50 protein-coding genes and 3 pseudogenes (1 of these 53 cut by a window edge) are annotated in these 57,076 nt (G+C 68.5%); 22 read left to right on the top strand and 31 right to left on the bottom strand.

All coding sequences use genetic code 11. The features are described from left to right. Nucleotides 1-375: 375 nt before the first annotated feature. Nucleotides 376-861 carry a hypothetical protein gene (locus IF17_RS1000000139990; protein WP_244890567.1) on the top strand — a complete coding sequence of 162 codons (486 nt, stop codon included), beginning with the start codon at nt 376-378 and terminating at the stop codon, nt 859-861. Next, nucleotides 804-1,589 (top strand): PP2C family protein-serine/threonine phosphatase, encoded by a 786-nt coding sequence (locus tag IF17_RS1000000139995; protein WP_051884185.1) that lies wholly within the window; start codon nt 804-806, stop codon nt 1,587-1,589. The genes IF17_RS1000000139990 and IF17_RS1000000139995 overlap by 58 nt, the downstream gene beginning before the upstream one ends. Nucleotides 1,590-2,040: 451 nt before the next feature. Here the strand turns inward: IF17_RS1000000139995 and IF17_RS1000000140000 are convergent, their stop codons facing one another. Further along, nucleotides 2,041-2,619, bottom strand: a complete 579-nt coding sequence (locus tag IF17_RS1000000140000) for a dihydrofolate reductase family protein (RefSeq protein ID WP_030574266.1) — start codon at nt 2,617-2,619, stop codon at nt 2,041-2,043. Between IF17_RS1000000140000 and IF17_RS1000000140005 the strand changes: the two genes are divergently transcribed. The 3 genes from IF17_RS1000000140005 (at nt 2,620) to IF17_RS1000000138775 (ending at nt 6,056) form a co-directional block, all read left to right on the top strand. After that, on the top strand, nt 2,620-3,447 hold the full coding sequence (locus IF17_RS1000000140005; RefSeq protein ID WP_030574269.1) for an LAETG motif-containing sortase-dependent surface protein: 828 nt from the start codon (nt 2,620-2,622) through the stop codon (nt 3,445-3,447). Between the two features lie 1,407 nt (nt 3,448-4,854). Next, nucleotides 4,855-5,316 carry a hypothetical protein gene (locus IF17_RS1000000139105; RefSeq protein ID WP_051884188.1) on the top strand — a complete coding sequence of 154 codons (462 nt, stop codon included), beginning with the start codon at nt 4,855-4,857 and terminating at the stop codon, nt 5,314-5,316. After that, entirely contained in the window at nt 5,259-6,056 is a 798-nt protein-coding gene (locus tag IF17_RS1000000138775; protein WP_157851190.1) for a PrsW family intramembrane metalloprotease, read from the top strand. Before IF17_RS1000000139105 ends, IF17_RS1000000138775 begins: the two co-directional genes overlap by 58 nt. A 298-nt stretch (nt 6,057-6,354) precedes the next feature. Here the strand turns inward: IF17_RS1000000138775 and IF17_RS0133205 are convergent, their stop codons facing one another. Beyond that, nucleotides 6,355-7,149 (bottom strand): MerR family transcriptional regulator, encoded by a 795-nt coding sequence (locus tag IF17_RS0133205; RefSeq protein WP_030574271.1) that lies wholly within the window; start codon nt 7,147-7,149, stop codon nt 6,355-6,357. A 78-nt stretch (nt 7,150-7,227) separates the two neighbouring features. On the opposite strand from IF17_RS0133205, the gene IF17_RS0133210 reads away from it, so the two are divergent. From IF17_RS0133210 to IF17_RS1000000139400, 3 genes are all read left to right on the top strand, one after another. After that, entirely contained in the window at nt 7,228-7,590 is a 363-nt protein-coding gene (locus IF17_RS0133210; RefSeq protein ID WP_030574273.1) for a nuclear transport factor 2 family protein, read from the top strand. A gap of 37 nt (nt 7,591-7,627) precedes the next feature. Beyond that, the gene (locus tag IF17_RS0133215; RefSeq protein ID WP_030574276.1) at nt 7,628-8,413 is read left to right on the top strand and encodes an SDR family oxidoreductase; all 786 of its coding nucleotides are present in this window, start codon (nt 7,628-7,630) and stop codon (nt 8,411-8,413) included. A 76-nt stretch (nt 8,414-8,489) separates the two neighbouring features. Further along, nucleotides 8,490-8,723, top strand: a complete 234-nt coding sequence (locus IF17_RS1000000139400; RefSeq protein ID WP_237667276.1) for a LexA family protein — start codon at nt 8,490-8,492, stop codon at nt 8,721-8,723. Between the two features lie 265 nt (nt 8,724-8,988). On the opposite strand, the pseudogene IF17_RS1000000140445 reads toward IF17_RS1000000139400, so the two are convergent. The 6 genes and pseudogenes from IF17_RS1000000140445 to IF17_RS0133235 form a co-directional block, all read right to left on the bottom strand. Next, a pseudogene (locus tag IF17_RS1000000140445) lies at nt 8,989-9,198 on the bottom strand (helix-turn-helix domain-containing protein); the annotation flags it as partial. Between the two features lie 9 nt (nt 9,199-9,207). Next, nucleotides 9,208-9,453, bottom strand: coding sequence for a helix-turn-helix domain-containing protein (locus IF17_RS1000000140450; RefSeq protein WP_355962461.1), 246 nt, complete (start codon nt 9,451-9,453; stop codon nt 9,208-9,210). Nucleotides 9,454-9,698: 245 nt separating this feature from the next. Continuing rightward, a complete protein-coding gene (locus IF17_RS0133220; protein ID WP_030574280.1) occupies nt 9,699-10,985 on the bottom strand; it encodes an MFS transporter in 1,287 nt (428 codons plus the stop codon). Continuing rightward, nucleotides 10,975-12,750, bottom strand: coding sequence for a condensation domain-containing protein (locus IF17_RS0133225; protein ID WP_030574283.1), 1,776 nt, complete (start codon nt 12,748-12,750; stop codon nt 10,975-10,977). The genes IF17_RS0133220 and IF17_RS0133225 overlap by 11 nt, the downstream gene beginning before the upstream one ends. Continuing rightward, entirely contained in the window at nt 12,747-14,057 is a 1,311-nt protein-coding gene (locus IF17_RS0133230) for a DUF6271 family protein (RefSeq protein WP_030574286.1), read from the bottom strand. Before IF17_RS0133230 ends, IF17_RS0133225 begins: the two co-directional genes overlap by 4 nt. Continuing rightward, a complete protein-coding gene (locus IF17_RS0133235; protein WP_179115576.1) occupies nt 14,039-15,166 on the bottom strand; it encodes a phytanoyl-CoA dioxygenase family protein in 1,128 nt (375 codons plus the stop codon). Before IF17_RS0133235 ends, IF17_RS0133230 begins: the two co-directional genes overlap by 19 nt. Before the next feature lie 427 nt (nt 15,167-15,593). On the opposite strand from IF17_RS0133235, the gene IF17_RS0133240 reads away from it, so the two are divergent. Genes IF17_RS0133240 through IF17_RS0133250 form a run of 3 tightly spaced genes read left to right on the top strand, consistent with a single transcriptional unit; the run spans nt 15,594 to nt 17,396 of the window. After that, nucleotides 15,594-16,451: a class-II aminoacyl-tRNA synthetase family protein gene (locus tag IF17_RS0133240; protein WP_030574291.1), complete on the top strand. Its 858-nt coding sequence runs from the start codon at nt 15,594-15,596 to the stop codon at nt 16,449-16,451. Nucleotides 16,452-16,498: 47 nt separating this feature from the next. Next, nucleotides 16,499-16,750, top strand: coding sequence for a hypothetical protein (locus IF17_RS0133245; RefSeq protein WP_030574297.1), 252 nt, complete (start codon nt 16,499-16,501; stop codon nt 16,748-16,750). A gap of 10 nt (nt 16,751-16,760) precedes the next feature. After that, the gene (locus tag IF17_RS0133250) at nt 16,761-17,396 is read left to right on the top strand and encodes a 4'-phosphopantetheinyl transferase family protein (RefSeq protein ID WP_051884190.1); all 636 of its coding nucleotides are present in this window, start codon (nt 16,761-16,763) and stop codon (nt 17,394-17,396) included. A gap of 135 nt (nt 17,397-17,531) precedes the next feature. On the opposite strand, the pseudogene IF17_RS1000000140010 reads toward IF17_RS0133250, so the two are convergent. From IF17_RS1000000140010 to rhaI, 4 genes and pseudogenes are all read right to left on the bottom strand, one after another. After that, a pseudogene (locus IF17_RS1000000140010) lies at nt 17,532-17,672 on the bottom strand ((Fe-S)-binding protein); the annotation flags it as partial. An 84-nt stretch (nt 17,673-17,756) separates the two neighbouring features. Then, entirely contained in the window at nt 17,757-19,208 is a 1,452-nt protein-coding gene (locus IF17_RS0133255; RefSeq protein WP_030574304.1) for a rhamnulokinase, read from the bottom strand. Beyond that, complete coding sequence (locus IF17_RS0133260) at nt 19,205-21,247, bottom strand: bifunctional rhamnulose-1-phosphate aldolase/short-chain dehydrogenase (RefSeq protein WP_030574307.1); 2,043 nt, start codon at nt 21,245-21,247, stop codon at nt 19,205-19,207. The genes IF17_RS0133255 and IF17_RS0133260 overlap by 4 nt, the downstream gene beginning before the upstream one ends. Nucleotides 21,248-21,337: 90 nt before the next feature. Then, nucleotides 21,338-22,498 carry an L-rhamnose isomerase gene (rhaI, locus tag IF17_RS0133265; protein ID WP_425315177.1) on the bottom strand — a complete coding sequence of 387 codons (1,161 nt, stop codon included), beginning with the start codon at nt 22,496-22,498 and terminating at the stop codon, nt 21,338-21,340. A 175-nt stretch (nt 22,499-22,673) separates the two neighbouring features. On the opposite strand from rhaI, the gene IF17_RS0133270 reads away from it, so the two are divergent. Continuing rightward, entirely contained in the window at nt 22,674-23,702 is a 1,029-nt protein-coding gene (locus IF17_RS0133270; RefSeq protein ID WP_030574311.1) for a LacI family DNA-binding transcriptional regulator, read from the top strand. 98 nt (nt 23,703-23,800) lie between these two features. On the opposite strand, the gene IF17_RS0133275 is transcribed toward IF17_RS0133270, so the two are convergent. The 12 genes from IF17_RS0133275 to IF17_RS0133330 form a co-directional block, all read right to left on the bottom strand. Continuing rightward, nucleotides 23,801-24,664 (bottom strand): fumarylacetoacetate hydrolase family protein, encoded by an 864-nt coding sequence (locus IF17_RS0133275; protein ID WP_030574314.1) that lies wholly within the window; start codon nt 24,662-24,664, stop codon nt 23,801-23,803. Nucleotides 24,665-24,700: 36 nt separating this feature from the next. Next, nucleotides 24,701-25,738, bottom strand: coding sequence for a cupin domain-containing protein (locus IF17_RS0133280; RefSeq protein ID WP_030574317.1), 1,038 nt, complete (start codon nt 25,736-25,738; stop codon nt 24,701-24,703). 22 nt (nt 25,739-25,760) lie between these two features. Next, the gene (locus tag IF17_RS0133285) at nt 25,761-26,975 is read right to left on the bottom strand and encodes an FAD-dependent monooxygenase (RefSeq protein ID WP_030574320.1); all 1,215 of its coding nucleotides are present in this window, start codon (nt 26,973-26,975) and stop codon (nt 25,761-25,763) included. 133 nt (nt 26,976-27,108) lie between these two features. Beyond that, nucleotides 27,109-27,759 carry a CoA transferase subunit B gene (locus IF17_RS0133290; protein WP_030574323.1) on the bottom strand — a complete coding sequence of 217 codons (651 nt, stop codon included), beginning with the start codon at nt 27,757-27,759 and terminating at the stop codon, nt 27,109-27,111. Continuing rightward, nucleotides 27,759-28,514, bottom strand: coding sequence for a CoA transferase subunit A (locus tag IF17_RS0133295; RefSeq protein WP_030574326.1), 756 nt, complete (start codon nt 28,512-28,514; stop codon nt 27,759-27,761). The genes IF17_RS0133290 and IF17_RS0133295 overlap by 1 nt, the downstream gene beginning before the upstream one ends. Nucleotides 28,515-28,639: 125 nt before the next feature. Further along, entirely contained in the window at nt 28,640-29,383 is a 744-nt protein-coding gene (locus tag IF17_RS0133300; RefSeq protein WP_030574328.1) for an SDR family NAD(P)-dependent oxidoreductase, read from the bottom strand. Further along, entirely contained in the window at nt 29,380-30,351 is a 972-nt protein-coding gene (locus IF17_RS1000000140020) for a fumarylacetoacetate hydrolase family protein (protein ID WP_030574331.1), read from the bottom strand. The genes IF17_RS0133300 and IF17_RS1000000140020 overlap by 4 nt, the downstream gene beginning before the upstream one ends. Nucleotides 30,352-30,533: 182 nt before the next feature. Then, nucleotides 30,534-31,475, bottom strand: a complete 942-nt coding sequence (locus IF17_RS0133310; protein WP_030574333.1) for a VOC family protein — start codon at nt 31,473-31,475, stop codon at nt 30,534-30,536. Nucleotides 31,476-31,488: 13 nt separating this feature from the next. Beyond that, nucleotides 31,489-32,493, bottom strand: coding sequence for an amidohydrolase family protein (locus IF17_RS0133315; protein ID WP_030574335.1), 1,005 nt, complete (start codon nt 32,491-32,493; stop codon nt 31,489-31,491). Then, nucleotides 32,490-33,620, bottom strand: a complete 1,131-nt coding sequence (locus IF17_RS0133320) for an FAD-dependent oxidoreductase (RefSeq protein WP_030574338.1) — start codon at nt 33,618-33,620, stop codon at nt 32,490-32,492. The genes IF17_RS0133315 and IF17_RS0133320 overlap by 4 nt, the downstream gene beginning before the upstream one ends. Nucleotides 33,621-33,658: 38 nt before the next feature. Beyond that, the gene (locus IF17_RS0133325; protein WP_030574341.1) at nt 33,659-34,615 is read right to left on the bottom strand and encodes a cyclase family protein; all 957 of its coding nucleotides are present in this window, start codon (nt 34,613-34,615) and stop codon (nt 33,659-33,661) included. Next, nucleotides 34,612-35,610, bottom strand: a complete 999-nt coding sequence (locus IF17_RS0133330) for a fumarylacetoacetate hydrolase family protein (RefSeq protein WP_030574344.1) — start codon at nt 35,608-35,610, stop codon at nt 34,612-34,614. The genes IF17_RS0133325 and IF17_RS0133330 overlap by 4 nt, the downstream gene beginning before the upstream one ends. A 128-nt stretch (nt 35,611-35,738) precedes the next feature. On the opposite strand from IF17_RS0133330, the gene IF17_RS0133335 reads away from it, so the two are divergent. Together IF17_RS0133335 and IF17_RS0133340 are read left to right on the top strand one after the other, a co-directional pair. Further along, nucleotides 35,739-36,653, top strand: a complete 915-nt coding sequence (locus tag IF17_RS0133335) for a LysR family transcriptional regulator (RefSeq protein ID WP_030574347.1) — start codon at nt 35,739-35,741, stop codon at nt 36,651-36,653. A 304-nt stretch (nt 36,654-36,957) separates the two neighbouring features. Then, nucleotides 36,958-38,112 carry an MFS transporter gene (locus IF17_RS0133340; protein WP_244890568.1) on the top strand — a complete coding sequence of 385 codons (1,155 nt, stop codon included), beginning with the start codon at nt 36,958-36,960 and terminating at the stop codon, nt 38,110-38,112. 356 nt (nt 38,113-38,468) lie between these two features. Here IF17_RS0133340 and IF17_RS0133345 read toward each other — a convergent pair whose 3' ends face one another. Continuing rightward, nucleotides 38,469-39,563 carry a LacI family DNA-binding transcriptional regulator gene (locus tag IF17_RS0133345; RefSeq protein ID WP_342342171.1) on the bottom strand — a complete coding sequence of 365 codons (1,095 nt, stop codon included), beginning with the start codon at nt 39,561-39,563 and terminating at the stop codon, nt 38,469-38,471. Nucleotides 39,564-39,768: 205 nt separating this feature from the next. Between IF17_RS0133345 and IF17_RS0133350 the strand changes: the two genes are divergently transcribed. The 5 genes from IF17_RS0133350 to IF17_RS0133370 all read left to right on the top strand — a co-directional run bounded on the left by IF17_RS0133350 (nt 39,769) and on the right by IF17_RS0133370 (nt 48,526). Further along, a complete protein-coding gene (locus IF17_RS0133350; RefSeq protein ID WP_078616121.1) occupies nt 39,769-41,079 on the top strand; it encodes an ABC transporter substrate-binding protein in 1,311 nt (436 codons plus the stop codon). Nucleotides 41,080-41,172: 93 nt separating this feature from the next. Then, the gene (locus IF17_RS0133355) at nt 41,173-42,057 is read left to right on the top strand and encodes a carbohydrate ABC transporter permease (RefSeq protein ID WP_030574359.1); all 885 of its coding nucleotides are present in this window, start codon (nt 41,173-41,175) and stop codon (nt 42,055-42,057) included. A gap of 5 nt (nt 42,058-42,062) precedes the next feature. Continuing rightward, nucleotides 42,063-42,965 (top strand): carbohydrate ABC transporter permease, encoded by a 903-nt coding sequence (locus IF17_RS0133360; RefSeq protein ID WP_030574361.1) that lies wholly within the window; start codon nt 42,063-42,065, stop codon nt 42,963-42,965. A gap of 66 nt (nt 42,966-43,031) precedes the next feature. Then, nucleotides 43,032-45,596 (top strand): alpha-L-rhamnosidase, encoded by a 2,565-nt coding sequence (locus IF17_RS0133365; RefSeq protein WP_244890570.1) that lies wholly within the window; start codon nt 43,032-43,034, stop codon nt 45,594-45,596. A gap of 455 nt (nt 45,597-46,051) precedes the next feature. Beyond that, nucleotides 46,052-48,526, top strand: coding sequence for a beta-glucosidase (locus tag IF17_RS0133370; RefSeq protein WP_030574367.1), 2,475 nt, complete (start codon nt 46,052-46,054; stop codon nt 48,524-48,526). A gap of 1,254 nt (nt 48,527-49,780) precedes the next feature. On the opposite strand, the gene IF17_RS0133375 is transcribed toward IF17_RS0133370, so the two are convergent. The 3 genes from IF17_RS0133375 to IF17_RS0133385 are packed head-to-tail and all read right to left on the bottom strand — an operon-like array spanning nt 49,781 to nt 52,046. Further along, a complete protein-coding gene (locus IF17_RS0133375) occupies nt 49,781-50,488 on the bottom strand; it encodes a B3/B4 domain-containing protein (RefSeq protein WP_030574370.1) in 708 nt (235 codons plus the stop codon). A 44-nt stretch (nt 50,489-50,532) separates the two neighbouring features. Beyond that, the gene (locus tag IF17_RS0133380; protein ID WP_030574374.1) at nt 50,533-51,180 is read right to left on the bottom strand and encodes an FMN-binding negative transcriptional regulator; all 648 of its coding nucleotides are present in this window, start codon (nt 51,178-51,180) and stop codon (nt 50,533-50,535) included. Nucleotides 51,181-51,209: 29 nt separating this feature from the next. Beyond that, a complete protein-coding gene (locus IF17_RS0133385; RefSeq protein WP_030574377.1) occupies nt 51,210-52,046 on the bottom strand; it encodes an EamA family transporter in 837 nt (278 codons plus the stop codon). A gap of 122 nt (nt 52,047-52,168) precedes the next feature. On the opposite strand from IF17_RS0133385, the gene IF17_RS0133390 reads away from it, so the two are divergent. Further along, nucleotides 52,169-52,759, top strand: coding sequence for a helix-turn-helix domain-containing protein (locus tag IF17_RS0133390; RefSeq protein WP_030574380.1), 591 nt, complete (start codon nt 52,169-52,171; stop codon nt 52,757-52,759). Between the two features lie 134 nt (nt 52,760-52,893). Here IF17_RS0133390 and IF17_RS0133395 read toward each other — a convergent pair whose 3' ends face one another. From IF17_RS0133395 to IF17_RS1000000140175, 3 genes are all read right to left on the bottom strand, one after another. Further along, on the bottom strand, nt 52,894-53,145 hold the full coding sequence (locus IF17_RS0133395) for a hypothetical protein (RefSeq protein WP_030574382.1): 252 nt from the start codon (nt 53,143-53,145) through the stop codon (nt 52,894-52,896). Between the two features lie 68 nt (nt 53,146-53,213). Beyond that, nucleotides 53,214-54,424, bottom strand: a protein-coding gene (locus IF17_RS0133400) for an IS3 family transposase (protein WP_106980260.1) whose coding sequence is annotated in 2 segments (ribosomal slippage) — nt 53,214-54,133 and nt 54,133-54,424 — 1,212 coding nt in all. Because the reading frame shifts where the segments join, the coding sequence is not laid out codon by codon here. Nucleotides 54,425-54,505: 81 nt separating this feature from the next. Further along, nucleotides 54,506-56,128, bottom strand: a complete 1,623-nt coding sequence (locus tag IF17_RS1000000140175; RefSeq protein ID WP_063830252.1) for an IS4 family transposase — start codon at nt 56,126-56,128, stop codon at nt 54,506-54,508. 173 nt (nt 56,129-56,301) lie between these two features. Between IF17_RS1000000140175 and IF17_RS1000000138210 the strand changes: the two are divergent. Beyond that, nucleotides 56,302-56,553: pseudogene (locus IF17_RS1000000138210) on the top strand (transposase family protein); the annotation flags it as partial. A gap of 299 nt (nt 56,554-56,852) precedes the next feature. Beyond that, a protein-coding gene (locus IF17_RS1000000140030) for a CU044_2847 family protein (RefSeq protein WP_244890572.1) crosses the window boundary here: on the top strand, nt 56,853-57,076 show its 5' portion. It continues 58 nt past the right edge of the window; the window shows 224 of its 282 coding nt (coding positions 1-224); the start codon lies at nt 56,853-56,855; the stop codon falls past the right edge of the window.

Genomic DNA, 57,076 nt, shown 5'->3' on the forward strand with positions numbered 1-57,076 from the left:
CGATAGACGACGGGTAGACAAGCATACGAAGCTCCTGGCGGACGGTGGATCTTGGTCGTGAACCCGTCTACCAGGAGCTTCGTCGTTCCGCAGATCCGTGCAACACGCGACCAGCGCCGTCAGGTTGGAAACGACTCAGTGGGCGGCGACTGCCCGTGGGGATGCTCTGCTCGACGCGGTGGTACGGATCCGGCAGGAAGGCGAGTCCGTCCGCTACCGCCACATGCGGATCGTCACCGTGCCCGTGCTGCGCGACGGTGCGGTGGTCGAGTGGATCGGCACCGTGGCGGACGCCGAGGACCAGTGGAAGGTCAGGACACGCGACCGGTTGCTGGAACGGGTCTCAGCGGTCTCCTCCAGCGACAACCTGTTAGGGTGTTCGCCACGACCGCGGCCGCCGTCGTCCCTGACCTCACCGACGTCCTCGCGATCTTCCAGCTCAGGTACCCCGACGAAGCCGACGCCGGCACCGGTGTTCTCTACGCCAGCCGCGTACGCACCGCGCTCGCCAAGGGGGTGGCTCTACTGGGGCCGATCAGCGAGAACTTCGCGCTCGGCGCCCTGTCCAGGGAGACGATCGACCGCCGGAAAACCCAGATGATCACCTTCCCGCCCGGCCGGCCACCTGGCCTCGTCTCCGATGCGTCGGCCGCGTGGATGGCACGGGCCCAGGCCACGAGCCTCGCGCTCATCCCCATCGTCATCGACGGCCGTACTGCAGCTCTGGCCGCCGCCTCCAGCTGCCTGGGCAACCCCCCGCCCGCCAGATCGAACTCGGACTGCTGGAAGAGGTCCTGCGCAGCGTGGAGGAGCCGCTGCGCAGGACCCTGGAACTCCAGAGCCTCCGCAACACCGCGTTGACTCTGCAGCGTTCCTTCCTCATCACCCCGCCGCAGATCCGGGGCGGGGAGTTGGCCGCCGTCTACCACCCCGCCAGCACCACGGCCGAGATCGGCGGCGACTGGTACGACGCCACCCTCCTGCCCGACGGCGCCCTCGCCCTGTCCATCGGCGACGTCGCAGGACACGACCTCCGGGCCGCTACGGAGATGACCAAGACCAGCAGCATGCTTCGAGCCCTCGCGTACAGCGCCGGCACTGACGGCCCCGCGCACACCCTCAGCCGACTTGACCAGGTCACCCAAGGCGTCAGCACAGCCGCTCTGGTCACCGCGATGCACGCCGTCGTGCGCACGACCCCCGGCCACCGCTGGAAGGTCACTCTGTCCAACGCCGGCCACCCGCCACCGCTTCTGATCCCGGCCACCGGCCAACCCCGGCACCTCACCGGCGTAGCGGCACCCGACCTGCCTCTGTGCGTGACACCCGGCGCCGCGCGCCACGAGGGTCAGTTCGATCTCCGCGACGGTGAGACCCTGCTGCTCTACACCGACGGACTGGTCGAGAGACGAGGGACGGACATCTCCGAGAGCATGGACCAGCTTGCGCACCGTGTGGCCGCGCTGCGGAGCTCCGACCACTCCCTTGCTGCTCTCCTGCAGGGCCTGTTGCCGACCGCTGGTGAAGCGATCGACGACATCGCCGTCATTGCTTTCCGCGCCGACCGCACCCGCCACCCCATGGCGTGAAACCCGGCACGGCGGAAGGACCGAATGTTGGAGAGGCCCATCACCAAAGTGTCCGGCGCCTACGGGGTCGGTGCCCAGCGGCGCTGTGCACCGGCCCGCCCGACTGGCTGCCGAGGACGGTCCCGACGCCGATCGCGGCCGTATTGGTGAGGGCCACGTAGCCGCCCTGCCCCGGCGCGTGCAGCCGTACGGGAGCGGTAGACATCCGGCCCCGGCAGCAGGGCCCCCGCGGTCAGCCCTTGCGCTCGCAACAGGGGCAGCACCCCGGCGCGGATCAGCGAGGCTGGGGAGCCCTCCGCCCTCTCGCTTCGTAGTCATGACCCAGACCTGAGACGCGCAGGAAGCCGCCTCAGCGGCTCCCTCGCACCTGGTCACGGCTGGCAGGCGACCCTTTCCAAGACATCACTGCCACCGCACGTCTCCGCCACGTCATCCAACATGGCCACCTGGCTTATGCGTTTGCTCCGTAGGTGCCGAATTTTGGGATGCCTGTCGCACGGTAGGTATGGGCAGCCAGTCCTCCTGGAGTCGATTGGTGGTCGACCAGTTGGAGACCTGCCGGAGGGGCGCCGTCCTGAAACAAGCGGCGGCCCGTTCCCACGATGACGGGGGCGATGACGAGTCGCAGCTCGTCGACCAAGCCGGCCTGCAGCAGCGAGCGGGCGAGCCGGCCGCTGCCATGGACCTGCAGGTCGCGGCCGGGCTGCCGGTTCAGTTCGGCGACCTGGGCAGGGACGTCTCCGGAGAGAATCGTTGTCGGGTTCCAGTCTGCCGTGGCCAGGCTGTCGGAGGCGACATACTTCGGCAGCCCGTCCAAAATCCCGGCAGTCGGGTGATTTGCCCTCTTCGGCCAGTCCCGGGCGAGGTTCATATACGTCCGTCCGCCGAACAGGAACGCATCGGCCGTGCCCAGCCATGTATTGGCCAGCCGCTCCAGCGCCTCGTCCACGTAGGGCACGAACCACCCGCCACGGGCGAACCCGTCACTGGCGTCCTCATCCGGGCTTCCCGGCCCCTTGTCGGCGTACACGTGAAGATCAGCAAGGGCGCCATGGTCCACGAGTTCGGACACAACCAGGGCTTCGGCCACCACGAGCGCGACGAGTGTCCCGACGGCGACCTCGACGGCTGCACCACCGGAGAGGGCTACAGCGACAAGACCCCCATGGGCAGCGGCGGCCCCGGCGTCGGCTTCAACGCCCCCGAGCTGATCAGTCGGGGCTGGCTGCCCGGCGGCCAGGCCGTCACCGTGAAGAAGTCCGCCACCTTCACCCTCAGCCCGCTCCACAGCGGCCAAGCCGGTGGCGTCCGCGTCCTGGACATACCGCTGGGCAAGGACCGGCTGGTCGTGGAGTACCGCAACGAGGACCCGGCCTACACGGACGACAACCTCGACGCCGCCATCGAGGGCTTGTACGCCTACCTTGCACCCGAGGGCGACTACAACCACTCCCGGCTTCTCGACCCCACCCCCGGCGAAGGAGAGGGCAAGAAGGACGACGCCGTCACCACGCTCACCGACAAGGCGAACAAGGTCGCGGTCGAGGTCGGCCGGTCCGGCTCGGCCACCGTCTCGGTCAGCCTCGACGGGGTCCCTGCCCCCGCGGCCGGATCCGCCGAGCACGGCAACACCCAAGCACCCGCCCCGCAGACCCACGGCGGTGAGGGCGGCCCCGTCTCCGAAAAGGGCACCGACGCCGACGCGCCCGCCAAGCCGGAGCGCGCCGACCATCAGGACCTGGCCGAGACAGGCGGCAGTTCCGCGACACCCCTGATCGCCGGTGTCGGCGCCGCCCTGGCCGCGGTCGGCGGCGCGTCTCTGTACACGCTGCGCCGCCGTGGGCGCCGGAGCGCGTAATCAGCGGCTCGTGCTTGCGGCCCCAGCCCTGTGAACGGTGGCGAGGCCCGACGGCCTCCGCCTCTGGGACGGTGACCCTGAGCATGCCCCAGCAGGTGGGTCGTGAGGACGATCACTGATCTGCAGATCCCGGCGGCGGCGGGGTGGGTGGCAGGTCAGACGGCTGGTGCTCGTACCGCCCCAGCGCGTGCTCCGCCTCCAGCCGTCCCGGAGCAGACGCTGCTGGCGGCCGTGTCCGGTGCACGGACGCGGCCGCCAGCACCGCGCCGCGGTGACCGTGCTGCCGCCGCCATTCGCGGTATCGACGTCATCATGGCAACAACACTGTGTTCGTCCGAGGCGCGCCTGCCGCCCGCTCGCCGCCGTGGCCGAACTCGAGTCAGTGCAGGCGGAGACCGCGTCTTGTCTCCGGCATCACCTGCTCTGCCTCCCTGGCGCCTCGCTCGGCGAGCACTTGCAACTGCCGCTTCGACTTCGGCCGCGTCCACCCAGGCATCCCCGTCGCCCCTACCCGCCGACGGCGGCCCTCGCACCGGCTACCGGCCCCGGCCCTCAAAATCGAGCGCCCCGCTGCCTGGTTCGCGCTGTGGTGGGTGGTGCCGAGTGGCTCCGCCGCCGTTGCACGAAACCACGGCGCACGGACAGCGCATGCCGACAGGGTGCTCGCGATCGGCGACATCGCCGTACTGCTCCCGGATCAGCTACTCGTCCGAAGAGCAGCTCACCAAGAACGGATAAGGCAGACATTCTTCCTGCGCATCAGCGACATGCCTGTTTCGTGTGATGTGATCACATAGTAGAGAGGAACGTCGTGGAGACATCTCAAGCAGGGGTGCCGGCGTTGCCTGCGATACCCCGGCGCGAACGGTACGGAACGCTCGGTGGGTCGGCTTTGGTGCTGCTCTTCGTGTTCCTGTACGTGGGGTTCTGGCTGATCTGGGACAGTCACGCATCCGGCAAGGGAGGAGGTGCGGCCCGGTACCACGATCACGGTGCCGGAGAGCGTCTCCTTCGTCCCGGCCAGCGACTGGTCCCTCGAGCGGGAGGCGATCAACCCGGGGCAGCGCTCGACCCTTACGAGTGGGCCGAATACGTTCACCGTCTCGATAGCGACGTGGATGGGCTCCCTGGGCGAGCAGACCTCCAGGGAGAAGAAGCTCCTCCAGGCCGGAGGTAAAGCCCATCTCTACGGAAACGACCAGTCCTTCCACACCGCCAACGGACTGACCGGGGTGAAGTTCTCCTACTTCACCTCCGGGGTTGAGGGCATCGTCTGGATCGCTTACGACTCCGAGGCCAAGACCGTGGTGACTCTCAACGGTCAAAGTGCCTCGGGAGCCCTACCCGCCGCGATGGCCCGTTCCACGAGATGGTCGACAGCGTCAGAACAGAGGCGGGAAATTGAGCATGACGCACGAACCTCGCACAGTCCGGCACAGGCTGGGGAGCGGCTCGCTGATCGACGAGCACGCGCCGCTCGGTGTCGACGGGTTCTTCCAGCCCCGCCGGGCAGCGTTCTGGCTGTTCCTGTTCTTCCTCGCCAACGGCGCCTTCTCGATGATGTCGAACTTCTACGCCGGATACCGCGTCGTGCCCACCGCAGTGGTTCTCGCGACCCTGGTATGGGCCCTGTACGCGCTGCCGTTCCTGCTGTTCTTCCGGTCCCTGGACCTGTTCGAGCAGCACCCCCCGCTTGGCTTCGCCATGGCCTTCGCCTGGGGCGGCTTCGCCGCCTGCTACCTGGCGATCCCCGTGAACACCGCCGTCCAGTCCTTGTCCTCCAAATTGGTCGGACCCCAGTTCGCCAAGGAGTGGGGCCCGCGCTGGCCGGTCCGATCAACGAGGAGACTCTTAAGGTCCTTGGGCTGATCCTGCTGATCATGATCGCCCGAACCCAGTTCCGCACGATCCTGTCGGTCGTGGTCCTCGGAGCGATGATCGGCCTCGGCTTCCAGATCGTGGAAGACCTCCTCTACTCGGTCAACACCGCCATCCAGTTCCCCAACACCAACCAGGTCGCTCCGGTCGCACTGATGCTCCTGGTGCGCGGAATCTTCAGCGGCATCTGGAGCCACGCGCTGTACACCTCGGTCGCGGCCTTCGGCATCGGCTACTTCTTCACCCGCCGGCACAAGCCCCTGGTACAGCGCACCGCCATCGCCGTGGGCTCCTTCGTTCTCGCCTGGTCCATGCACTTCTTCTGGAACTCACCCTGGCTCCAGAACGTCGGCGGCGGCGGAGTGAGCGGCATCCTCGTTCTCTCTGTCGTCAAGGGCATTCCGGTCCTTGCCCTCGGATATCTCCTGTGGAGGTACGCGGGCCAGGAAGAAGGCAGCCAGCTTCGCGCCGTCGCCGACCACTACATCGACGACGACCTCATGACTCCGGAAGAACGCGACAGCCTCACCTCGCTGCGCGAACGGCGCACACTCCGCAAACACATGAAGAAAGCCCACGGCCGCAAAGCAGCCTGGACCCTGCACCGGCTGCAACGCGCACAACTCCACATGATCCGCGTCTGCGAGGAGCAAGGCGCGGGCCTCCCCGCCGCCCGTGCCGCCCAGGACATCACCGCTTTGCGCGCCAACCTGGCTACCGCGACCAGCTGACACCGCGGCCCCGGCCCCGCTCACGCCTGGGGCCCGCAGCGTCCACCGTGGCGGCCGCTGGGCCGGGCGGGGGCCGGCCGCTGGTGGCGGTCAGCGCAGAGCGCGCCCGTGCTCGGCACACCGCACAGGGCTGTGCCCTGTGCGGTGTGCCGCCCGTATCAGTTGCCTACCCTGGCCGCCCTTGGGCGGGCGGGACAGTGTCGGGGGGCGGCGGTGTCAGGCGGTGCGGGCGGCGCAGACAATCGGGTAGATGTGCAGGACACGGTTGACGCCGTAGATACCGAGGAAAACAGCTACTTCAGGTGACACGGAAGACTGGCCAGCCGATCTCGGTGCGCCACGCGGCGGGATCGCTCGTGTCGCGGGGGCCGACGACATAGACCTCCCGCACCGGCCCGGCCACCGACATCGCGTTCTCCACCACCCAGGTCCCGAGTTCGCCGTACGTGACCTCGATGCCGTCGTGCTCGCCGACGTGGGTGGTGACCGCAAGTTCCGCAGCTGGCAGGCTCACGGGGTGCACACGTCCGGTGCGAGGTGGCGCAGGGGTCGGCAGGTAGACGAGCGCGTGACCGCGCTCCTGCTCGAAGAGGGCGTTGTCGTAGCTGCCGCCCGGCGGTCCGGTCACGTCGCCGACGACGGCCGCCTCCAGCTCGGCCATCGCGCCTGCGTACCAGGTCTCGATGTCGCGATGCCCGACCATGGCCTCCACCGCCGCGACCGTCCGTGCGGGCTCCGCACGTAGCTCGACGTCGATGGGCGCGGGGTCGGGCCGCAGCAGGCGGCGCAGGGATACGACTGCGGCCCGGGTGCGGTCGAGTGAATCCTCGAGGCGTTGCAGGTACTCCGCGACCAGCGTCGCCCGGACACCAGGGTCGGGGGTCCGCAGGATCTGCTGCACATCGCTCAGGGGGACGTCGAGTTCGCGGAGCCGGTGGATGACCTGCGCGGTCGGGATTTGATCGACGCCGTAGTAGCGGTAACCGGTGGTCTCGTCCACCACGGCAGGTTCCAGCAGGGCCGCCTCGTGATACCGGCGCAGGGTCCGCACGCTCAGGTGGGTCAGCCGCGAGAACTCGCCGATGGTCAGCATCCCCTCATTCTGAACGTTTCCCCTGGGGGAGAGTCCATGGCTTGACCCTCCCGCGCCGCGAGGTCACACGGTGGGCTCATGACACAGCACACCGACCTTCCGTCCGATCTACTCCCGGCCGCCGCGCGCCAGTTCCTGGCCGCTCACATCGCCCGCGACGCCGACACCGCCTCGTCGTTCCTCGCCGTGGATGCGGTGATCGTCGACCAGGACGAGACCTTCCGCGGCCGGGAGGAGACCCACGCGTTCCTGCGGGACGCCGGATCCGAGTTCGCATACACGACCGAACAGGTCGGCGCTCACCGCGCCGATGACACCCACTGGGTGGTAACCGTGCGGCTCGAAGGCACCTTCCCGGGAGGCGTCGCCGAGCTCGACTACCGGTTCGCGCTGCGGGACGACCTCATCGCCGAACTCGTCATCGCCAACCACCCGGCCTGACCGAACCCGCACCCCCCGATCTTCAGAGGAGAGAAAGATGTCTCGTTCAGATCGCGATCGTCTCAACGGTCGCCGGGCGCTGGTCACGGGCGGTTCGAAGGGCTCGGGCAAGGCCGTCGTGCAGAGACTGCGAGAGATGGGCGCCGACGTGTGGACCACGGCACGCACAATGCCCGGCGGCTACCAGCGCCCCGACCGGTTCATCGAGGCGGACACTTCCACGGTGGGCGGTGTTGAGCTCGTCGTGTCCAAGATCTCTGAGGGAGGTGCGCTGGACATCCTGGTGCACGTTGTCGGAGGATCCTCGACCCCGCCTGGCGGATTCGCTGCAGCGACCGAGGAGCACTGGCTGGCGGAACTCAACCTGAACTTCCTGGGAGCTGTCCGACTGGATCGAGCACTGTTGCCGGCAATGGTGGAGGCGGGATCAGGAGTAGTTGTCCACGTCACGTCGATCCAGCGTCAGATGCCGCTGCACGACGCGACGTTGCCGTACGCGTCAGCGAAGGGTGCACTGCGTACGTACAGCAAGGGTCTCGCGAACGAACTGGCCCCACGAGGAGTGCGAGTAAACGCCGTCAGCCCCGGGGGCATTCAGACCGGAGCGTATGCGGGCTTCATCGACCAGCTCGCCAAGGGCAACGGACTGACCCGCGAGGAGGCGGAGCAGAGCCTGATGGATTCCCTCGGAGGGGTTCCCATCGGAAGGTTCGCAACGACGGAGGAGGTCGCGGACCTGGTCGGCTTCCTCGTGTCGGACCGAGCCTCATCCATTGTGGGCGCGGAGTACGTCATCGACGGCGGCACTGTTCCAACCACCTGAGCCAGACACCGGTTCCGAGTAGCCACTCGCGAGCAGGTCGATCCGGTGGAGGGTCCGGCAGGAAGCGGTGCTGGTGGTGATCCGGTCGTGGCTCGCGGAGCGCGGGCAGGGGCCCACGGTTCGGGAGATCGGGGCCCGAGTCGGTCTCTCCAGCAGTAGCTCGGTGGCCCATCAGCTCGGCCGACTCGAAGCCCGTGGGCTGATCGTCCGGCCCGGTCGGGACTGGAGCACGTGCGTCCTGGGCGAGGAAAAGCCTGTACGGCGGCGGCCGGGGCTGCGGAGCCGGGGACCCGGCGGAGGACCGCGATGAGGGCGATGGTGTCGTAGCTGCCGGGCTTGAGGTGGAAGCACAGACGGGCCCCGCGTCCGGGGTCGGTGGAGTGGTAGCCCAGGGCCCCGGCCATCGACGCACGCTTCCAGTTCAACCGGTGCCGCAGCAGCGGGGTCCGGCCCCGGGGTGCGTAGGTGCGGCGGACCTGAGGCAGCAGGGAGACACCTGATTCTTCGAGGAACACGATCCAGGCACGTGTGTTCACGGCCCCCCTTCTGATGCGCGGCCACTCATGGGCGATCCAGCGGGCGATCTCCGACTCGTTCCGTTCGACCGCCCGCCGCTCGGGCCGTTGCAGACTCCATCCGAGCCGGCCGGTCAGTAGCCGCCACACCGACGCCCTCGACAACACCACACCCGCGACCCGCTCCACGACAGTGCCGACGCGCTCCAGAGTCCAGAGGTCGGCCTCGAAACCATGAGCCTGGGCACCCTGCTCCAGCGCGGCCCGCACCTGCTCGACCTAAGCCTCATCCAGCTTAGGAGGACGACCGGCGGCAGGACGTCGGCGCAAGGCGTCAGTGCCGCCCTCCTCCCATACCCGTCTCCACCGCCTCACGCTCTCGTCGCTGACCTCCAGCAACCGTGCGACCTCAGCACTCGTGCGGCCTTGCCCGAACAATTCGGCCGCCCGTACGCGCTGAGCCTCGGCCAACTGCGGCCGCTTCAAAGGAGGAACGACAGACCTGGAGGCAACAGGCGAAGGCATGAAAGACACAACATCAGGCTCCCACCAACAAGCCCGCCACACCCACCGAACTTACGAAAAGATCAGTAGGTCAACCCGCAGGATCTGGTCGATCGCCGCCTTGAACGGATCCAGGCGCGAGACACGGGCCGGAAGCTTCGCCGACGGGGCGCATACCTGCTACCGGGTGCGCGCCACCAGCGTCACCGCCGCTTTCGCTCCCGCCCTTCTTCCTCCGTCCCGAACGCGCTCGAGCACCGGAGGAGTCACACGGCGGGCTGATCGCCCCTGGACTTCAGCGTGATCCCCTCCGGTGCCCGCCGCAGCGCGCGGATCGCCGGGATGGCGAGCATCGCGGCCAGCAGCACGAACGACATGACCGACGAGAAGATCAGCACCTCGTTCGCGCCGAACGCGTCCGCCGCTGGGCCCGCCAGCGCGCGGCCCAGCGGGATGACCATGATGGAGCCCGCGACGTCGTACGCGGAGACGCGGCTCAGGACCGTCAGCGGGATGTGAGACTGGACGCTGGTCGCCCACATCACGCCCCAGAACGCGAAGCCGTAGCCTGCGACGACGTGGGCCACGGCTGTCGCCGCGAACGACCATTCCAGGGCCGGGGCCAGGGGGTTGAGCGCGAAGCAGAGCATCGCCAGGGCGCCGGCCACCAGGGGGCGGCGCGGGCGGACCCGCATGCCGATCAGGCCGCCGATGATCGTGCCGGCACCGTCCGCCGAGGCGATCCAGCCGTAGCCGCTCGCCCCGTGCTGCTCGATCATCAGCGCTGCGCCCAGCGGCAGCGCGGGGCCGAACACGAACAGGCCGTAGACCGACCAGACTGCTATGACGCCCCAAAGCCACTGGCGGGACCGGAACTCCTGCCAACCGGTCGCCAGCCTGCGCCACATCGGGTCGTCGCCCTCGTCGCGTTCCGTGTGCAGCTTCCGCAGCGGCAGCAGCACCAGGGCGCTCAGCGCGTACGCCGCCGCGATGACCAGGTACGAGCCCGATACCTGCCAGTAGGCGACCAGGATGCCTGCCAGGCCGGGGCCCAGCAGGGTGCTCAGGGCCTCGGAGATCCGCAGCAGCGCGTTGGCCTTCTGGATGTCCTCGGCGACCCGGGGGACCATGCTTGCCATACCGGGCTGGAACATCGCTGTCGCGGCACCGCTGAGCGCCATCAGCCCCATGATCTGCCACAGCGGGACGCTGTCCGAGAAGAAGAGCAGCGCGCCGAGCGTGATCATGGCCAGCATCCGCATCAGGTCGGCGCAGATCATCATCAGCTGGGGGGTGAACCGGTCGGCCAGCACTCCGCCGAACAGCACCAGCAGGACGATCGGGGTCATCCACGCGGCCAGCGCGTATCCGACGCCGCTCGCTCCGTGGCCGGCGCCCAGCACGGCTGTGGTGAGGGACACCATCAGCATGCCGTCGGCCAGCAGCGAGGCGCTGCGGGCCGTGAAAAAGAGCCGGAACCGGTTCGATTGCCAGGGGCTGGGCAGCGGCTCTTCGTGCTGCTTCTGTGGGAGGTTCGTGTTGTCAATGCTCATGTCGTACCTGCCGGCTTCTGCCGGTCCCTTCCTCGATGATTTGCAGCCGATGCCAGGCGTCGCTCCGGTCCCGCTCGGCCGGCGGGCTTTCGACGAGCACGTAGCGGGCCGGGGCTATGACCCCCGTACCGCCATGGGCGGGGAGCTCGGCCATCAGCGCCTTGTGGACCCCGGTCGGGGTCGGAGCCGTGTCACTGCCGCGCGCGATGTACGCGACCAGGCCGGAGCCCTCCGCGTCCGTTGCGATGTGCACCGGCAGGCCCCCCACCGCCGCTCCCAGCGCGTCCCGCACGGCGCACGGTGAGACCCAACAGCCGTTCACCCGGGTCCAGTCGGGACCGCGCACGGCCGGCCAGACGCCCGTCAACCCGGTGAGCGAGTCCAGCGGTACCTCCCGGGTGGCGGCAGCCTCCAGCAGCCGCACCAGGCCGGTCAGGAATCCCTCCGCCTCGTCCGGGGTGAACAGCGCAGGATCGGCCCACAGGGAGATGTGGAGCTGGGGTGCCGTCTCGTACGTGAAAGCCAGCATGCGTGTTGGCAGCGCTTGGAACGACCCCCAGGTCAGGCTGGGTTCGGCCGCCCGGCTCTCCTGCGGTGAGGTCGACAGGAGGGTGGCAGGAAGCACGCTGACGTCGTTGAACACCACGTCCCGCGCGAAGTGGCTGCCCCGCTCCCCGGTGACCCGGTCGATCATCTCCCACAGTCTTACGGAGTCGAACTGGCTGTGCCGGTACGCGTTGAGCGCGGCGCCCCAGGTCTTGCGGACCAGGGTGTCGAAGGACGGAACCCGGACGTCCAGGCAGAGCAGCGCGTCCTGGGACAGGGTGTTCACCGAGCGGGCGATTGTGGGGTGGAACCGGTTGGAGGTCGGGACGGCGGTGACGCAGGAGTCCTGGCCCGACCGGTGGGCTACCAACGCGCACCAGGCCGCCAGCAGCACCGTGGATTCGGGGTTCCCAATGCGCCCTGCCGCCGCGGCGAGCGCCCGCGCGCCGCGCCCGGACCGGAGCGTGAGCTGCCGGGCCCGGCCGTCTGCGCCCGCGGCCCGCGGCTCGGCGAACATCTCCTGAGGCTCGGTGCGAATGATCCGCTCCCAGTACTGCAGCGATGCCTCCGACTTTTGCTTCCCGGTGGGGGAGGCTTCCTGGGCGGCCAGGTCGAGCGGGGCGAAGGAGGCAGGGGAGGGGAGTTCCTCCCCTGCCAGCAGAGCGAGGAACTCCTCCCGCAGCACGGCCAGCGCGCTGGCGTCCGTTACCGCGTGACTGGATGCCAGGGCGGCGTGCACGGGTACGCCACCGAGGGTGAGCAGTGAGATCCGCAGGGGGAATTCCCGGTCCAGCGCGAAGCGGCCGGCGCGGGCCGCCCGCGCCACCGACTCGGCGTACCGTGCGGGCTCCTCGGGGAACTCGCTGTGGTCGACGACGGTCACCGTGAACGTGCCCTCGGCCGCCACCACCTGCTCCACTGGCGCGGTTCCCGGGGCGTGCGGAAAGGTGGTGCGTAGCCCTTCGTGGCGCAGGGCCAGGATGCGCAGGGCGTCGATCGCGGCGTCCACTGCGGTGCCCGCGGGGATCGCCCACACATCGTGGTTGTTGATGTGCTCGGGGTCGTCCCGCAGAATGCAGCGGATCATATTGGCCTGGCCCATGGTGAGGGGGCCGCGGCGCTCGTCTCCACCCGCGTAGGTGACGGAGACGGTACGCGGAGCGTGTGGGGTAGGCGGGGGGCTCTGATGCATGGTGTCCTTGCCGACAGAGGTGTTCATCGGTTCACGGCCAGGCCCGCTTCGGCGCTCGCACGGGCCAGCGCCTCCCAGTGGTCCATCAGGAGAGCGAAGTCGGCCATGTCGTCCCGGGCCTCATCCAGAAGTCGGGAGCGGCTCTCCGTGAGTGTGTCCGCGACCGTGGTGTAGCGTCCGCCGAGCCGACGGTAGGCACGTTCGACGGTGTCGAGGCGACGGACGACCTCCGCACGGTTGAGGCCGACGCTGTCGCGGACGAAACCGGCCACCACGGGCGCCCGGACATGGCCCTCAGCGTCGAGCAGCGCGTCGGCGGCTGCCGCCGTCCTCGCATGCACGGCGTTGAGATACGTCATCGCCAGCAGGAACTTGGCGAACCGCAGCTGGTACGTGAGGAAACCGGCATCTGTACGCCGCTCCTTCGTATGGAAGTTGACGATGTGCCGGTTGTGCTGGAGGCCGGGCAGTCGTGCGTTGTGGGCGAGGTGGAGCAGGAAGTAGTCGCTGCCGATGGTGTCTGTGGCGGGCGGCAGTGGGACTCTGCGGTAGACCTCGTGGTCGAGCCCGATGTTGCACATGTCCACGCGCATCGGGCTGATGGGGGCGAGTAGGGTCCGGTCGCCGTCGAACGAGGTCTTCCCGGCGCCCCGGAAGGACGCGCTGATCAGATGTTCCCGCCAGATCTCCGGCATTCCCTCCGGTATCGACAGGCCGACCAGTTCGCGGTATGTGTCCGGGTCGAGCTCGCTGATCTCGGCGACGTCCACCGACATCTCGCCCACGAAGGAGCCGCCCGTCAACGCCACCCGGCGGCCCTCGGACCCCGGCGGCAGCTTGCTCCGGTTCGCCGATTTTCTCACCGCGTCTGCCTGTTGGCCCAGGTAGGTGAGCTCCTGGTGGAGGGGGAAGACCGGTTTGCCGTCGAATTGCTGGTAGCGGCTGTCGGAGTCCCGGCGGTGGACGGACGTGCAGCCGAGGGCCTGGGCGATGAGGAAGGCCCGGTTTGTGCACGCCCCGTAGGAGACGCGGCTCGGCAGCATGAGGTCCAGCAGCCGGTCGGGCCGGGCTGCCCCGGACCGGCCGATCACCTCGCGCAGGAAGGCGCGCTGCGTGTCCTCGTCGAAATGGTGGACGGTCACACCGGGGGAGGGGGGCAGCGCGGCTACCGCCTCCCGGTGCTCGGCGAGGACCGGCGCGGTGGAGGAGTCCAGCACCAGCAGATGTACCTCGACGCCGAACTGCCGTGCCCCGTAGGCGGCTTCCTCGCCGACCGCCGCGATGGTGCCTACGCAGGCCCGATGGGTGGGCAGAGTCAGGCAGACGCGGCGCACGAAAGCTCCCCGCTCTGCGCGGCGGGTGCCGTGGCCCCGGCGACCCCGGTGCCCTGTGAGGCGGGTGCGGTGTCCTCGACCGGGTCCTGCCACGAGGCGAGCCCGAGCAGCCGGCTGCCCAGCGGGTTCAGGTCGGCCGTGGGGTAGCGCTTGGACTCGGGGAGCACCGGGTCGCCGACCAGGGTGCGGTTCCAGCGGGGGGTGCGCAGATGACGCCAGGACTCCACCCGGGACTTGCGCAGCCGCTCGTGCTCCTCCAGCGCGGGCATCATCGACAGGTACTGCACGGCCCGCACTCCGCTCTGGGAGAGGTTGCGCGCCACGCCGTGGGCCAGCAGACCGTTCCAGATGAGCAGGTCGCCGGGGCGTAGATCCGGTCGTACGACGGGGAACTCGTCCCGGTCGATGCTGGGGCGCAGGGGATCCCGGTCCCCGGGCTGGCCGACCTTCCAGGCGTCGAACTGCCGGAAGAGCTCCGGGCAGCACTGGAAACCGCCCGTCTCCGGCCGAGTGTCGTTGAGCGCGATGATGCCCTGCACCCGCTGCGGCGGGACGGCGAGCGTGGTGTCGATGTCCCAGTGGAGCTCGATGTCGAAGCCCCGGTCCGTCGGCTCGATCAGGGCGCGGTCACGGTTGCCCCGGTTGGGCGGGTTGAGGTTGAGCCGGTCCAGGGTGACCCACAGCTCCTCGCAGTCCCAGACGTCGACGAACGCGTCGTAGACCCGCTGCGACTGCCTGTTGTCCCAGAGGAGTTGGTGGTGGTACGCCTCCACGAAACCGTAGATGTGCAGTTGCTGGTCCAGCTCGGAGCGCAGCGGTCGGTCCTCGTACCAGCTTTCGGGCCGTTCGGGGTCTAGCCCCTGGAAGTCCCAGGTGAAGTCGAGCAGCCGGCGCGCCGCCGGGGCCGGTACCGCTTCCCGGACGATGACGTAGCCGTAGGTCTGCCAGTGGGCGAAGTCCCCCTCGGACAGCACCCGCAGCGGGCGTGACTTGTCGAGCTCCCGCAGGGCGGTCTGCGCGAGATAGGCCTCGCCGTCCGCGCTGAAGTACGGGAGGTCCGACGCCGCGCGGTGCAGGCGGGACCGACGGCGAGGGGCGGGTGTCGTCATGAGGTTCATGGCAGGTCCTTCTCCTCGGCCGGCCGTGCGGCGACCCCGAGGGAGCGGGGTCGCCGCAGACGGCGGGATGGATGGCAGTGCCGTGGTGGGAAGAGTCGTGACCACGTCGGTCAGCAGGATTGGTCCAGACCGCCTGGGCTGTCAAGTGCGCTACACATATGGGGATATGACATACCTGCATGTGCCAGGAGACCACGGAACCGATACCTGCCGTTCGGTTTCTTTGGTCTAGACAACACCTGGGCAACGGGCCTACTGTCCAAGGGCGCGGTCGGAATTTGTGACGGGCTGTCAACCCGTTTTCCTGCCTGCGTTCCGGCCGCTGACGGCCCTGTTCAGGACCGCCGCCACGGCGATGTGGTCCGTACACCCGGTGGGTGTCCCGATTGCCGGCCCACACCGAGAAAGACGCGGTTTCATGAACACATCCAGCATCACGGCTCTGCCGGGTATCGAGCTGAAGAGTCCCGGTGCCGGGCTGATCACGCTGGACCCGGTCCGCACTGCTCTGCTGCGGGGCCTGGATGAGCTGCTGACCGGCCTGGCCGCGCGGCTCGCCGCCCCCGAGGTCGTGGGGCCGCCCCTGCTGTCCGTCGAAGGACTCGCGCGGCTCGACTTCTTCCGCAACTTTCCTCATCTCGGCGTATCCGTCGGGCGGTTCGGCTCCGAAGCCCTTGACGGCTTGGCCTCCGGCGGGTCGCCCCAGGACCTCCCACTGCAGCCGACCGGCCATGTGCTGCCTTCCGCGACTTGTTACGGGCTGCTGCTCTCCCTTGAGGGCGAGGACGTAGGCGAAGACGGGCTCAGGCTCTCGGCGGTCGGCCGCTGCTTCCGCAACGAGACCCACTACGACGGTCTGCGCCGCCTGTGGGGGTTCCACATGCGGGAGGTGATCTACCTCGGCACCAAGGACGGAGCGAGCGAACACCAGAGACGTGGCGGGGAGTACGTCGAAGAGGTGGCCGGGCGGCTCGGGCTCACCCTGACCCGGGCGGCGGCCGACGACCCGTTCTACGACAACGGGGGATCGCGGGCCCGCCTGATGGCGCTGGACCCGGTGAAGTTCGAGTACAGCTCCCCCGACGGCACGGCCATCGCCTCCGTCAACCGGCACCGCAACTTCTTCGGCGAGCGGCTCGGCATCCGGGCGGGCTCTCACGGGCCCGCGTACAGCTCCTGCGTCGCCTTCGGTATGGAGCGCTGGGTACACGCGATGATCCTGGCCCACGGCACCGCCGAGCAGGCCCTGGAGCGGCTCCGCGCTGCCGGTTCCTGACCTCGATACCTGGCAGTCACCAGAAAAGTTAGAGGAGCTTTTTCCCCATGCAACGTGTCACAGCGTGGCTCAATGAGAAGAATCCCGGCCTCGACAGCCCGATCGGCGTCGAGGAGGACCTCATCGAGGCACGCCTCATCGACTCGATGGACTTCCTGGAGTTCATCGATCTCCTGGAGGAGATCTCGGGTGACAGCATCGATCTGCAGGAAGTCACCATCGACGACTTCCGCACCCTCGCCCGCGTCAGGGAGCGCTTCCTCGGCTCCGCCGTCCTCGCGGACGCGCCGGCCGGCTGAGCACGGGCCCGTGACCCGCCACCCGCCGCCGTATCTTCCGCAGCCCGGTCTCCCGTCGTCGTACGAGAGGGGCGTAACCGCCTCCGTGCTGGTCGCCACCACCGCCGAGGTGCTGGCGCACCCGGAGCTGGACGAGGGCATGCTCGCCCCGTGGGAGCAGCGGCGGCTCGCGCACATCCGGGTGCCGGGCCGGCGCGACGATGTGGTTGCGGCCCGGCTGCTGCTGCGACTGTGCGCCGCCCGGGTCATCGGCCGGCCGCCGCAGACGGTGTATCCGGCCCAGCGCTGCCCCGGATGCGGGCGGGACGGGCACGGCCGCCCGTATCTGCCCGGCCGCCCCGGACTCGGCGTCAGCTTCAGTCACGCCGACGGCCTTGCCGCCGCGGCAGTCGGGCCGGGCCCGGTCGGCATCGACGTGGAGCCCCTCGAACGTCGGCCCGGACCCCTGACCGTACTGCGCCGGCTGCTGCCGGAGGCCGAGGTGGACGCCGCCGGCGCCGAGCCTGAACCCGGCCCGGCGCTGCTGCGGTTGTGGGTGCGGCGGGAGGCGCTGTTCAAGGCCGGGCGGGACGACGCCCGGCTGACCGGGTGGACGGATCACCGCCGGGCAGCCGTGGTGGCCCTCGCGAGCGGGGCACCTCGGTGACAGGCCCGGTGGACAGCGCCCCCGGTCGCAGCCCCTTTGGGCGGGCCCGTCGCGGAAGGGTGAGTGCCCGTTCCAGGTGGAACTCGACGCCGTCGAGCTGCCCGGCGTCGATAGGTGACCACGCCGCCTGGGCGGTGAAGTTGGTGGCATGACGACGGCGTCGTAGTCGGCGAAGACGTCGGCGACCCGGTGAGGGAGCGGTTCGGCCTGGCGCCGGTAGCCGGTGTCGGGGTAGAGCGTGTCGTTGACACAGGTGAGGAAGAGAGCGACACGCATCGCGGTCCTTCGGTTCGGGCGGTAGGGCTCCGGATGGGCACGGTGTCAGGTTCCGCGCCCATCCGGAGGTTCGGGCGTCCGGTCTCAGCCGGAGATCCGCCGGGCAGCGGCATCCCAGGCCGCTCGGTCGCCGGACGGTTCGTAGCGGTGCAGCGGCTGGCTGTCCGCCACCTGCTGCCGCATCTGGGGGACGTCGCCGACCAGGCCGAGAGCGCGGGCCTGGACGAGTACGTTGCCCAGGGCGGCCGCTTCCACCGGGCCTGCAACGACGGGCAGGCCGGACGCGTCGGCGGTGAGTTGGCACAGCAGCCTGTTGCGGGCGGCGCCGCCCACCATGTGGATGACGTCGACGTGGCGGCCGGAGAGCTCCTGTGCCTGCTCGATCGCGCGCCGGTGGGCCAGCGCGAGGGAATCGAGGATGCACCGCGTGATCTGCCCGCGCGTGACCGGCTCGGGCTGTCCTGTGGCCGAACACGCTTGTGCGATGCGTCGCGGCATCAGGCCCGGTGCGAGAAAGGCCGTGTCGGAAGCGTCGATCACCGACCGCAGCCCCTTTACCGAGGCGGCCTCCCGCAGCAGTCCCACCACATCGTCATCACCCCAGTCGCGCATGCATTCCTGGAGCAGCCACAAGCCCATGACGTTGCGCAGGTATCGCACGGTGCCGTCGATACCCGCTTCGTTGGTGAAGTTGGCCAGCCGGCTGGCCTCGGTCAGCACGGGTGCAGACAGCTCCAGGCCCACGAGTGACCAGGTGCCGGTACAGATGTAGGCGAAGTGGTCCTTGCGGCCGACGGGCACCGCGGCGACGGCGGAGGCGGTGTCGTGGGACGCGACCGTGGTGACCGGTACCTGCCGATGCCAGTTCAGTTGCTGGAGCACGTCCGGCAGCAGGGTGCCGGCCCTGTCGCCGGGGGCGCGCAGTGGGGCGAACAGGGTCAGGTCGATGCCGAGAGGGCGGGCGATGTCCTCGGCCCACGTTCCGGTGCTCGCGTCGAGCAGCTGGGTGGTCGAGGCATTGGTGACTTCAGTGCCCTGCTCGCCGGTCAGCCAGTAGCTGATCAGGTCAGGGATCAACAGCAGTCTTGAGGCGATCGACGCCTGCGCGGTGCGCTGCGCGGCGACAAGCTGGTAGAGGGTGTTGAACGGGGCGTGCTGGATACCGGTGCGGGCGTACAACTGCTCGGCGGGGACGGTCTGCCAGACCTGCTCCGGGACGCCATCCGTGCGCGTGTCGCGGTAGTGGACGGGAGCGGAGAGGAGGTGGCCGTCGGCGTCAAGGAGGCCGTAGTCCACGGCCCAGCTGTCGACGCCCACGCTGTCGACTTCCCCGGCTGCTTTCAGTCCGTCGAGGACCCCCGTGTAGAGGGAGTGGATGTCCCAGCGCAGGCCTTCGAGCAGACGGACAGGGCGGTTCGCGAACCGGTGGATCTCGGCGAGGTCGACCCGGCCGGCGGTGACGCGACCGGCGATGACGCGGCCGCTGTTGGCGCCGAGGTCGACGGCGGCGAGGAGTGCGCTGTCGGTTGCCCTCATCGAAGGAAGGCCGGGGCGACACCCGCGTCGACGGGGATGTGCAGACCGGTGGTGTGGCTGAGGTCGCCCGCGGTGAGGGCGAAGACCGCGTTCGCCACGTGCTCGGGCAGGACTTCCCGCTTCAGCAGGGTCCGCTGGGCGTAGAACTCGCCGAGCTTGTCCTCCTCGATGCCGTAGGTGGCTGCCCGCTGGGCACCCCACCCGCCGGCGAATATCCCCGAACCACGCACCACGCCGTCGGGGTTGACTCCGTTGACGCGGATGCCGTGCTGGCCGAGCTCGGCCGCGAGAAGGCGCACCTGGTGGGCCTGATCTGCCTTGGTGGCGGAGTAGGCGATGTTGTTCGGGCCGGCGAAGACGGCGTTCTTCGAGACGATGTAGACGATGTCGCCGCCGAGGCCCTGCTCGATCATGAGCCGGGCGGCTTCGCGGGATACGAGGAAGGAGCCGCGGGCCATGATGTCGTGCTGCAGGTCCCAGTCCTTCGCGGTGGTCTCCAGCAGGGGCTTGGAGATGGAGATGCCGGCGTTGTTGACGACCAGGTCGACGCCTCCGAACGCGAGGACGGCCTCGCGGAACGCGGCGGTGATCTCTTCCTCGTCCGTGACGTTCATGGTGACGGCAACCGCCCGGTCCGGTCCGCCGAGTTCGTCCGCTACCGCTTCGGCGCTGTCCGTGTCGAGGTCCGCGACGATGACACAGGCGCCTTCGGCGGCGAGCCGGTGCGCGATCGCCTTCCCGATGCCGCTTCCGGCTCCGGTCACCAGGGCGACCCGGGTGGCGAGGGGCTTGGGCGGGGGCATGCGCCGCAGTTTGGCCTCCTCCAGCTCCCAGTACTCGATGCGGAACTTCTCGGACTCCTCGATCGGGGTGTAGGCGGAAACGGCCTCGGCGCCGCGCATCACGTTGATCGCGTTGACGTAGAACTCTCCGGCTACCCGGCTGGTCTGCTTGTCCTTGCCGAAGGAGAACATCCCCACCCCGGGCACGAGGACGATCGCCGGGTCGGCTCCGCGCATCGCGGGCGAGTCGGCGGTCGCGTGCCGCTGGTAGTAGGCCGCGTACTGCTCGCGGTAGGCCGCGTGGAGCTCCTTGAGCCGCCGTACGGTCGTGTCCAGCGGTGCGGTGGGCGGCAGGTCCAGGACCAGAGGGGCGACCTTGGTGCGCAGGAAGTGGTCGGGACACGAGGTGCCGAGAGCGGCGAGTCGGGGGTGCTCGGCGCGTGACACGAAGTTGAGGACGACCTCGCTGTCAGTGAAGTGTCCGACCTGAGGACGGTCCTGCGAGGCCAGGGCCCGGATGTGAGGGGCCAGGGCAGCAGCCCGCTCGTGGCGTTCCCTGACGGGGAGCGGCTCGTAGCCGTCGATCACCGGCCCGAAGGGCTCGGGTCGGCCACGGTCGGCGAGGAAGGCTTCGGCGGTGCGGATGATGCGCAGGGAGTTGTTCTCGCACTCTTCAGAGGTGTCGCCCCAGGCGGTGATGCCATGGCCGCCGAGAACGCAGCCGATCGACTGCGGGTTCGCCGCCTTGACTGCGGCGATGTCCATCCCGAGCTGGAAGCCGGGGCGGCGCCACGGCACCCAGACCACGCTGTCGCCGAAGCACTCGGCTGTCAGCTTCTCCCCGTCGGCAGCACAGGCGAGTGCGATGCCGGAGTCGGGGTGGAGGTGGTCGACGTGGGCCGCCTCCACCAGGCCGTGCATGGCGGTGTCGATGGAGGGGGCGGCGCCGGCCTTGCCGAAGGTGCAGTGGTCGAAAGCGGCAACCATCTCGTCCTCGCGGTCAACGCCCGGATAGACGTCCTTCAGAGCGCGAAGCCGGTCGAGCCGGAGCACGGCGAGACCGTCTTCGGTCAGCGTTCCCAGGTCGCCGCCCGATCCCTTGACCCACAGCAGCTCGACCTCTGCACCGGTGACGGGATCAGCCCCGGCTCCCTTTGCCGACGTGTTCCCGCCGGCGTAGTTCGTGTTGCGGGCATCGGAGCCGAGGCGGTGCGAACGCTTCAGCAGATCGGAGGCGGGGCGGCGGACGGAAGACATGAGCATCCTTCTGGAACGGGCGGGAGGGCGGGGCGGCAGGTGAGGAGCCGCGATGGGCCGGAATGAACGCCGGCGCGCGAGGGCGTGGGGTCAGGCACCCCAGCCGGCCTGCTCGCCACCGACTCGCTCGGCGGCGGTCTTCTCGGACCAGCCGGATGCGGCGTACGCGGCGACGGGATCGGCGTTCAGGCCCGCCTCCTCGCGTACCTCACGCAGGAGCGGGCGTACATCGGTGGCGTAGGCGTCCATCAGGACGGCGTTGGCGGCGAGCACGTCTCCGGTCCGCTGAGCGGATGCGAGAGCGTCGTGGTCGACCAGGAGAGCCTTGGCCGTTGCCTCCTGCACGTTCATCACCGAGCGGATGACCGCTGGGACTTTCGCCTCGATGTTGTGGCACTGGTCGAGCATGAACGCAATCCCGGTCTCCGCCGCCAGTCCCCCGCCCCGGATCACCTCGTACATGATCCGGAAGAGCTGGAAGGGATCGGCGGCCCCGGCCATCAGGTCGTCGTCGGCGTAGAAGCGCGAGTTGAAGTCGAAGCCCCCGAGCCGCCCCTCGCGCAGCAACAGGGCCACGATGAACTCGATGTTCGTGCCCGGTGCGTGGTGCCCGGTGTCGACGACCACTTGCGCTTTCGGGCCCAGCTTGAGGCAGTGGGCGTACGCGGTGCCCCAGTCCGGGACATCGGTGGTGTAGAACGCCGGCTCGAAGAACTTGTACTCCAGCAGGATCCGCTGATCCTCGCCGAGGCGCGCGTACACCGTGGCGAGGGACTCGGCCAGCCGCTCCTGCCGGGCGGAGACATCGTCCTGACCGGGGTAGTTGGTGCCGTCGGCGAACCAGAGCTTGAGGTCCGGCGAGCCGGTCGCGTCCATGATGTCGACGCACGCCAGCAGGTGGTCCACGGCGCGGCGTCGCACGGGCGCATCCGGGTGGCAGACGCTGCCCAGCTTGTAGGCATCGTCCTGGAAGGTGTTGGCGTTGATGGCACCGAGCCCCAGGCCATGGTCTTCGGCGTACGCGGCCAAGGCCGCGTAGTCCTCGACCTCATCCCAGGGGATGTGCAGCGAGACCTTGGGCGCGACACCGGTGAACTCGTGCACCTTCGCCGCATCCTCCAGCTTCTCCCACGGCGTGCGCGGAACGCCGGGCTGGGCGAACACCTTGAAGCGGGTCCCGGAGTTCCCATAGCCCCAGGAGGGTGTCTCAATGGTCTGGGCCCTGAGCGTGGCCTTTACGGCCTCCCGCACGACAGTCATGGTCAACCTCGGAACCTGGGGCGCCGCGTCGACGCCGTTGATGAATCGTTTCATAAGTAAGAAAGCACTTGCGGCGAGGCCCGTCAAGAGGATGCGGTTGACAATTAATGAAAGGATTCAACACATACGGCTGCGCCGACTAGGATGGCGTTCGCTCAGATCGAAGATGAACGGATGGCCGGCTGTGGTGGGGATCAAGGAGGTAGCACGCGAAGCAGGAGTATCCGTGGGCACGGTGTCCAACGTCCTGAACCGGCCGGACCAGGTGTCCGAGCAGACGCGTGCACGTGTGCAGGCGGCCATCGAGATCCTCGGGTACGTCCGGAGCGAATCGGCACGTCAACTCCGCGCGGGACGAAGCCGCATGCTGGGCTTGCTCGTGACGGACACCGGCAACCCCTTCTTCGCCGCCCTGGCACGGGGTACGGAAGAGGCGGCGGACCGGGCCGGGCTCGGGGTGATGGTCTGCAACAGTGCCGAGAGCCCGTCCGCCGAGCAGGCCTACCTGTCGCTCTTCGCCGAGCAGCGGATGCGCGGCGTGCTGCTGGCGCCCGTCGACTCGCACGGGGCACCCTGGCACGTGCTGAGCCGCCAGAACATCCCCTGCGTCGTCGTCGACCGGGCGGTCGGCGAGGATGAGGTGTGCTCGGTGGCCGCCGACGACGTTCTTGGCGGACTGCTGGCAGGCCGGCACCTTCTGAAGGCCGGACACCGCCGCATCGCCTACGTGGGCGGCCCCGAGCAGCTGCGGCAGGTCCGTGACCGGCGGGACGGCCTCCTGCGTGCTGTGCACGAAGCCGGCATGAGCGCCGACACCGTCGTCGATGTGCCGGTGCACCGGCACGACGTACGAAGCGGCCGGGACGCAGGTCACCGCCTCATCGGCCTGAGCCCGCGGCCGAGCGCTGTCTTCTGCGCGAACGATCTGCTTGCGCTGGGCATCATGCAGACCGTCTTCGACGCAGGAGTGCGGGTGCCGGATGATCTCGCGGTCATCGGGTACGACGACATCGAATTCGCCGAAGCCTGTCTCATCCCGCTGACCTCCGTCCGCCACCCTGCTGCCGAGATCGGCCGTCTGGCCGCCGAGCTCCTCCTGAAGGAACTCGACCCGGCACCGGAGGGCCACCGGCACGAGAGCATCGTGCTCCAGCCGGAGCTCGTAGTACGTCGCTCCACCGTTCCCAGGGCCTGAGCGCCCCTAACTGTGGATGGTCGTAGCGGGGGCTCGAGTCCGTGCGCGGTACCGAGCCACCGCCTTCTGGCTCGGTACCGGCCCGACCGCATGGCGGCTCAGCTGCGGCGGTCTCCCGGCCGGGAGGCGTAGGAGGTGGCCTGGGAGCCGTCGACGGACACCTCAAGCCGTCCGATCCTCTCGATCTCCACGACGACGCGATCCCCGTGGGCGAGCGGGCCGACCCCGGCCGGGGTGCCCGTCGCGATCACGTCGCCCGGGTACAGAGTCATCACCGAGGAGGCGTAGGCGATCAGTTCACGGACTCCGAATATGAGGTCGGCGGTGTTGGTGCGCTGCCGGGTCTCCCCCGCCACGTCGCAGCGCAGATCGAGCCGGCCGGGATCGGGAATGCCGTCGGCGGTGACCACCCACGGTCCGATGGGGGTGAAGGTGTCGAAGGACTTGCGGGTGGACCGGTCCTCACCGGACCTGACGGTGATGTCGAGCAGGCAGGTGTAGCCGAAGACGTGGTCCAGCGCGTCCTCGGCGCTCACTCGCGACGCGGTGCGGCCGATGACGACGCCCAGCTCGCCTTCCTGGTCGGTGCGCTGGTCGGAGTAGGGCAGGACGATGGCCTGACCGGGGCCGATCACCGATGAGTTGGCTTTCAGGAAGACGCCCAGGTCGGCGATGGACGTGGGGTAGTCCATCTCGGCCTTGTGATCGAGGTAGTTGACCGGGGCACCGATGATCTTTCCGGGGCGGGGCAGTGGCGCTTCGAGCGTCACCTCCGACAGCGGCGCCCGGCGGCCGCGTGACGGCACCAGTACCGGACCGGTTCCCTCGGCAAGCGTCTCGATGTAGTGGTGGAGTGCACCGGCCGCGCCGGTGGAGGGAGAACCGACCTGGTCGGTCACGTCGATGATCGTGTCGCCGTCGACGACGCCGAGCCGTCCCTGGTTGAAAAGGGCCAGACGCATCGTGGCCTCCTTGGGGGTGTCAGAGGGGTGGGGTGGTCAGGCGCCGGGGTCGGCGCTCTCGGTGCGGTAGAGGCCCAGGGAGCGCATGACGGGCTCGTCGCTGTAGGAGAACAGGACCGCGTCGCTGGACGTGGAGGTGTTCAGGTGCCGGTAGGAGGCCCAGCCGGGTATGGCGAAAGTGTCGTTCTCGGTCCAGTCGAGGCGCTTGCCGTCGACGATGGTGGCGCCTTCGCCGCGGATGACATTGAAGATGGTCGATACGGTCTGGCGGCGGCCGGCTCCGTCGAAGCCCGGGCGCAGCCTCTGGACACGGCAGCCGATGGTGGGCATGACGGGCCCGCCGGTCCAGGGGTTGGTGTACTCCAGGACGATGCCGTCGACGTCGCTGCCTTCGGCTGTGTCCGCGATGGCTTCCAGTGCCCGGTCGGTCTCCTGCCAGGTGTAGCGGGTGACAGGAGAGTTGGGTCCCTGCGGAGTGATCCACGCCGGAGTCAGGCGGCCGTGGAGGAACTGACGGGATCCGGCGTCGTCGGGCCGGGTCACGGGCTGGAGGCGTTGAGGATACTTCTCGTAGAACCCTGCCTCCAGGGCGTTGACGAGGGGGTAGTCCAGGGCGTCGAGCCAGATCATCGGCACGTCGCCCTCGTGTGTGTGGTCGTGCCAGTGCCATCCGGGGGTGAGCAGGAGGTCGCCGGGGGCCATGAAGACGCGTTCACCGTTGACGGTGGTCCAAGCGCCGTCGCCCTCCAGGATGAAGCGGAAGGCGTTGGAGGTGTGCCGGTGTGCTTGGGCCGTTTCACCGGGGAGGATGATCTGCAGCCCCGCGTAGAGGGTGTTGACGGTGGCCGGTGGATCGGTCAGGCCGGGATTGACGAGCATGAGGACCCGTCGTTCGGCCTCCTCCAGAGACAGCGTCTGGGAGAAGTGCAGCAGGTGGGGCCGCAACTCCTTCCAGCTCCACCGGTGGGGCACGGCCCGGCTTCGGGGCTGGGCGGGGAACAGGTTTCCGTAGAAGCGCCACAGCGGGGCGGCTCCGAGGTCGTCGAGGGCCTTGTAGGCGGGGTCGTCGGTCATTTCGTCTCCTCGCGGTGGTCGCTCACGGGGCGGTCGATGCCTCGGGTTCGGTGGTCGGGGTCCACACCCAGGCGATGTCGTCGAAGTCGTCGGGGGCGCGGGTGGCCAGGAGCTGATTGCGCATGAGGGCTCCCATGCCGTCCAGGTGGCAGATGTCACCGAACCGCCGGGCGTTGGTCTGGATGCCTGTGGCTCGTTCACTACGCAGGCCGGCGTAGGAGGCGAAGGCATCTGCCGGGTCGGTGTGCTCGCGCAGAGACCTTCCCAGGGCCACCGCGTCCTCCAGGGCCTGGCAGGCGCCCTGAGCCAGGTACTGCAGCATCGGGTGTGCGGCGTCGCCCAGCAGCACGATCCGTCCATGGACCCAGTCGGCGACCGGCAGCCGGTCGAACAGGGGCCAGCGCCGGTCCCGCGCGACCAGAGGCAGGGCGTCGCGCACCGTACTGCACGCTCCGGCGAACCGCTCCTCCAGCTCCGCCTCGGTGCCCCAGTCGTCCGAGTCGGGGGTGTAGTGGTCGCTCTCGAAGACCGCGACCTGGTTGTAGAGCTCGCCGCGCCGTACGGGGTACTGCACGAGATGCATCCGCGGACCGGCCCATACGATCACCGATTCCGACGACGCGTGCTGGGACATGGATCCGGTCATGCTGCTGACCGGCAGGGCTCCTCGGTAGGCCACGTAGCGGGAGCAGACGGGGTCGCCGTCGCCCACGAGGAGCTGTCGCAGACGCGAGTGGAGGCCGTCGGCCGCCACCACCGCGTCCGCCGTAAGCCGCTCGGGCGTCTCGGCGAAGTCCAGGCGCACCTCGTGCGGTGTCTGTTCCGCGCCGGTGACGGTGTGTCCGGTGCGCAGACTGATCGAGGGGTGCTCCTGGCAGGCTGCCAGGAGTGCTTGGTGCAGGTCGGTGCGGTGGGTGACGAGGTAGGGATGTTTGAAGCGGCTGCGGTAGGCGTTGCTTCGGAGGTCGAGGGCGGTTATCTGCTCGCCGCTGAGTGCGTCCATCATGACGAGTTGCGGCGGCGCGACGGCTGAACGTTGTACGGCGTCGAGAACGCCGAGTTCTTCAAGAGCGAGCGAGGCGTTCGGGGCCAGCTGGAGGCCGGCTCCGATCTCTCCGAAGCGGGCGGCCCGCTCCACCAGTGTCACGCGGTGGCCGTTCCGGGCGACCGCGAGGGCTGCGGCCAGCCCACCGATGCCGCCTCCGACGACGGCGATGTGCAGGGGCGGAGAAGTCATAGGCACCAGGGCCTCCTTGGAGGGGGTCGGTCCGCGTCCATTGCGGTCGCTGTGTCGGGATCGCTGTCATGCGGACCATCAGGGTGGAAAGGGCGGCAGGTTGCTGCGGGTCCTCGGGGTGACCCGCGGAGGCTCAGCAGGCGGCAGTCGCGCTGTCGACGTACACGGGTGCACCGGTGTGGGCGCGGATGTCTTCGACGGTGACTCCGGGCGCGGTCTCCACCAGGGCCAGACCGCGGTCGGTGACGTCCAGGACTCCGAGATCGGTGATGATCCGGCCGACGCAGAGGCGGCCGGTCAGCGGCAGGGTGCAGTCCTGGACGATCTTCGGAGAGCCGTCCTTGGCGGTGTGCTCCATCAGCGCGATGACTCGGCGTGCGCCGTGGACGAGGTCCATGGCGCCACCCATGCCCTTGACCATCTTGCCGGGGACCATCCAGTTCGCCAGGTCGCCTCGGTGCGAGACCTGCATGGCTCCCAGTACGGCGGTGTCGATGTGACCGCCGCGAATCATCCCGAACGACAGGGCCGAGTCGAAGAAGGACGCGCCCGGAAGGACGGTGACGGTCTCCTTGCCCGCGTTGATCAGATCGGAGTCGACCTCGTCCTCGGTGGGGTAGGGCCCTGTGCCCAGGATGCCGTTCTCCGAGTGCAGCACGACGTGCACACCGGTGGGTACGAATGCCGGGATGAGGGTGGGCAGGCCGATGCCGAGATTGACGTACGAACCGTCGGTCAGCTCGGTGGCGGCCCGCGCGGCCATCTGGTTGCGGTTCCAGGCCATCAGCTGCGCACCGTCCTCTTCTCGATCTGTTTGTCGGCCGCCTGGGCGGGGGTGAGGGGCACGACGCGCTGGACGAAGACGCCCGGCAGATGCACGTGGTCCGGGTCGAGGTCGCCCGGCTCGACGAGCTCCTCGACTTCGGCGATCGTGATGCGGCCGGCCATGGCGGCCAGTGGATTGAAGTTGGCTGCGGCGTGGCGGAAGACGAGGTTGCCGTGCCGGTCGCCCCGCCGGGCGCGCACGAGCGCGAAGTCAGCGGTGATGCCGCGTTCGAGGACGTGGGTCCGGCCGTCGTACTCCCGGGTCTCCTTGGGCGGGGAGGCGAGGGCCACAGCGCCGTCGGGCGCGTACCGCCAGGGCAGTCCGCCGTCGGCGATCTGGGTGCCGACGCCGGCGGGTGTGTAGAAGGCGGGGATGCCGCAGCCTCCGGCACGCAGCCGTTCTGCGAGGGTTCCCTGGGGTACGAGCTCGACTTCGAGTTCGCCGCCGAGGTACTGCCGGGCGAACTCCTTGTTCTCGCCGACGTAGGAGCCGGTGACCCGGGAGATGCGTCCGGCCGACAGCAGGATCCCGAGCCCTCGGCCGTCAGTGCCGCAGTTGTTGGACACGACCTTGAGGTCGGTGGTGTTCTGGCTGTGCAGGGCTCGTATCAGCGTCTCGGGTATGCCACTGAGGCCGAACCCGCCGACCGCGATCGATGCGCCGTGAGGGATGTCGGCGACGGCATCGTTGGCTTCATGGATGACCTTGTCCACGGTTCCAGGTTCCTTTCAGGTCAGTGGGCTGGGCAGCACGGCCGACCACCAGCCATCGGCGACGGCCCGGCCGGTGCCACGGGCCGTGCCGGAGATCAGGTCGGCTTTCCCTTCTTGCGCTCCCATCAGCCGGCCTCGGTGCGCAGTGCGTCGGACACCGACTTCACACCGCCGTGCGAGGTGAGGCCCCCGTCCACCGGTATGTCGGCGCCGGTAATGAAGGACGACTCTTCCGAGAGGAGGAACACCACCAGCGGGGTGACCTCCTCGACTCGTCCGACGCGGCCCAGCGGTGTTTCCTCGATGTTCGCTTTACGGAATGCCGGTGCCGCTGAAGCCGTCATCTCTGTTTCGATGAAACCGGGGTGGATCGTGTTCACACGGATTCCGCGCGGTCCGAGCTCAAGTGCAGCGGTCTTCGACAGGCCCCGCAGCGCCCACTTGCTCGTGGTATAGGCAACGGGGTAGTGCGCTGTGATCGCGGCCGAGGAGCCGACGTTCACAACCGACGCCCCAGGGGGCATCAGCGGAGCAAGGTGCTGCATACCCAGCAGTGGTCCGTGGACGTTGACGGCGTGGACGCGGCTCATGTCCTCGGTGGTGACCTCGTCCAGCCGGGCACGCCAGGTGATGCCGGCGTTGTTGACCAGGCCGTTGACCGTCCCGTAGGTCTCGCGCAGGTAGCTGGCGAGGTCGGCCCAGTCCTCGGCCCGGGTGACATCGAGCCGACGTACGTTCTCGCCGCCACGCACATCGGTGGCGACGACCATGGCACCCTCGCGCGCCAAGGCCGCAGCCTCGGCAGCTCCCTGCCCCCGTGCCGCTCCGGTGACGACGATGACCTTTCCTGCAAGCCTTCCGCTGCTCACGGCCGCTCCCGGTTGCGGCGCCGCGCGCGGGGCAGCTGGACCGGAGCCACGCCGGGCGTGATGCGAGTGGTGAGCGACCCGAGACCTTCCACGGTTAGGGTGACCGTGTCGCCAGGCCTCAGTGGCGACGGGCTCTGTTCGCCGGAACGGCCCCATAGTTCGGCCAGACAGCCGCCGTTGCCGCAGGTGCCCGACCCCAGGACGTCGCCGGCGAAGATGCGGGTGCCGCGCGAGGCGTAGGCGGCCATCTCCTCGAAAGTCCAGCTCATGTTGGACAGGAGGTCGTTGCCGACCTTTGCACCGTTGATCTCGGCGGTCAGCGCGAGGCGCAGAAAGCCTTCGCTGTCCCGGTGGGGCTCCAGCTCGTCGGCGGTCACCAGGTAGGGGCCGAGAGTGGAGGCGGTGTCCTTTCCCTTGCACGGTCCGAGACCCACCTGCATCTCTGCCGACTGCAGGTCCCGCGCGGACCAGTCGTTGAAGATCGTGTAGCCGACGATGTGGTCCTGCGCCTGTGCCGGGGTCAGGTCACGACCGTCCCGTCCGATGACGGCTGCCACCTCCAGTTCGAAGTCGAGTACGGAGGATCCGGGAGGCATGGGAACGTCGTCGTGGGGGCCGAACACCGCGTGCGGGTTGGTGAAATAGAAGGTGGGTGCCTCGTACCACTGCTCGGGGACGCCTGCTTCGCCGCTCACGGACCGGCGTACGCCTTCTACGTGTTCTTCGAAGGTGACGAAGTCCCTCACGGACGACGGCTGCAGGGGTGCCAGGAGCCGCACCTGGGAGACGTGCGGGCCGGGCGGCACGTCCTGGGCCACCGCCGCCGCGGCGAGCAGGCCGGCCAAGCCACCGGTCTCACGAATCAGGTCGGTCAGCGAGGTGACGCCCGGCAGGGGGAAGAGTGTGCCGTCGTCTTCCACTACGGCGACACGCGGGCGGTGGCGGTACTCGAAAGCGGCGAAGCGCATGATGCGGCTCCAAGAGGGAGGGGAAACGAGGTCGAATACACGACGCGCCGTCCTGGACACGCCAGGCGAGTGGCGGGCCTACGGAGCGGGCTCAGGGCCGGACGCCCTCGGCCGGGAGCGCGGAGGCAGGAGTCGGAGCGGGACACCACTCCCGCGTTCCCGGAGACGACACAGGCCGGAGGCTAAACCGGTGGGGCGACGAAGCTGCCGCGGTCGGGGTCGTTGAAGGACTCCTTGGCGACGAGCTCGTTCATCGGGTTCGCCGTGCCCCACTGGTCGGCGACCTCGGGCTGGGAGAAGTCGTAGACGTGGGGGTGCCAGGTGTCCTCGTCGAGTTCCTCCAGTTCGGTGGTGTACTCGACGGTGTTGCCGTGGGGGTCGAGGAAGTAGGTGAACGTGTTGTCACCGGCCGTGTGCCGGCCCGGGCCCCAGATCTTGGTGAATCCGGCACGGGTCACTCGCCCTGAGCCGCGCATGTACTCGTCGATGCCACGCATCTCGAAGGAGATGTGGTGGAGCGATGTGTGCGGCCCCTTGGCCAGTGCCATGGAGTGGTGCTGGCTACTGATGCGCATGAAGTGCATGACGTCGCCCATGTGGGGTGAACTGAGCGTGTCGGAGAGCCGGAAGCCGAGGTGCTGCTCGTACCAGGTCCGGGTGCGCTCCAGGTCGGGCGAGTTGAGCACGACGTGCGACAGCTTGACCGGGATCGCCTCCTTCTCCTCGATCTTGCGGTGCCGCCGGACCTCGACCTCCGCGGAGACCTCGATGGTCCGTCCGTCGACGTCGAAGAAGCGGAAGCCGTAGCCCCCTCCAGGGGTGCTGACGGTGCCCGGCTGCGAGATCAGTTTCACGCCCGTGGACAGGAGCTGTTCGGCGAGCGTGTCGACGTCCGCCGGAGTGGCGGCGCCGTAGGAGACGAGGTCCAGGCGCTTCTCGTCCGCCTCGCGCAGCCGGACCACGTACTGCTCCGGGCTGCCCTCGGCGGCGAGGAAGGAGATGCCGGAATCCTCGGCGACCTTGGTGAGTCCCCAGACACCGGCGTAGAAGTCGAGCTGTTTGTCGTAGTCGGGCACGGCGAGGTCCACGTGCCGAAGGTGGGTCAACAGGCGGCTTGTGCTCATGCGGGTTGCCTCCTCAGGCGGGAGAGATGTTGAGCAGTGCGGCGGCGTTGCGGCCGCGGATGGCGTCGAGATCGGCTTCGTCCAGTCCGGCGGACCGCAGTGCGGCGACGGGGTCGGCCGCACCCATGTCGAAGGGGAAGTCGGAACCGAGCAGCACCCGGTCGGCTCCTGCGGCTCGCACCAGTTCCCGGAGCACCTGCGGGTCGTGCACCAGGGAGTCGAAGTACAGCCGCCGCAGATAGCTGCTCGGGAGGTGGGCGCAGTCGGCGGACGCGTCGGTCCGGGCGTGCCAGGCGTGGTCGCTGCGCCCGATATGGGTCGGCAGGTAGCCTCCGCCGTGCGCCGCGATGATCTTCAGTCCGGGATGCCGGTCAAGGACCCCGGAGAAGATGAGGTGGGACAGGGCGACGGCGTTCTCGGTGGGCTGGCCCACGGTGTTGGACAGGTACCACTGGTCAAGACGCGCGTCGAGCGTGCAGCCGAAGGGGTGCAGGAAGATGACGGCGCCCGTCTCCTCGGCACGCGTCCACAGAAAGTTGTAGGCGGGATCGGACAGTTCCCGACCGGGGGCGTGGCTGGAGATCTCCACCCCGGCCAGGCCCTGTTCGAGGGCGTGATCCAGTGCCGCGACGGTCTGCTCGGGGTGCTGGAGGGGTACCAGGCCGAGGCCGCGGAGCCGGTCCGGTGCCTGAGCACAGTGGGCTGCTGTGGCCTCATTGGCGAGTCGGTAGACCTTCTCAGCCGTCGGGGCGTCGGTCCAGTAGTGGTAGTGCGAGGGTGAGGGGCTGACCAGCTGGACGTCGACGCCCTGCGCGTCCATGGCGGCCAGGCGTTCCGTCACCTCGGTCAGACGGGGCAGGCGGTCGCGGACCATCGGACCGCTGACCGCGAGAGCGGCGGGACCGTTGCGCCGGGCGTCGAGCTCCTTGGACAGCGCGTACCCGGGCTGATCGGCCAGGAGAGCCTCGACCTGGGGAAGCAGGACGTGGGCGTGCACGTCCACGGTGGGGGCGGTCACGGCAGCTCCCTGAGCATCGTCATCGTGCGGGCCATCAGCCCCGGCACGTCGGCGTCCCGGACGTGGTCGAGCTGCCACTGGCCGATCTGGACGGACGCCTCGACGACGGGGCGAACCCGACCGATCCGCCGCTCGTAGTAGGCCTGCAGCAGTTCCCCGTCCCAGACTTCGGCCTCGGTCAGCAGCTGTGCGAGCACCCACGCGTCCTCCAGCGACAGCGCGGCGCCCTGCGCGAGGGTGGGGGGGCAGCAGTGGGCTGCGTCGCCGATGAGGACGACGCGGCCGCGGTGCCATGAACCCTCGACCAGCAGCCGGTCGAACCAGGTGTAGTTGACCTTGGACGGGTCGATGATCGTGGCGGTGATGGCCGGCCAGGCGCCTCCGTACGTGGAGGCGATCTTCCGCATCTCCTGCGCGTACGACTCGGGCGGTATGGAGGCGCGGTCCCGGTTCCTCTCCACCACGTACGCGTACAGGGTGGTGTCGCTGGTGGGGCAGTAGCCGGCGATGAAGGCCGCGCCGCCGTAGGCGAGGTCGGTGCGCTCGACTCCGGCGGGTCTCGGGGCGGCCGCACGCCAGATGGCCATGCCGGTCGGTTCCGGCTTGTCCGTGATTCCGATCTGTGCGCGCGTGGCCGAGCCCAGTCCGTCGGCGGCGATGACCAGGTCGTAGCGGTGCTTGCTGCCGTCGCTCAGGCGGACGGAGACGCCGGTGTCGTCCTGGTTCTCGATGGTGGCGGTGGTACCCAGACGGACGGTCGCGCCGCTTGCACGGACGGCCTCGATGAGGATGTGCTGCAGGCGCGGGCGCTGCATGCCCACGGTTGCCGGAAGGTCGTCGCCGCCGGTGCGCAGGTCGCGCTGGACGTGCAGGACGGTGCCGTCGGGGGAGGTGATCCCGACCGACCCGAACGCGAACCCGGAGGCCTTGACGTCCTCCCAGACGCCCAGTTCGCGCAGCACCCGCAGGGCGTTTCCCTGGAGAGTGATACCGGATCCGGCGGTGGCGTTCCAGTCGTCCTTCGCTTCGACGAGGTCGACCTCGACTCCGGCGCGGCGCAGCAGGATGGTGACGGTGTTGCCGGCTGCTCCGCCTCCGACGACCAGGACCTTGCGAGGTGTGCTCATGGGGAACTCCCTTGTTCCTCGGGCTGTGGGCCCCGGGACTACTTGACGGCGATGGGGTTGACGGGTGACCCGACGGCGCCGGTGATGGGCAGGGGTGCGGCAGTGAGCCAGAACTCGTAGACGCCGTCGGCCGCGCAGTCCTCGGCGAGAGCCTCCAGGTCCCACATCTCGCCGATGAGCAGGCCGATGTGGGGGATGACGACTTGGTGCAGTGGCTGGAAGGCGTGGTCGAACTCGTTGGGCCGTACCTCGAAGCCCCAGGTGTCGGTGGCGATCGCGGTGATCTCGCTGCCGTGGAGCCAGGGCGCGGTGGTGAAGGAGAGCCCCGGGGCAGCGCCGCCGGCGTAGTCGCCCCAGCCGTCCCGGCGCACGCGGGCGAGCTGCCCGGTTCGGACGAGGACGATGTCGCCGCGGCCGACCGTCACCGCGTGGGCTTCGGCGGCGGCCACCAGGTGCTCCTCGGTGATGGCGAACCCGTCGGGGAGTTCACCGTCCTCTCCGGCAGTCCGGCCGACGTCCAGCAGCACGGCTCGCCCGGCGATGTGTGGCGCCATGTGCTCGATGCCGGTGACCTGGTCGCCGTCGGAGGTGACGACCTGCTCGGCCGGCCGGCCGTTCCACGCCTTGCCGTGGTCGAAGATGTGGCCCAGGCCGTCCCACTGGGTGGAGCACTGCAGCGGCATCGCAATCACGTCGTCGGCGCCGCCGATGCCGTGGGGAAGTCCCTGGTTGCCCAGGGCTGCGTCCGTGCCGGTGTCGAGCATGGTGTGGACCGGGTTGGTCCGCCGCCGCCAGCCCTTCTGGGGGCCGTTGATGTCGAAACGCTGGGACAGGGAGAAGCTGACCCCTCGCCGTATCAGGGCCGCGCCTTCACGGCGCTTGGCCTCGTCGAGGTAGTTCACGGTGCCGAGGCGGTCGTCCTCGCCCCAGCGGCCCCAGTTGGAGCACTGCTCGGCCGCTTGAGCGACCGCGCCTGCGGGATCGGTGCGGTTCATTTCCCCTCCGCGACACATCGGGTGCGCTGGGCGCCCAGTCCGGAGATGGAGGCGTCCATGACGTCGCCGTCGCGCAGCAGGCGCCCCCAGTGCATGCCGTTGCCGGCCGGCGACCCGGTGAGTACGAGGTCGCCGGGGAGCAGGCGCGCGCTCTGGGAGGCGTACGCGACCATGCGCGCCACGTCGAAGATCATGTCCTTGGTGGATTCGTCCTGCATGACCTCGCCGTTCAGCTTCAAGGTGAGCTGCAGGTCGCCGGTGTCGCCGATCGATTCGGCGGGCACGATCCACGGCCCCAGGGGGGTGAACCCGGGAGCGTTCTTGCTGCGCAGCCAGTCCGTTCCGATCTGTGGCATGTCCCTGCGGAAGACGGTGGCCCGGTCGGTGAGGTCGTTGGCGATCGTGTAGCCGGCCACGTAGTCCAGCGCCTCCTGAGGGGAAACCTGGTAGGCGGGGCGGGCGATCACCGCGGCCAGCTCCAGTTCCCAGTCCGGCTTTGCCGCCCACGCGGGCAGCGTGACGTCGTCGTTGGGGCCGGAGATGGAGCTGGGCAGGCCGATGAACATGTACGGAAGATCGTCGGCGGCACGTCGGTCCATGATCTCGGCCGCTTCGGCGCGCGCCTCCTCCTCGGAATGCCCGTCGGACGGATCGCGGTGTGCGACGTGCAGGTCGATGACGTGCTGTCGGTAGTTGGCGCCCGACTGGAAGATCTGCCGCGGTTCCACGGGAGCGAGGACACGGAAGTCGGCCAGAGGGCGGCGGGGCAGTCCCTCCTCGGCGGCGAGATCGCGCAGCAGCGGGAGAACGGTCGGCCACTGCTCCAGCAGGGCCCGCATGGTCAGCGCCGGGTCGTCCAGGGCCGTGCGTAGGTCGAGGACCTGGCTGTCGCGGTCGACAAGAGCGGGGAAGGCAGGGCCGTCAGCGGCCGAGAGGGTGCCCAGGGCGAAAGGCCCGGCAAATGAGTCAGAAGCGGATCGAGGTTTCACCGGCATGTCCTCCTGGTTGCGGTGGGACTAATCTGGACCCGCTTCCAGCAATCAGGGAAATCGATTATCTGGATCACTACCATTCGCCAGGCAGATAACCTCTGGTGGCACCGCACGTGAAGGGAAGCCGTCCCGTGAACCTGGCCCGTCTCGACCTCAACCTCGTCGTGGCCCTCCGCGCCCTCCTCGAAGAACGCAACGTCACCAAGGCAGGGCAGCGTGTAGGGCTCAGCCAGCCCGCGATGAGTGCCGCACTGGGCCGGCTGCGGCGGCACTTCGGCGACGAGCTCCTGTCCCGCGTCGGGAGCCAGTACGAACTCACCGCGCTCGGCCAGGTCCTCCTGGACCGCACCGCCACCGCCTATGACGTCATCGAACGGCTCTTCGCCAGCCAGGCCGCCTTCGACCCGTCCACGGAGACCCGCGAGTTCCGCCTCGTGGCCTCCGACTACGCCGTCGACGTCTTCGGCGTCGAACTCGCGCGCGTCATCCACGAGGAGGCCCCGGGAATCCGGCTGCGCTTCACCCGCACCCCCATCACCGTCGTCGATGACACCGCGAGCCTGCTCAGCGCCACCGACGGGCTGCTGATGCCCCACGGCGTCATCAGCGACTTCCCCGCCACCGATCTGTACGACGACCGTTGGGTCTTCGTCGTCGCCGACGACCACCCCAGCATCGAGGACCGGTTGACCCGCCAGGACCTTGCCCGGCTGCCCTGGGTCACCTACCAGCGCACCTACGATGCCCCCGCCGTACGCCAGCTCGGCATGCTCGGCATCGAACCACGCGTCGAGGTCTCCGTCGACAGCTTCCACGCCCTTCCCGCCCTTGTCGCCGGGACCCGCCGCATTGCACTCGTCCAAGCCCGCCTCGCCCGCCTGCTCGCCCCTATCGCGGCCGTACGCGTACTCGATCCTCCTTACGAGGCGGTGCCGCTGCGCGAAGCGCTGTGGTGGCACCCGGTCCACACGCATGACGCCGCCCACATCTGGCTCCGTGAAACCGCAGCCAGGGTCGGCCGGCGCGTTGCCGATGCGGAGATCTGATCCCGTCGCTTCTCGCGAGTGGCCGGCAAGGCGCAAGAACGTCACTCAGACGTCATCCATCTGGTGGATGGAACACATCGTGAACACAGATGACACAAGGGGTGGGCAGCGCGTTCACCGGCACGCATAGTCGAGGGCACCTCCGCCCCTCGTTCCACGCCGCCCCGGCCAGACGGGCGGCAGGACCAGGCGCAGCCCCCTTCCCCTTCGCGCGCTCTGGAGTGCCGCCATGCCAGCGTCCCTCGCCCCGCCGTCATCCGACCATGCCGCAGCGCCCACCGGCCGTCTTCCAGCCGCTGTGCTCATGGCCGGCAGCTGCCTGCCCGTCCTCGGGGCGGTACTCCTTGCCCCCGTACTGCCGCGCATACAGGAGCACTTCGACCACGTCCCTGGTAGCGCGGTCCTGGTCCCTGTCGTCCTGACCGTCCCCGCGCTCGCGCTTGCCCTGCTCGCCCCGTTCGCCGGTGTCATCGTCGACCGGCTCGGGCGTAAGCGGCTCCTTGTCATCGCCACGGCCCTCTACGCGGTGTTCGGAACCGCCCCGCTCTGGCTGGACTCGCTCCACGCCATCGTCGTCAGCCGCGTACTGGTCGGCGTCACCGAAGCGGCCATCATGACCGCCTGCACCACTCTCATCGGCGACTACTACAACGGCGAGGTACGCGACCGCTACCTCGCCCTGCAGACCATGTGCGCCTCAGCTTCTGCCACGGTCTTCTTCGTCCTCGGCGGTGTGCTGGGAGCGGCTGACTGGCGTGCTCCGTTCTGGCTGTACGCGGCGGGTTTGCTCGTCGCTCCGGTGATGGCCCGCGTCCTACCGAAGCCCGCCCTCCCGCAGAAGGAACAGGGGGCATCCGCCCGGTCGGTCCAGCACCCCTTCCCGGTGCGCCGCATGGCCGGGATCTGTCTTCTCACGGTCTTCGGCGCTGTGGTCTTCTACACGGTCCCCGTGGAGATGGCCTATCTCCTGGATGATCTGGGCATCGACTCCACCAGCGCCATCGGTGTCGTCACCGCGGTGGCCAGCGCCGCCACCGTCCTCGGTTCCGTCGTCTTCGCCCGGCTGCCCCAGCACCGACGTCTCCGGCTCCCCGCACTGTTCGCCTGGTGCGCCGCCGGCTTCCTCCTCATGGGCCTCGCCGACAGCCTCCCGCTGCTGATCACCGGAGCCGTCATCAACTGCGTGGGCACCGGCATGCTTCTGCCGTCGCTGGTGACCCGCGCCATGTCCAAGCTCGGATTCGCCGACCGCGGCCGCGGCATGGGCCTTTGGACTGCCGCCTTCTTCCTCGGTCAATTCCTCTGCCCCCTGGTCCTGTTGGCCGGCAAGGGCGCCGTAGGCAGCCTCGCAGTCGCCGTCGCCGCTCTCGGTGCCGCCACCGCCATCACCGCCGCCCTGCTCCTCCCGGCAGCACGCCGGAACTCCGCGGACGCAGAAGTGACGACGGGCGACCGGTAAGCGATGCCATCAGCCAACAGCGATGTCGACACGCGCCGGGCATGGCACCGTACGTCCACGCCGGTCGTCAGCACCCCGTGAACATCGACAGGAGCCGTTCCTTGGGCCGTCTGCTCGGTGAGCAGGCGGCCCCCAGGCATGTCCGCGGGACGTCTGCCGACCCCCAGTACAACGCGGGAGTCAACGGCCACACCTCACTGGCTGACCGAAGCACCGCAGCGAATCAACGGGGCTGGGGGAGGCCCGCGTTCGCGCCGCGTGCGGAATCGCCCCGCGCCCCGGACGGCAGGTACGGCCGGCAAGGCCCGAGCCGGTGCAGGGCCGGGCAGGGGGCGGAGACCTCTGGGGCGCTGCTCCTACGGGAGACTCGGAGCCGCCGTGCTGCGCCGCACCACCAGCCGTGGGGTCATCGTGGTCTGCATGGCCCGGTCACGTCGGCCTTCCACCCGCTCGATCAGCATCCGCGCGGCGGCCAGACCCATGGTGTGCCCTGCCTGGTCGACGCTGGTCAGCTGGACAGGGGCGAGCGAGGCGATCGCGGTGTTGTTGTAGCCGACGAGCGAGATGTCCCCGGGGATCGACAGACCGAGGTCGGCGGCGGCTCGGTAGATGCCGAGGGCTGCTACGTCAGCTCCGGCCAGGATCGCGGTGGGCCGCTGCGCACCGGACAGAAGTGCGAGACCGGCTGCATGGCCGCCGTCGTCGGAGTAAGCGGAGTGGTGCACCCGCGCCCGGTCGGCCAGCCCGTGCCGGTCCATCGCCTGGAGGAATCCGTCGGCCAGAGCGATCTCCGGAGGTCGCTGCCAGCGTCCGCTCCTGCTCCCGGGCGCCGAGACGAGGGCGATGTCACGGTGGCCGAGTTCGACAAGATGGTCCACCACCAGCCCCGCCCCGACATCGTCCGCGTCGATGACGGAATCGTGCACGTCAGAGCTGTCGTGGTGTCCGATGACCACGGTAGGCGTCGTTGCCGCCATGCTCAGAATCTCGGAACGCGGGGTTCCTGGTGCGATGAGGACCAGACCGTCCATCTGGCGGTCCACCATGGCACGGATGGTCCGTGCCTGCTCGTCCGCGCCGAAGCCCGCCGCTCCGATCAGCACCGTGTACTCGCTGTCGCTCAGCTCCTCGCGGATGCCGTCGAGGACGTCGGCGAAGAACGCGTTGCGGACGTTGTCGAGCAGGACACCGATCGTGTACGTACGTCCTCGCATGCCGCGGGCGGCCGCGTGGGGGCGGTACTCCAACTCGGCCATGGCCGCCCGGACCCGCTCCTGCATGCCCTGGCTGACGCCGTAGGCGTTGCGCATGACCTTGGATACGGCGGCAGTGGACACGCCTGCATGACGGGCGACATCGGTGATCGTCACCCGTTTCGTGTCTCTGGGCGAGCTGTCCGCAGCCACAAGAACCTCATTCTCCTCACAGTTGATGTAACGGTCTACACGCACGACCCCAAGAGGATGGGGTCATTCGGCCATGCAAAGTCGATGTTACGCGCCTGTGTCTTGACGACGCCAGAGAGATGGCGTCATGGTGTGACCACCTCGAATGGAGAACGTTCTACACGACTCCGTTCGCTCAGCGGCCGCCCCCACCGTCGCCCCGCGCCTGCTCGGCGCCCCTTCTCTCCTTCACGATCCCTGGGAGTCACCAGTGCCCCATCGCATGATCCGCGCCCGCCGTACTCGTCTGGTCCTCTTCTCGGCCGGCGTCACGTCCCTGGCCCTTCTCGCTTCCGCTTGCGGCGGCGGTGGCACCTCCGGGGCTCCCAAGGAGTTCAAGTACCTCAGCGTCACCGAGAACACGACCACCAGAACAGCGCTGACCAAGCTCTCCGAAGGCTCCTGCAAGGCCGAGAACGACGCCCTGCCGCTGAAGGTCGAAACCGTGCCTCAGGCAAGTCTGGACCAGAAGCTCCAGCTGCTCGCCGGTCAGGACGCGCTGCCCGCCCAGTTCGCCGCTGGCAACGCGCCCGCGCTCACCAAGCAGCTCGCCGAGTCCGGCAAGGTGGCGGACCTGGATCTCGAGCTCCAGCGGCTCGGCGTCTTTGACGAGCTCGAGCCCGCTGCCGTCTCCACCATCAAGGCCCTGTACGACGGCAAGCTGCAGACGCTGCCCTACGAGTACAACATCGAGGGAATCTTCTACAACAAGAAGATTTTCAAGGAGAAGGGGATCGAGATCCCCGGCACCTGGGACGATCTGCTCGCCGCCTCGGACAAGCTCAACAACAAGGGTGTCCAGCCGTTCGCCGCTTCCGGCCAGCAGGGCTGGCCGATCACCCGCCTCATCAGTGGCTACCTCTACCGGAGCCTTGGTCCTGACGCTCTCGACAAGGTCAACGCCGGCCTCGCCCAGCTGACCGAGCCCGAGTACGTCAAGGCCGCCGAGGAGATCGCTGCCCTCGGCAAGAAGGGCTACTTCGGCAAGGGTGTCGGTTCCATCGACTACGACACGGCGATGAACCAGTTCCTCACCGGCAAGTCCGCCATGTTCTACATGGGCAGCTGGGCCCTGGCCAACATCTCTGACTCCAAGCAGAACAAGGTCGGCGCCGAGAACGTCGGCTTCATACCTTTCCCCGCCGTCACCGGCGGCGCCGGCTCCGCCGACCAGTACCCCTCCAACGTGGGCCTGGCCATCACCCTCGGCTCGAAGAACTTCGACAAGAAGACCGGCGCCTGGGTGAGCTGCATCGCCAAGAACTACGGCAGCACCGCGCTCAAGGACCACGGCTCCATCTCCGGCTTCAAGGTCAACACACCGGTCAAGGACGCCAACGAGGTCACGACCACCGTGCGCAAGACGATCAGCTCCTCCCAGCAGAACGTCCTGTGGTTCGAAGCGTTCTTCAGCACCAAGGCGACCAACGCCAGCCAGACCAACGCCGCCGGACTCGTCACCGGCAGCATGAGCCCCAAGCAGTTCATGGAGACCGTCCAGAGCGCACTCAGCAGTAAGTAGAGCCCGGCCGACTGACGGCTCGCCACCCGGCGGGCGAGCCGTCCCCCGGATACCAGGCCGGCCCCTCCACCTGAAACGAAGTGGACACCACTCATGCACCGCGTACTCGGTGACCGCAGGGCGATCATGATCCTGCTCGGTCCCGCACTCCTCTTCTACACACTGATCATGCTCGTCCCCACGGTGTGGTCGCTCGGGTACTCCTTCACCAAGGGCAACTCCATCGACGGCTTCACCGGCAACGGCCTGGCCAACTTCACCAGGCTCCTGTCCGACCAAGCCGTCCACGACGCACTCTGGTTCACCGTGAAGTACGCGATCCTCGTCACCGTCGGCCAGGTCATCGCCGGCTACCTCCTGGCCCTGCTCCACGTCTTCTTCCTCAAGAAGGCATCAGCGCTCATCCGCACTCTGGTCTTCTTCCCGGTCGTCCTGCCCACGGTCGCCGTCGGCCTGCTCTTCCAGAAGTTCTTTCAGGTCGCCCCCCAGACCGGCCCCGTCAACTCCCTGCTCAACACCTTCGGCCTGGAGTCCATCGACTTCTTCGGCAGCGCGGGAAGCGCCTTCTGGGTACTGGTCAGCATGGACATCTGGCGCTCCATGGGCTTCTACGCCGTACTCCTGTTCGCCGGCCTCGTCGACATCCCCGACGAGGTCCTCGAATCAGCCCGCCTCGACGGCGCCTCCGGTCTTCGCCTCATCCGCCATATCGTCCTGCCGCTGTCCCTGCCCGTGCTCATGTCCTCCTTGATCTTCAGCATCAACGGCACCCTGAAAGTCTTCGACTCCGTCGTCGCCCTCACCAACGGCGGCCCCGGAACCGGCACCACCCCACTGACCCTGTACATGTTCCAAACGTCGTTCACCTACAGCGAGTACGGCTACGGCAGCACCATTGCGCTGCTCCTCACCGTCGTCTGCCTTCTGGTGAGCCTGGCGGTCTACCGCGTCTCTCGACGCGACATCACGGAGGGCTGAACGTCATGGCCATCGAAACTGCCCTCAAGCCCGCTCCTTCCGGACACAGGCGCACCGGACACCAGAAGCGGAACCCCGTCCGCAAGGCGGGCGGCCGCCTCTGGATCAAGATCGCTGTCACCTTCCTGCTGGTCATTGAGGTCTATCCGCTGATCTGGATGTTCCTCACCTCGCTGAAGTCCAACAGCGACTACCTGAACAACTCCACCTGGAGCCTCCCCACCACCTGGGAGTGGGGCAACTACACCGAAGCCTGGACCACAGGGAACATCGGTCTCTATGTCCAGAACAGTCTGCTGGCCGTCGTCCCCGCCCTGGCCCTCATCCTGCTTCTCGGCACTGCGGCCGGATTCGCCCTGCAGATCATGGTCTGGAAGGGCCGAAGCCTGACCCTCCTGGTCTTTCTTGCAGGAATGATGGTCCCGCCGCAGATGATTCTGCTGCCCCTGTTCACCGTCTATTTTCAGGCCGGCCTCTCCGGGACCCTGTGGCCGCTCATCCTCACCTACACGGGCACGGGCCTCCCGTTGACCGTATTCATGATGGCCACCTATTACCGAACCGTGCCCCGCGAACTCTTCGAAGCGGCGACTCTCGATGGTGCCGGAATCTTGCGTGCTTTCTGGACCATCAGCGTTCCGATGGTCCGTAACGCACTGCTCACGGTCGGGCTGGTGCAGTTCTTCTTCATTTGGAACGACCTCCTCATCGCCCTCACCTTCACCAACAGCCAGGATCTGCGCACCATCCAGGTCGGTCTGCTGAACTTCACCGGCGACTTCGGTGCCACCCAGTACGGCCCGCTGTTCGCGGCCATCTGCATCAACGTTTTCGGCACACTCGTGATCTACCTCTTCCTCAACCAGAAGGTCATGAAGGGCCTCACCTCAGGAGCGGTCAAGGGCTGAATCACCCTTTCCCCCTTCCCGAGCACAAGAAAGGTCCCTTCCTTGCAGTCCCTCCCGCCTTCCCCGGTGCGCTTCGAGCATCTGTCGGACGGCCTCGGCATCGGCATCAGCTCGCCCCGCCTGTCCTGGACCTCCGCGCCCGAAGCCGGAGACCAGCACGCCTACGAAGTCGAACTCCGCCGCGACGACCGACTTCACCGCACGGGCCGTATCACCGCACCCGACCACCTGCTCGTACCTTGGCCCGACGAACCGCTCAGCTCACGCGAGCGCGTCGCCGTGCGCGTGCGCACCTGGTCGACGGAAGGCGGCGCTCCCTCGCCGTGGAGTCGGCCCGCTGTCGTCGAGGCCGGCCTGTTCGAGCCGGGTGACTGGACCGCTCTCCCCGTCGGTGCCGCCTGGCAGGAGGACCCTGCAGCCGAACGCCGCCCGGCCCGCGTCCGTAAGCACTTCCAAGCGGACGACAAGCCGGTCGAACGCGCCCGGCTCTACATCACCGCCCATGGTCTGTACGAGGCGGAAATCAACGGGACCCGAGTCGGTGACGAAACCCTGGCACCCGGCTGGACCGTCTATCAACATCGTCTGCGCTACCGCACCTACGACGTCACCCCCCTCCTCACCTGCGGCACCAACACCATCGGCGCCTGGCTCGCGGACGGCTGGTACCGCGGCAAATACGGCTTCGACGGCGGCACACGCAACATCTACGGCACCGACCAGTCCCTCTTGGCCCAACTCGAGATCACCTACACCGACGGAACCAGCACGGTGGTCGCCACCGACCACACCTGGCACGCTGCCTTCGGCCCCATCCTGACCAGCGGCCTGTACGAAGGCGAAACGTTCGATGCCCGGCTGGACGACCCGTCCTGGGCCACGCCGAGCGCACCCCAGAACGGCTGGACACCTGTACGCGTCGGAAGCCGAGACCCCAGGACTCTGGTCGCGCCCGAAGGTCCCCCGGTCCGGTGCACCCAGGAGATCGCTCCTGTGTCCATCACCCGTACCTCCGACGGGCGGCACCTGCTTGATTTCGGGCAGAACCTGGTGGGCCGTCTAAGGATCACCGCGGAGGGACCGGCCGGCGCCACCCTCACCTTTCGGCACGCAGAGGTCCTCCAGAACGGGGAGCTCGCCACCCTCCCTCTGCGTGAAGCGCACTCCACGGACGTCCTCGTCCTGCCGGGCAACGGTCCCTATATGTGGGAGCCTCGCTTCACCCTCCACGGCTTTCGCTATGCGGAGATAAGCGGCTGGCCCGGCGAGCTTGCCCCGCATGCCGTGACCGCACGCGTCCACCACACGGACATGCGTCGCACGGGCTGGTTCGAGTGCAGCGATCCCCTGGTCAACCGCCTCCACGAGAACGTCCTGTGGAGCATGCGAGGCAACTTCGTCGACATCCCGACCGACTGCCCTCAGCGCGATGAGCGCCTGGGCTGGACCGGAGACATCCAGGTCTTCACCCCCACCGCGAGCTTTCTCTACGACTGCGCCGGCATGCTCAACTCCTGGCTCACCGAGGTGGGCAAGGAACAGCTGCCGGACGGCACCATTCCCTGGTACGTGCCGGTCATCCCCGGCAATCCGATGTGGACTCCGATCCAGCCGGGGGCCGCTTGGGGAGACGTCGCGACCCTCACCCCCTGGGCCCTGTATCAGCGCTTCGGTGATCTCGAACTTGTGCGGCGTCACTACCCCATGGCCAAGGCGTGGGTCGACCTCGTCGAGAAGCTGGCCGGTCCCGAGCGGCTCTGGGACAGCGGGTTCCAGCTAGGGGACTGGCTCGACCCGGCCGCCCCGCCGGATGACCCCGCCGCCGGCCGCACCGACCGCCACCTCGTCGCCACGGCCTACTTCGCCCACTCCGCCCGCCACCTCGCCCGTGCCGCGCAAGCGCTGGGGCGTACAGGCGACTCAGATTGGTACGACACACTCGCCGACGAAGTCACCGCGGCGTTCCGACGGCGCTACGCTCAACCCGACGGCCGCCTGTCGAGCGACAGCCCCACTGCATACGCCATCGCCATCGTGTTCAACCTTCTTGAGACCACACAGCGTGTGGTGGCAGGCGACCGTCTCGCTGAACTCGTCCACCAGGACGATGCGCGCATCGCCACAGGCTTTGTCGGGACCCCTCTCATCTGCGACGCGTTGACGGATACCGGCCACCTCGACAGCGCCTACCGTCTGCTTCTGCAGACCGAATGCCCGTCGTGGCTCTACCCCGTCACCATGGGCGCCACCACCATCTGGGAACGCTGGGACAGTCTCCGCCCGGACGGAACTCTCAACCCAGGCGGCATGACCTCCTTCAATCACTACGCTCTCGGTGCGGTCGCCGACTGGCTCCACCGAGTGGTCGGAGGCATCGAGGTCGCAACGCCGGGTGCTGCCACACTTGCCTTCCGGCCCCGCCCCGGCGGCGGCATCACGTGGGCCCGCACCCGCCATGAGACGCCCCACGGAACCGCCGCGATCTCCTGGCAAACCACTCCGGCCGGCATCAAGGCCCAGATCACCGTGCCCCCGAACTGCACTGCGCTCGCCGAGCTGCCGGGCTACGAAGCCCAAACTCTCGGCCCCGGCACGCACAGTTTTCCTCAAGGAGATAGCAGAATCGACTGAGTAGGCGTCGCAAAGTTCCAGGTACCCTCGCTCATGCCCGGTATGACTCCATCTCTCATGCCGGGCATATGCGTGCCTTGAAAAGGTCACCCGCATCCATGGGGCAGATGGTTGTCATTTAAATTTCGTATGAATGCTTCACCAAAGCGTCAGTCGTGCAGTTGAGTAATTCCTCATCCTGCAAGAATTTTGAGCATCCGCGCAGATCAGGGGCGGTTCGGTGAATTTACGGCGCCTGAGGGGTTGACCAAAAGCGCTGAGAGTCATAGCTTTCCGAATCACGCAAGGCGCTCAATCGTCGAGCCCTTGAAAAGTCCTCGGTAAGGGTTGCGGGACGCACAAACCCGACCGGGACAGTAATTCGGATAGATCCTGACCGGCGAATTTGTCCGCCGGATGGCAACACCGACGTCGACGGGTCCCCACCCCGCCGCCCCACTCCTCGGAGAGCCGCCGTGAACCGACGCACCTTCCTGTCCTCCGCCATTGCCACCGCACTCGCCGTCAGCATGGCCCCCACCGCCAACGGTCAGGCCATCGCCGCGACCGATCCCCGCGCCTTCGACCGCGCCGACGCTCTTCTCGCCCGGATGTCCGCTGCCGACAAGGACGCCCTCATCCGGTGCGACTTCGCCGCCCTCAGCCACCTCGGTATCCCCGCCCTCACCATGGTCGACGCCTCCGCCGGGCTTCGTGGCGAACAGAACGTCACCGCTTTCCCGGTCCCCCTCGCCCAGGCCGCCACCTTCGACGAGGACCTGGCGCGCCGTATCGGAGTCGCCATCGGCACCGAGGGACGCGCCAAGGGGTACAACAGCCTTCTAGGTCCGACCATCGATCTGACGCGGACCTGGCACTTCGGGCGCCAGGCCGAGAGCCTGGGAGAAGACCCGCTCCTCGCGGGCCGCCTCGGCGCCGCCCTCACCACCGGCATACAGAGCCGTCAGGTCACGGCCACGATCAAGCACTTCGCGGCCTACACCCAGGAAATCAACCGCTTCTTCAGCGACACCCTGGTGTCCGACCGTGCGATGCACGAGATCTACCAAGCGCCCTTCCGGCGCGTCATCGCCGCCGCGCCCACCACCTCGGTCATGATGGCCTATCCCAAGATCAACGGTACCTTCGCCACCCAGAGTCCCGCCCTCTTCAACGACGTCAAGTCCCGCCTCGGCCTTCAGGGTTACACCGTCCCTGACTTCTGGGCCGGCGACGACCAGGTAGCCGCGGCCAAGGCCGGCATGGACCTCGCGGGGCTCGGCCCCGGCGGCGTCAAGCTCGTACCCGGTGAGCTCACCCGCAGCGTGTCCACCGCACGGCTCGACGACGCAGCGCGCCGCATTCTCGTCACCATGTTCGCCAACGGCCTCGTGGACAACCCGGTCCCGGCGCCGGCTCAAGACGTCAGCACCGCCGAACACAAGAGCCTCGCCCACGAAGCAGCCCTCGCCTCCACCGTGCTGCTGGCCAACCGTTCCTCAGCGCTGCCTCTGCCCACCAGGCTCAGGTCGCTCGCCGTCATCGGGCCCGCCGGAACCGATGCGCTCACCGGCGTCGCCGGCTCCACCTACGTCGACCCTGGCACCTGGACCACCCCCCTGCAGGCCATCAAGACCCGCGCCGGCAGCGGCATCACCGTCACACACGCCCAAGGCACCACCGGCGACGTCCCCCTCAGCACCGTTCCCTCCAGCGTGCTGCGCACCACCGGTAAGGCCCCCGGCCTCACCGGCCGTTACTACGCCTCCCCCGAGCCCACCGGCACACCGGTCGCCACCCGCACCGACAGCGTCGTCGACTTCACCAGCCCACCGGTCGACACCCTTCCCGCAGTGTGGTCCGCTACCTGGTCAGGCACGCTGACCCCGACGCACAGCGGCCTGCACCGCTTCTCCCTCCTGGCCGCGGGCACCGCCACCCTAAAGATCAACGGCGTCACTGTAGTCACTGGATCCCGCGGCACCCGGCGCTTCTTCCTCGGCACTTACGACTATCCCCTCCAGGGCACCATCGACCTGACCGCGGGCAGAACCGTGTCCGTCGAACTCACCTACAGCAACGCCACCGCCGACCCCGGCACCAGCGGCCTCACCCTCGGCTGGCAGCCCAACTCCCTGATACCGGCCGCCGTCCAGGCCGCCACCAAGGCCGAGGCCGCCGTCGTCTTCGTCAACCGCATCGCCGGCGAAGCCATGGACCACGAACAGCTCACCCTCCCCGCAGACCAGAACCAGCTCATCACCGCCGTCGCCGCCGCGAACTCCCGCACCATCGTCGTCCTGAACACGGACGGCCCCATCGCGATGCCCTGGTTGAACGACGTCGAGGCCGTCATCCAGACCTGGTACGGAGGCCGCGGCATGGGCACCGCCCTCGCGGCCGTCCTGTTCGGCGACAGCGACCCCTCGGGCAGGCTGCCCATCACCTTCCCCACCGACGCCTCCCAAGGCCCCGGCACAACGGCGGCAACGTACCCGGGCAAGAACGGCACCGTCTCCTTCGACGAGGGAACCGCCATCGGCTACCGCTACTACGACGCCAAGGGGCAGCAACCTCAGTTCCCCTTCGGGCACGGCCTCTCCTACACGACCTTCGCCCACGGCTCCCCCGAAGCCTCCTACAGCGCCGCCAGCAAGACCGCGACCCTCTCCGTCACCGTCACCAACAGCGGTAACCGCCCGGGCACCGAGGTCGTCCAGATCTACGCCACCCTCCCCACGGCCGCGGCCGCCGAGACGCGCCGACTCGTCGCTTTCCGTAAGACGACTCTCGCTCCCGGAGCCAGCCAGCGTCTCACGTTCACCATCCCCACCGACGACCTCACCGTCTGGACGTCCGGAACGTGGGCCCTGGTCCCCGGCCGCTACACCTTCGCTACGGCACGCAACTCCCGAAGCATCACTACGCAGAGAAACCTCACCATCGGCTGATCCTGCAGGAGTAATGGGCAGGCAACAAAAGCCGGTACAAGCCGACAGGCCGCTACTTCGTCTGCGGTCCCATCTGCCCCCGTGAAGCGTCGCCCGCGACGACCACGGGGCAGCACCGTGGTCTGCAAGCCTCGCTCACGGCATCGTGCTGGGCAGTCGGCTGGTACACCGCCTTCTGTCTAGGGCCTCCTAGTCGACGATTGTCTTGTCCGCGCGGCGACCCGCTCCCACAACTCGGTCACCCCGGCCCTGGGCCGCTCGATCTGCGGTCCCCGCGAGGCCACGGCCTCCCGGCGTCGCCATCGCCACGGGGCGACGCTCGAGCTTTTCGGTAAGCGCTCTCACGGGGCAGGACGCTCAGTGCTAACCCCGTTCCTGCCTGGAGAGTTTGGAAGTATTCGTTCGGCGAACGGTCACAGACGATCGAGGCCCCCGAACAGCTCGGTCTGGCCGCCGTCAGTTGTTGGGGGGCGTCGAGCCTGGGCTTCGCGCGCAGCCCGGGCAGGCTACCGGCCGATGCTGCGGCACATGCCCGCCAGGCCCGGCGAGACGATCCCCTGAGCCGAGCGGCACACCGATCGCATCCCGCCGCCAGCCGGTACACGCGGCGTGCTCGGCACCCACCGCCGCGCACGGGGAGCTGCCGTGGTGCTCTTGCCCGGATAGGACGGGCGCGCCCGCCACGTGGTTGGCACGCTCCTACGCGGCCGGTCCGCCTGCCCGGTCGGCGGCCCAGGCGGCCGCCTGCGCTGCGCGTCGGCTGACCCGGCCGGTGACGGCCCGATCCACGCCAGCTCTTCCAGCCCGCGCGGTTGCACCGGGTTCAAGGCAGGCGGAGCCGACGAGGGGGCCGCCGGGATCTGTACGACCTGACCGGCGGGGTGGTGCTGGGGCGCGGTGTCGCCCGGAGCGGGACGGACGGACATGCAGCCCGTCAGGAGGAGGGCGGCGGCGAGGACGGCGAGCGGGAGGCGCATAGGTCCACGGTTGCCCGGTGGGGCCTGCGGTGTCCGGCGGCGCGGCGGCACGTCACCGGTACGAGGTGATCCCCGCTGCGCGTCTACTGCCGCCTGTCAGGAGCCGGGCACAGCCAGTAGCCGCGGCATGACCCGGCCTGCGCTTCAGTGCCTGATGTCCTGTGCCAGTCAACCTTGATCGCGTGCCATCGAAGTTTGATCGACCTCTGGTGACGGGTCTCGGGCGCGGTTCAGACCGCGTCACCGCCGTGCGCGGCCCGGATGCGTGGGTGCAGTCTCAGGTGGTGGCTTGTGGCTGCTTCGGGGTGAGGTAGTGGACCGTGGTGGCTTCGGCGTGCGGGACGAGCAGGCCGTGCAGTTCTTCGGCGGCGGTTTCGAGGAGGTGGCCGTCGCGGGTGGCGTTGAGGGTTTCGAGGACGAAGGCGACGTGGGTGGAGTCTTCGGTGACGCGGGTGCGGTGGGCGTCGCGGTGGTTCCAGTGCCGGGTGAGGACGTCGGTGGTGTCGGTGTAGATGATCTCGCCAGGCTTGGGGATCTCGACGGTGTCGGGTTCGCCGAGCGGGGTGAAGGTCTCGCTGCCGCTGGCGTAGCGGATCTCGACGTCGCCGGTGACGTGGTCGAGGTCGAAGGCTCCGGCGGGCAGGCCGTGGCGGACGGAGACGGCGTTGTAGGAGTCGACGGCCGGGTTGATCCGGGGCAGGGCGCCCTTCTTCGCCAGGCGGCGCCCCAGAGCGTCGACGCTGGGCCGGATACGGCGGGGGTTGGTGCCGAAGGACCGGTAGGCGGTGTGCCACGCCTCGATGCGCGGGTCGCTCTCGTCGGCGGGGGCCCAGGTGCCGTCGGCGAGATCCTGCTCCAGGTCCTCCAGGGCGGCAGCGGTGTGGGGCCAGGGCTCGTGGCTGTTGAGGCCGGTGGCGGTGACGATGGCGATCAGGGTGTCGGGGAAGGCGTCGGCGACGGCGGGGCTGATGCGGAAAGTGGGCATGGTGTGCGGCTCCGTTCCAAGAGGGCGGGTAAGGAGGAGTGGGGTCAGGACTTCCAGGTGCCGACGCGGTCGAGGCGGCGGAGCTGCTGGGCGGCGGTGGGCGCGTCCAGGGCGGTGCCCCGTTCGGTGAGTCGGCGGGCGGTGTCGGTGCGCTGCTCGGCGGGTTTGTGGTCGTCGTACTTGAACTTGGCCCGTACGTCGGTGACGTTCAGGCGCAGTCCGCGGATGCCGGGGAGCATCCGTCCGTAGGGGGCCTGGTCGGGGTCGATGGGTGCGTGGTCGCCGTCGGGCTGGAAGTGGGCCATCTGGCTGCGCAGCAGGTCGGCCTTGGCCTTGGGGTCGTCGATGATGGTGGCCTGGCAGGTGAACTGGATGGCGGCGTAGTAGCTGGTGGGGACGCCGTCGGTGGGCTCGGTGCCGGGCTTGGCGCGCCAGGGTCCGGGGATGAAGGCGTAGTCGCCGGTGACGGTGAAGGTGGCGTTCGGGTCGGTCTCGATCGCCTTCCAGACGGGGTTGGGGCGGGCGAGGTGTACGAGCAGGGCGGTGCCGTCGACGGTGAAGTGGGTGGGCACGACGATCGGTGCGTGTCCGGGCGGGCCGTTGACACTGAGGATGCCGAAGTCGTGTCCGTCGGCGATCCAGGTCTGCCATTCGGCGTCGTCGAGGGCGGCGTCCCAGGGCTGGATGAACATGCCGGGCTCCTTCCGTACAGGGTGGTGGTTCAGGTGAGGGCGAGGAGGCTGACGGCGACGGCGGCGGTGCCCAGGCCGATGAGCTGGCCGCGGTGGATGCGTTCGGAAAGGACGCTGCGGGCGAGCAGGACGGTGCCGGCCGGGTAGAGAGCGGTGATCACCGCGACGACGGCCAGGTCGCCGCTGCGGGCGGCGAGCAGGAACAGCAGGTTGGCCACCGAGTCGAGCACGCCGGCCGCCGCCGAGATCCCGTAGGCGGGCTTCTCCGCGCCCAGGCGGCGGAACATCATTCCGGCGGCGGCCAGGGTGACGGCGGAGGACACGGCGCGGCCGATGATCAGCGGTCCCACCCCGCTGTCGGACGGTGCCTGGTGCAGGAAGACCAGTTGCAGCGCGATCGCGGTGCCGGCGCCGAAGGCCAGGAGCAGCGCGGTGCGCGAGGGCCGGGCCGCCTTGGTGCCGTGTCCGGCGCTGACCAGCACCACGGCCGCCAGCGCCAGCGGCAGGCCGAGCAGCCCGGCCAGACCCAGGTGCTCGCCCTGTACCAGCCCCACGCCGACCGGCAGCATCGCCGATACCAGCGCGGTGACCGGCGACAAAACGTTCATCGGGCCGATCGCGAGGGTCTTGTAGAGCAGGGCGAACGCGGCGGCCGACGCGACGCCGGACGCGGCGCCCCAGGCGAGGGTGGCCGGGGCGAAGGAGGCGCCGAGGAAGGGCCACAGCAGCAGCTCGACAGTGAGCGAGGCCGGGGCCGCGATCATCACCGTGCGCAGGACATGGGCTTTGCGGGCACCCAGACCGCCGAGGAAATCGGCGCATCCGTAGGCCAGAGAACTGCCCAGGGCCAGCAGCAGAGCGAACACAGGTAGTACATCCCTTACTATCAATGGAACGACTACACCGTACAACGCACCGACCGTGGATAGTCAACCGAACGACTACACGGACCAGTGCAGTGACCCACCCGTCTGGAGGGACGACAGCTATGGCCGAGACCGAGGACGCGCTGCGGACACTCGCGCGCAATGTCCGCACCGCCCGCAGCCGTGCAGGGTTGTCCCTGGACGAATTCGGCCGCCGGGCCAAGGTCAGCAAGGGAGCTCTGGTGGCCCTGGAGAGAGCGCAGGGCAACCCGAACTTCGCCACCCTGGTCCGTCTCGCCGACACTCTCGGCGTCTCGGTGTCCGCGCTGATGGAGGCACCGGCCGAGGGCCGGGTACGGGTTGTGTCTGCCGACACGGTCATGCCCTTGTGGGCCGGGGAGAAGGGCGGCGAGGCGCGGCTGATGCTGACGACCTCGGGGCCGGCTCCGGTCGAGGTCTGGCGCTGGAAACTGGAGCCCGGCGAGGAGTATCCGAGCCACCCCCACCAGACTGGCGTCGTGGAAACCGTCAGCGTCACCACCGGACAGATGGTCCTCATTGCCGACGGCACCGAGCACCTGGTCGAGGCTGGACAGACCGCTACGTTCGACGGCGACATCCCCCACACCTACCGCGGCGCGGGCACCGACACCTGCCACCTGATCATGACGGTCCACATCCCGCCCGCCCCCGCCCAAGGACCGCCCGCCTAAGCCGCAGACCCCCCGGGCCAACAGCCCCGATGCGCTAAGCGGAACGCCTAGAGCAAGCCCCACCTCCTGGGCATCGAGATCAAGCAGCATTGCATGACCGGCAGCACTCAAACTTCAGTGAGATTGGTCGAAGTTCAGCGAGACAGGACACCGGCCACCCGACCGCTCGGCTCGACCTCCGCAACTACGAGGAGAGACGGGTCGATGTCGCGCTCCTCTGGATCCACACATAGTTCCGAGTTGCTGCCGTGGACCCCGTAGCCGATGGCCCGGCCGACGAAGTGTTCGGCGTCCAAGAGCCGTTCGATAATCCTGCAAGCCAGGCTCAGCTTGGCCGCAAAGACAACAACCCGGGCCTGGCCCTTGGATACCCCTCCGTCGCCCACGCCCCGACCGTCTGAAGCTGCTGGCGGGCGAGAACCGCACGGGCCTTGACCCCGGATTTTGAACACGTTTATGCGGCTTGGGTCAGGGTAGTTGCAGCTGGCTGGAGGTCGTTCTCGTAGGCGATCGGGGACTGGTGGCCGAGGCGGGAGTGCCGGCGGCGGGTGTTGTATCGGGTCAGCCAGCGGAACGCGTCGAGCCTGGCCTCGGGCTCGCTCGACCAGGCTTTGCGGCCTTTGAGCGTCTCCCTCTTGAAAGCGGCGTTGAAGCTTTCTGCGGCGGCGTTGTCGGCGCTGGATCCGATCGCGCCCATGCTCTGGCGGGCCCCTGCTGACCTGCAGATTTCAGCGAAGGCCCTGCTCGAATATTGGGATCCGTGGTCTGTGTGCATGATCGCTCCGGTCAAGGTGCCGCGGGTCCGCTCGGCTGCCGTCAGGGCGTCGATGACGAGCTCGGTTCGCACGTGGTCGGCGATGGCCCACCCGGCCAGCCGGCGTGAGGCGAGGTCGATGACGGTCGCGAGGTAGAGCGGTTTCGCGCCGCTGACCGGCAGGTAGGTGATGTCGCCGACGTACTTTCTGTTCACCTTGGCAGCGGTGAAGTCGCGTCCGATCAGGTCGGGTGCCTTCGACGCGGCCTGGTCCGCGACGGTGGTGCGGTGCCGGCGGCGCAGACGGACTCCCTCGAGCCCGATGGTCCGCATGATCCTGGCGACGCGCTTGTGGTTGACCGCCGGGCCGCCCTCGTCACGGAGTTCCGCGGTGATCCTGAGGGCTCCGTAGGTGCCGTCGGAGTCCTGGTGGGCCTTGCGTATCCGGGCCGCGAGCCCGGCTTCGACAGCCTGGCGGGCCGCTCTCGCGGCCGCGGTGCGACGCCAGTAGTAGAAGCTTGAACGGGCCAGGCCGAGGATCTCGCAGAGCCGCTTCACGCCGTGACGGCGCTGGTGATCGTCAACGAACTGGTAGCGGTTCACCAGCGCGTCTCCGTCGCGAAATACCGGGCCGCCTTGCGGAGAATGTCCCGTTCTTCTTCGAGCTCGCGGATCCTCTTGCGGGCGGCGGCCAGCTCTGTCTGAACGGCTTCGCCTCCGGCCTGTGAGGTGGCCGGCGGTGTGGAGTGGGCGCCAGGTCGGCGACCGTCGGCGGCCCGGATCCAGTTCCGCAGCGTCTCGGTGTTCACCCCGAGATCACCGGCGACCGACTTGATCGTCGCTCCCGGCCTCGAGCGGTACAACGCGACGGCGTCCGCCTTGAACTCGGCGGGGTAGTGCTTCATCCCCACGGGGACTCCGTTCTCCTGGACCATCAAGATCCAAGTGTCTCCGGTGTCCAAAATCCGGGGTCAAGGTCCAAGGCCAGGTAGTTAACGTTTTCGCAGGTCACGCAAAGGGTGTTGAGCTCCAAGCTGTGGCGGCGTAGAGGCCGGGGCCGAGTTTGTGGATGAGGCCGGTCTCGGCCCATCTGGAGAGCTGTCTGTACATGGTCTCCATGGTGATGTCGCCGAAGTGGGAGGCGATGTCGCGGGGCGCCAGAGGCGGGTGGGGTCCTTTTCGAGCAGGCCAAGGATCCGGTGGCGGCGGCGGTCGGCGTGGGCGGTGTTCCGGTCGTCGCGGGAGATGGCGGGGAGTTGGGGGTGTGGTTCGCGGTGTTCGAGGACGCTGATGTCGAGACCGGTGATGGTGCGGCTGGTGTCGGGCCTGCCGTCGTCATGGCGGGTGCTGTAACGGGACATCGGTGACTTGACCTTGCGGGTGCTGACGCGCTGCCGTCGGGGCGGCAGGAGACGGGCCAGGATCCGGTGCCCGATCAGCCCGACGCGACCGGCATCGGCGGGGTCGGTGATGACGGCGGCGGCCTGGACGACCTGGTCGCGGGCAGTCTGGAGGGCGATGGTGAAACTGCAGCGGTCCGGATCGGTGCCGGGCAGCGACTCGGCGGCCTCGACCATCATGGTGCGCAGGGCCTGGTAGAGGGTGAGCAGGGCCCACATCTCCTGTTCGAGGCCGGCCGGGTCGCCCGAGCGCAGGACGCGCCCGTTCATGATCGTGTGGCGGAGTGCGTAGTACGCAGATTCGTGTTCCCACCGCTGGTGGTAGAGGCCCACCAGCACGGCCGCAGGGTAGCGGCCGGCGTCGGTCAAGGTGGTGACCAGCCGGTAGGAGCCGGTGAAGACGGTGCCGTCCGCGCAGGTCACCGTGATGTTCGCGTCGATCACACGAACCTTCTCGGCGGCGATCACCGACAGGTATGAGCCGTCGGCGAGACGTGTGAGAACGGGAGTACGCCGGTTGCTGCGGAGCCGGCCCAGGAACTGGGCGCGGGTCGCGGTGACGGAGGCGAGGAAGTCGTTGCCGTCGAAGCCCTTGTCCCACAGGACGAGCATGTCCGGCCGCAGCAGATGCAGCAGGCGCGAGGCATAGCTGGTCTCGCCCTCTGCGGTGGGCCCGAACACCGCGCCGAGCAGGGCCCGTGTGCCGGTCTCGACCAGCGTCATCAACTCCAGTGTGGGATAGCCGTGGTGGGAGGTCCGCCCCAGCCAGGCTCTGTTTCGTCCGGAGTCGGGGACCTTCTGGGAACTGCAGCCGTCGAATGACACAGTCCGGTACGGCCCGAACCGCACGCCGGGTGTCGTCGGCCGGGCCACAGGCCCCGCGAGAACCTCGAATAACGCCCGCACCGGCGCACTGCCCAGTCGCCGGCGCAGATCACGCAGGGCCTTCGGTGTCGGGGAGGCCACCGGCACGTCGGCCAGCCCGGCCGTCAGCTTGTCCCAGACCAGCCGGTAGCCGACCTCGGGGAACATGCACATCGCGAGCAGGAAGTAGATCCCGACCCGCGAAGGAAGATCACGCAGTCGTCTCTGCACCGAGCGGGTCTCCTCCAGGACCGCGTCGACCAGCTCGAACGGCACGACGGCCGTCAGCTCGCCCAGATGCCCGGGCGCGAACCGGCCCGCGGCCACAGTGACCGTACGGGTGATGGCCATCACCGGGGACGGCAGGACAGGATGAAACGGCAACGGAGCTCCTCAAGTACAAGCTGTCTTGGACGACTGCCTGTACCAACGAGCTCCGCTGTTCTGCGTCGGAAATCCTTCAACTGGCTTGCGTGACCTGCGAAAACGCTAACTACCCGGCCTTGGGTCAAGGTCCCGCCGAGGCTGACCCCAAGTGCTGGGCTGACAAGGCGTATCAAAGCGCCCGCGGCTCTATCCGGGTCCCCTTCCGCGGCCGTCGCCTCAAGCGGTGGCAACAGCGTCACAACAGCACGCACGCCAAGATCCGCTGCCTCGGCGAACAGGCCATGGCCACCCTGAAGGGCTGGCGTCTCCTGCGGAAGCTCCGCTGCAGCACCAACCGCATCACAGCGATCGTCAAGGCTGTCCTCGTCCTTCATCACGCGTCAGCGTGAGGTTGGAAAAGGCTCAGTAACCCTCAACAACCCGAGTTACAGCGCTCGTTTGACAGTCCCTTCCACGCGCCCTCCCGGGCCCCGACATCCAGGTTGATCGATCCGTTGCGTGACTGACCTGGCTTGTATGTGGTGTTGAGGCCCGCGCTCTCCCGGACGCAGGGCTCACCATATCCCGCAGAACAACATAGGGATCAGTTAGAGTTGTCGGCGGTTCGTCAAGCATGGTCTAGCGGGGGAGCGCCATGGCACGGGTCGGGGATATGCAGCTCGGGGACGGTACTGCAGTCCGGGTCGAGATGGACGGGCCTGGAGCCGAGGAGAGTGGGATAGGCAGGGTGGGGCGCGGCTCGGAGTTGGCGCGCGCCTCCGCCGAGACGCTTCAGGAGGCCTTGGCCCATGTCCGACCTGCCGTGGAGGCGGTCGCGCGGAGTGTTCGGGACATGGCTCAGCCTCCCGACACGGTGAGCGTGGAGTTCGGAATCAAGCTGTCCGCAGAGGCCGGCGTAGTGGTGGCCAGGAC

The organism is Streptomyces cyaneofuscatus (assembly GCF_000718135.1).
GTDB classification, from domain to species: domain Bacteria; phylum Actinomycetota; class Actinomycetes; order Streptomycetales; family Streptomycetaceae; genus Streptomyces; species Streptomyces cyaneofuscatus.

Bases quoted from the DNA above. Each gene is read 5' to 3' on its own strand.
- IF17_RS0133270 (WP_030574311.1), top strand. From the start codon at position 22,674: ATGAACGGATGGCCGGCTGTGGTGGGGATCAAGGAGGTAGCACGCGAA.
- IF17_RS0133355 (WP_030574359.1), top strand. From the start codon at position 41,173: ATGCACCGCGTACTCGGTGACCGCAGGGCGATCATGATCCTGCTCGGT.
- IF17_RS0133235 (WP_179115576.1), bottom strand. From the start codon at position 15,166: ATGACGACACCCGCCCCTCGCCGTCGGTCCCGCCTGCACCGCGCGGCG.
- IF17_RS0133380 (WP_030574374.1), bottom strand. From the start codon at position 51,180: ATGTTCATCCAGCCCTGGGACGCCGCCCTCGACGACGCCGAATGGCAG.
- IF17_RS0133225 (WP_030574283.1), bottom strand. From the start codon at position 12,750: ATGAACACCTCTGTCGGCAAGGACACCATGCATCAGAGCCCCCCGCCT.
- IF17_RS0133240 (WP_030574291.1), top strand. From the start codon at position 15,594: ATGAACACATCCAGCATCACGGCTCTGCCGGGTATCGAGCTGAAGAGT.
- IF17_RS0133245 (WP_030574297.1), top strand. From the start codon at position 16,499: ATGCAACGTGTCACAGCGTGGCTCAATGAGAAGAATCCCGGCCTCGAC.
- IF17_RS0133320 (WP_030574338.1), bottom strand. From the start codon at position 33,620: ATGAGCACACCTCGCAAGGTCCTGGTCGTCGGAGGCGGAGCAGCCGGC.
- IF17_RS0133210 (WP_030574273.1), top strand. From the start codon at position 7,228: ATGACACAGCACACCGACCTTCCGTCCGATCTACTCCCGGCCGCCGCG.
- IF17_RS0133330 (WP_030574344.1), bottom strand. From the start codon at position 35,610: ATGCCGGTGAAACCTCGATCCGCTTCTGACTCATTTGCCGGGCCTTTC.
- IF17_RS1000000139105 (WP_051884188.1), top strand. From the start codon at position 4,855: ATGACGCACGAACCTCGCACAGTCCGGCACAGGCTGGGGAGCGGCTCG.
- IF17_RS0133310 (WP_030574333.1), bottom strand. From the start codon at position 31,475: ATGAGCACAAGCCGCCTGTTGACCCACCTTCGGCACGTGGACCTCGCC.
- IF17_RS0133260 (WP_030574307.1), bottom strand. From the start codon at position 21,247: ATGTCTTCCGTCCGCCGCCCCGCCTCCGATCTGCTGAAGCGTTCGCAC.
- IF17_RS0133375 (WP_030574370.1), bottom strand. From the start codon at position 50,488: ATGCCCACTTTCCGCATCAGCCCCGCCGTCGCCGACGCCTTCCCCGAC.
- IF17_RS1000000140020 (WP_030574331.1), bottom strand. From the start codon at position 30,351: ATGCGCTTCGCCGCTTTCGAGTACCGCCACCGCCCGCGTGTCGCCGTA.
- IF17_RS0133340 (WP_244890568.1), top strand. From the start codon at position 36,958: ATGGCCGGCAGCTGCCTGCCCGTCCTCGGGGCGGTACTCCTTGCCCCC.
- IF17_RS1000000140450 (WP_355962461.1), bottom strand. From the start codon at position 9,453: ATGCCTTCGCCTGTTGCCTCCAGGTCTGTCGTTCCTCCTTTGAAGCGG.
- IF17_RS0133205 (WP_030574271.1), bottom strand. From the start codon at position 7,149: ATGCTGACCATCGGCGAGTTCTCGCGGCTGACCCACCTGAGCGTGCGG.
- IF17_RS0133285 (WP_030574320.1), bottom strand. From the start codon at position 26,975: ATGACTTCTCCGCCCCTGCACATCGCCGTCGTCGGAGGCGGCATCGGT.
- IF17_RS0133215 (WP_030574276.1), top strand. From the start codon at position 7,628: ATGTCTCGTTCAGATCGCGATCGTCTCAACGGTCGCCGGGCGCTGGTC.
- IF17_RS0133280 (WP_030574317.1), bottom strand. From the start codon at position 25,738: ATGACCGACGACCCCGCCTACAAGGCCCTCGACGACCTCGGAGCCGCC.
- IF17_RS0133275 (WP_030574314.1), bottom strand. From the start codon at position 24,664: ATGCGTCTGGCCCTTTTCAACCAGGGACGGCTCGGCGTCGTCGACGGC.
- IF17_RS0133325 (WP_030574341.1), bottom strand. From the start codon at position 34,615: ATGAACCGCACCGATCCCGCAGGCGCGGTCGCTCAAGCGGCCGAGCAG.
- IF17_RS0133290 (WP_030574323.1), bottom strand. From the start codon at position 27,759: ATGGCCTGGAACCGCAACCAGATGGCCGCGCGGGCCGCCACCGAGCTG.
- IF17_RS0133255 (WP_030574304.1), bottom strand. From the start codon at position 19,208: ATGAGGGCAACCGACAGCGCACTCCTCGCCGCCGTCGACCTCGGCGCC.
- IF17_RS1000000140175 (WP_063830252.1), bottom strand. From the start codon at position 56,128: ATGGCCATCACCCGTACGGTCACTGTGGCCGCGGGCCGGTTCGCGCCC.
- IF17_RS0133390 (WP_030574380.1), top strand. From the start codon at position 52,169: ATGGCCGAGACCGAGGACGCGCTGCGGACACTCGCGCGCAATGTCCGC.
- IF17_RS0133220 (WP_030574280.1), bottom strand. From the start codon at position 10,985: ATGAGCATTGACAACACGAACCTCCCACAGAAGCAGCACGAAGAGCCG.
- IF17_RS0133360 (WP_030574361.1), top strand. From the start codon at position 42,063: ATGGCCATCGAAACTGCCCTCAAGCCCGCTCCTTCCGGACACAGGCGC.